The following is a 42,945-nucleotide window of genomic DNA, read 5'->3' as shown; positions in this document are numbered from 1 at the left end:
GTTTCTGTGGAAGGAAACCGACCCTACCCGGACAGGGCTGTTGCGCTACCAGCCCAGCTCAGAAGCTATGAATAACGATCAACGACTCAGGTCGGCGTGCATCGATTGGAACTATTCCGCCTGAAGTACCGACTAAGAGTCCGTAGTACACAGGCCAAATCGTGTGGGTCTCCATGAGGGAGGCCGGACGTCGCCGGAAGTGGCGATCTCGGTGCCCCACCGCCACCCACCCTTGCCACGAAGGAACGGATGCCATGCCCGCTGTTCTCACGCCCCGCGCCACGAAGGCGGCGACTCTCCCTGGCTTCGGGCGCGCTGCCCTCGCGCTGACCGTAGCTGCCGCACTTGTCAGCGCAGGCCCGTCCCTCGCAGCCGCCGCCGAGCCGTCTTCTGATCCCACCATGCGCGACGTCGCCAGCCAGGTGCTGGACAGCGGGGTGCCCGGATATGCCGCACGAGTTGACGACGGCCGACGCATGACCGTCACCGCCGCGGGGGTGGCGGACCGGGCCACCGGACGACCGATGACGGGCCGCGATCAATTTGAGATCGGTAGCGTCACCAAGGCATTCACCGCAACGCTCGTGCTGCAACAGGTCGACCGCGGCCGAGTCGACCTCGACGCTTCCATCGATCGCTACCTGCCAGGCGTCGTGCCCGGCGGCGGCGAGATCACGGTCCGGATGCTGCTCAACCACACCAGCGGCTTGTTCCAGTACATCGCAGACCCTGGCTACTTCGTCCGGATGGAACAGGACCCCTATCACGTCGCGACCGAGCAGGAACTGCTCGACATCGCATTCGCCCATGGGCCCGTCTTCCCACCCGGCCAGGGGTGGAACTACTCGAACACCAATTACGTCCTGCTCGGCATGCTGCTGCGGCGGGTAACCGGTCAGACCATGTCAGACCTGGTACGCCGGAACATCGCCGTGCCTCTCGGCCTCAGGCACACCTACTATCCCGACCCGTACGCGAAGAACACCGGCCCCGGATATGCCCGCGGCTATTCCGTCTCGTTCGGCGATCCCGCTCCCACCTACGTGGACGTGTCCGATCGGCCGCTGGGCGGTTGGGCCGGTGCCGGCGGCGCAATTATCTCGACCCCTGACGAGGTGTCCCGCTTCCTGTCCGCGCTGCTGCGTGGCAGGTTGTTCTCACCGGCGGCGTTGACCCAGATGAAGACCACAGTCCCACTCCCGGAGGAAGTCGGCGTTCCGGGCGGCTACGGCCTAGGCCTGTTCCGCCTCGACACGGTATGCGGCACCGTCTGGGCCCACGGCGGCACCACCCGAGGCCATCACACCAGGGCCACCGCCACCGAGGATGGCAAACGCACCGCCGTCGCCGATGTCACCGCCACGCCTGGCATCACCGCGACACCTCAAGGCGAAGCCCGCTACACCCAGGTCGTATCCGACGCCGACACGGCACTCACCTGCCGGATGCTCAATCGACCGGTTCCGCACACCGTGACTCGATCCCACACCAGCTGAACCTGCATCGGACGACCCGGAGGCGGTCGAGCCGTGGCGGCTCGCGCCCGTACGCCCCTGTCCGCGTGAACAGCATGTCGATCGTAGAACCCACTCAGCGCCGCCGCTACCCGGCTGTGGAGCTCCACAGCCGGGCAACGGCGGCGTGGTGACGCATGATTTCGGGGTTCGGGCCATGACCCTCGGCCACGATGCACGAGGTGAACAACGGGTGACTTGTGCCGAGGGCGACGTCGCGCCAGAAGCCCTGAAGCGGATTGTCTGCCGGCAAGGCGATCTTGGACCGGCCTCGATCATCGAGGTCGCCACCGCCGGCTCGGTGCCCCATCCGCCGTACGCCGAACTTCGCGTCGCGACGAAGAGTGCGGTGAGCGCGCTGGCACTGGTCGCCGCGAAAGGGTTCGCTGCACGAGGTACCCGGGTGAACGCAATCGCGGCCCCCTGAGTCCCGCCCGCATCCGGCCGCATCCAAGGCGCTGCCGGTCACTGCGGCCTTCGAGCACGGTACCGGGTCACCGGGCTGCGGTGTACGCGACGAGCGTCAGCGACCACAGCGGACGGCTTGCCGGCTGCAGCGCTTCCCTGCGCGCGGGCTGGTTGCCGTGCGCCTCGACCTGACGATCCGCACCTGGCTTGCTGATCCTCACCGGGTCAGCAAGCCACCGTCGATGAACAGGTCGTGGCATGGCGCCAGCTGGCCCTGGACTGAGGTTGTCCCCGAGAACCGGACGCCGGATTTCATGCCACGAGGATGAGACATTGACGATAGTCGATACGGACTTCGTGCGGGGTGCGGCAGTCGAGTGTCGAATGTAGACGGTCGTGGTTGTAGTAGCCGAGGTAGGAGAAGACGTCGCGTCGGGCGTCGTCGCGGGTGTCCCCGGACGGTGGTGCCGATCTCGATCTTGAGTGTGGCGAAGAACGATTCCGCGACCGCGTTGTCGAAGCACGACCCGGTCCGCCCCACCGACGGGCGGATGCCGTGACCGGCGAGCGCGGAGCGGAACAGTCCGGAGGTGTATTGAGTCCCGCGATCGGCGTGAAAAATCGCGTCATCGCTGATCAGGTCGCGTCGGACGGCGAGGTCGAGGGCGTCTCGGACCAGCTCGGCGCGCATGTGGTCGGCCATCGCGTGCCCGATGACCTCGCGGTTGTGCAGGTCGATCACCGTGACCGGGTAGAGCCACCCCTCCGGCGTGGGCAGGTAGGTGATGTCCCCGACCAACCGCCTTCCCGGCGCAGGGCGGTGAAGTTCCGGTCGATCAGGTCCGGCACCGGCGCCGCAACCGCGTCGGGCCTGGTCAGCGACCTGCGCCGTCTGCGGGTGAGTCCGATGATCCCGCGCTCGCGCATGACCCGCCCGACCCGTTTGTGGTTCACCCGACGGCCCCGGCGGCGTAGCGCGACGACGAGCCGCGGACGCCCGTAGGCGCCCCGGTGACCCGCTTGGACCTCGGCGATCTCGGCGGCCAGGCGCTCGTCCGCCTTCGCCCGCTGCGTCCTGGTCGGGGCGGCGGCGAGCCATTCGTAGAAGCCGGGGCGTCGCACGCCCAGGACCCTGCACAGCCGGGGGACGCCGAAGGCGGCGCGGTGTTCGCCAGATGAACCGGTAGCTGCGGGTCAACGTCCCATCTCCTTGGCAAAATACGCGGCCGCCTTGCGCAGGATGTCCTTCTCCAACTCCAGCTCGGCCACCCGCTCGCGCAGTTCCCGCAGCTCTTGGCGCTCATCGGCCGACACGCCGCCCACCGGCGCAGCGGCCTGGGCCTGTTCGGCGGTGCGGACCCAGTTGCGCAGCGTCTCGTGGTTCACGCCCAGTTCGCGGGCGACCTGCCGCAACGGCCGGTCCGAGGAGCGGGCCGGCTCGACGGCGTCCCTGCGGAACTGCTCGGGGTACTTCGACTTGCCTGACACGGAGGGCATCCTTCTCCCGGACCGCTGTCTGGGATCAAGGCGTCCGCTTCAAGGGGACAACATCAGAGCGCTCCAAGGTCTTGGGCTTGGTGTGCCCTCTACCTGCGTGGATGACGTTATCGGCAGGCACAGCGTCGGACCACCGCGGTGAGAACCGCGCGATCGGCCCACCCCAACCGGGGGCGGGGGTTGGTGCGGCGCGATACGGCGACCTCGTGCCGCAGCACCAGCAATTCGACGTCCTTGGCCGCGGTGGACCGTCCGAGGAGCACCAGCCAGTCACCGAGTCGAACGAGGATCAGGTATAGCAGTCATAGTGCCACGTTCCACGATCATGCCCCCACGGCACATGATGGGCGATCACCGCAGCCCAACGTCCGAGTGCGGAGTTCTGGCAACCCCACGGATCCACAGGGTCAGTAGTAGCGCAGAAGGGCGTCCTCGAGCTCGTCGGTGACCTCGACGTCCTTGGGCGTCCGGTAGTCGCGGGCACGGACGTGTTCGAGGAAATCAGGGTCGATCGGCAGACCGTGTGCGGCGAGGTGCCGAATCGAGTCGGTGCGCCAAACCCACACCCCGTCGGTCACCAATGACGAGCCACTCCTGATCTTCGTGGTGCCGTCGACCAGGTCCACGGTCACGTCGAGCACGTCGAATGCCGGCGTGACCGCCCGCATGTAGTCGACGACTCGTGCGCGGTCGGCGATCCCCAGCGGCTGCTGCCGGACCGAAGGTGGATCCGGCCTGGGCCGGGCGTAGGACTCGGCGTAGATGCCCACAGGGCGAAGCTCAGCCACGAAATCCATCATCCATTGCGCTCGGTCAACTCCCACTGTAGTTCGGCAGGAATCAGCGTCAGCCCTCGCCCGGTTCGTGTCCGCGCACCCTGGCGATGGAGTCGGGCCTGCGGGCGACACCGACCGCGTCCACCGGGGCCATGACCGGCACGCCGAGCCGGTCCGCCACGTGCTGAGCCCAGCCCACGTCGTTGCCGCTGTGACAGGCCAACAACCGAATTGGCTGGTTGGGATCGCGGTGCGGGTTGTTCCTGATCGCCTCGACGATCTGCTCCGGGGGGTGCCCGTGCCCTGGGGCCGGCCAGCCGTCGGACGAGCCGTGCACGACCACGTCGTGGTGTCCCTCGTTGCGGACGTTGTCGCGCACCCGCTGGGTCTCCGGGTCATCGCCGATCGACATCCGGTCATCGCGGTAGACGATGCCCTGGTCGTTGGCGAGGTAGTTGTCGTAGTACGGGCAGTGTGGTGGCGACGGCGTCCGCGGCGGCGACCAGCAGGTGGTGACGGCCGTTGAGGTGGGCTCGCTCGCGGTGCAGTACGGCTTCGACCTCGTCGGGGGTCAGGTGGTGGTGCAGGCCTTCGGTGGCGACAACGACGCCGGGCTTGCCTGCGAGGTGAAGGCAAGAGGGCGGTCGTGGTCGAGCCACAGGGTCGGATGTGGACCGGCCTGCTTGCGTCCGGCCAGGCGGAGCACCGAGAGGTGGTCCTCGCGGACGCGGGCACGGCGTCGTGCGCTGCGGGCGCCGATGACCGCCAGGCGAACGAGGAGCGCGGCCAGCAGTGCGCCGCCGGTCAGGCCGCTGACCACTTCGATCATGGGTGTGGTGCCGTGCTGCACCGCGTCCCAGCAGTGGTGCAGGGAGTCGAGGACGCCGAGGCCGTGCTCGGGCACCACGAGCAGTACCACTGCGGTGGTCGAGGTGGCCACGACGGCGATGACCGAGGTGATCCACGCGACCAAGGCGACCAGGGGGTCGTTGAGCCGACACAGCACGCGCGGCGCGAGCCAGCCCATCACGGTGGACCCGAGCAGCAGCGCCAGTGCGACCGTCATCGCCCCGAGGCCTTCCTGCGCAGCGCTCGACGCAGCACCGCAGACTCCTCCTCGGTAGCGGACTGCGCGAAGTGGAGCAGCGCCGCTTCCGGGTCGCCGGAGGCGATGAGCACCTCGCGCAGGGCGTTCGCGGCGGCTTCGGCGCGGCTGACCCTGGGCTGGTACCGGTAGGCGTTGCCCTCGAACTCGCGCGTCACCCAGTTCTTGCGGTGCAGGTTGTCCAGCACGGTGAGGACGGTCGTGTAGGCGAGCTTCTTGCCGGTGTCGAGCCGTTCCAGCACCTGGCGCACCTTGAGTGGTCCACCGTCGTGCCACAGCACGTCCATCACTGCGGCTTCGAGCTCACCAAGCCCGTGCATCACTCACGTCCTTCCAGCAGAACGAGAAGTATGCCTGCCCACCGAGGCGGCATCCTAAGTTGAACATAACTGTTCGACTTGTGGTCGCGCATGACGTAACTTAAGTCGAACAGAGGTGTTCAACTTGAGGGGTGAGCATGAGTCAGACGGTCGTGCGGGCGAACTGGTGGGTGCTGGTGTTGCTGTGCCTCGCCCAGTTCATGGTGATCTTGGATGTGACGGTCGTGAACGTCGCGCTGCCGGTGATCGCGACTGAGCTCGATCTGGACCGCGAGGCGCTGACCTGGGTGGTCACCGCGTACACGCTCTGCTTCGGCGGGTTGATGCTGCTCGGCGGCCGGCTGTCCGACGCGATCAGCAGACGGGGCGTGTTCCTGGCCGGTCTGGCGGTGTTCACGGTCGCGTCACTCGCTTCCGGGCTGGCCGAGAGCGCCACGGCCCTGGTCGCGGCGCGCGCCGTGCAGGGTGTGGGTGCGGCGATGCTGTCGCCCGCGGCGATGTCGATCATCACCACGACCTTCCACGGGCCGGACCGGAATCGCGCGCTCGGCGTGTGGGCCGCGATCGCCGGAGCGGGTGCGGCGGTCGGTGTCCTGCTGGGCGGCCTGTTCGCGGCGGGCCCCGGCTGGGAGTGGGTGTTCTTCATCAACGTGCCGGTCGGGGTTTTCGTGGCCGCCGTGCTGCCTCGGCTCGTGCCCGCCGGCCGAGGCGAACGGTCTCGGGGCAAGGTCGACGTTCCGGGCGCCTTGATCGCGGTGCTGGCGGTCGGTGCGCTGATCTACGCGCTCGTGCGCGCGGGTGACACCGGCTGGAGTGGTGGGAGCACGCCCTACGTCCTGGTGGCGGGCCTCGTTCTGCTCGTGGTGTTCGTCGTCGTCGAGCGCAAGGTCGCCGAGCCGCTGGTCCGGCTGGAGCTGCTGACCCGGCGTCCCGTTGTGGCAGGCAACCTGGTCATGTTGGCCGCGTCCGGTCTGTTGCTGGCGAACTTCTTCTTGAACTCCCAGTACCTGCAGCACGTCCTGCGGCTCGACGCGCTCGAGACGGGCCTGATCTTCCTGCCGGTGGCATTGGTGATCGGAATCGGCACCCACGTTGGCGTTCGTGCCGTGAGCCGGTTCGGTGGACGACCCGTCGTCGCCGCCGGCTTCGGCCTGGCCGCAGTGGGTGCGGTGCTGCTGGCACAGGTGCCGGACTCGGGAAATGCGGTGTTCGCAGTCCTCCCCGGCTTTGTGGTCTCCGGACTCGGCCTGGGTGCCACGTTCGTCACGGCGACGACCACCGCGATGGCGCACGCCGGACCGAATGACGCCGGGACGACCTCCGGCCTGATCAACACCGGGCACGAGTTGGGCGCCACCCTCGGCATCGCGGTCGTGTCGACCATCGCGGCCCTGGGCTTGCAGGGCGGCGGAGATGCCGTCGGAGGCTTCGCCGCGGCGTTCACCGCGACGGCGGTCGCCGCTGCCGTCATCGCGGTCGGCGCGACGCTGCTCGTGCCCGCGGGGCGTCCGCCAGCGACGGACGGTCCGGTGTTCGCGCACTGATCGGCCGTAGGCTTCGGTCGTGGCCACCACGCAGACCCGGCGCCGCGCCGACGCCGAACGCAACATCGCCGCCATCCTCGACGCGGCTCTGGCGGTCTTTACCGAGGAGCCGCAGTCGAGCATGGCGGCGATCGCGCGCGCGGCCGGCGTCGGCCGGGTCACGCTCTACGCCCACTTCGCGTCCCGCGAGGTGCTGCTGGAGGCGGTGCTGGACCGGACCATCGCCGAGGCGGGCGTGATCATCGCGGAAGCCGAGTTGGCCAAGGGCTCCGCCGTGGAAGCGCTCCGGCGGCTGTTGCGGACGTCGTGGCACGTGCTCGACCAGCACCGCAAGCTGTTCGACCTCGCCCAGCGCGAACTCGGCTCGGTTCAGCTGCGTCAACGCCACCGCGAGGTCGTCGACCACGTCGAGGGGCTCCTCGCACGTGGGCAGCAGGAGGGGGTGATCCGGGCCGACCTGCCGATCAGCTGGCTCGTCACCACCGTCTACAGCCTGCTGCACGCAGCGGCCGAGGACGTGAACTCGGGGCAACTCAAGGCGGAGGAGGCGGCAGACGTGCTCGAAGCCACCCTGCTGCCCGCGCTCAGATCCTGAGTCCGGTGACGCCCCGAGGTTTGTAGACCGCGAGGACCAGCGCGACGACCAGCACCACGAGCGCGCCGGAGGCGTGCAGCACGAGGGTCGGTGACCGCAGGGGCGTGACGTCCGCTGTCGGATGTGGCCGTGCCGAAGCTGTGGGACGAGACGATCGAGGCGCACCGGCTCGAGGTGCGGCGGGCGATCCCGGCCACGACCGCGGCGCTGGTGGCGGAACGCGGCCTCCTGAACGTGACGATGTCGCGGATCGCCGAGCAGGCAGGCATCGGGCGCGCCACGCTCTACAAGTACTTCCCCGACGTCGAAGCGATCCTCCGCGCCTGGCGCGGTGAGCGCATCGCGCACCACCTCGCACACCTGACGGCCGTTCGGGACGGCGCGAGCGGGTCGGTCCGACGTCTCGAAGCGGTCCTCGAAGCGTTCGCGGCCATCTCGCACGGCTCGCGCGGCCACTTCGACGCCGGCCTCGGGGCGAAAAAGGGCGACATGACCGGGCCGAACGCGGTCGACCGCGGCAGGCCGGGCTCGAAGATCCACATCGTGTCCGACCGCGCCGGACTGCCGTTGGCGGTCGGGGTCTCGGCCGCGAACCCGCACGACAACCAGGCGCTGGAAGCCCATGCTGATGGCCATCCCGCGCATCCGCTCCCGCCGCGGGCCGCGCCGGTTTTCGGCCCGCGAAGCTGCACGCCGACAAGGCCTACGACATCGACGATCTCCGCCGATGGTTACGCCATCGCGGCATCGTCCCGCGCATCGCCCGCGAGGGCGTCGACTCCTCCCAGCGGCTGGGCCGCCACCGCTGGGCCGCCACCGCTGGGTCGTCGAACGCACCATCTCGTGGCTGACCGGCTATCGCCGTCTGACCGTCCGCTACGAACGGCGCGCTGACAACTACTGCGGCCTCCTCACCCCCGCCGCAGCCCTGACCTGCTTCAAACGACTCACGGGACCAACCACGTGAGATGTCGTCTTAATACGATCTTGTTTCGTGCGAATTCAATACCAGGCACCGACTCGTGCAGGTGGCCGACAGGTAGCATTCGAGCACGCGAGCGACTTGAGTAGGCTGACCGTGTGCCGCGGTTGTTGTTGTGGTACCGAGAAGAAGCACCCCGGCTTCGACCACGAAGGTCAGCTGCGCGCGTTGCGCGAGGCGGTGGGGGAGGAGCGGGTGCAGATCGCTGACTGCCTTGACTCTGCGACTTCTCCAACGTCCTGGTGGTGCGGCCGTCGTTGTCCGCGCGTGCGGACGGCGTGAGGCCGGTGTGGTTTGGCGGTGTGCTGAGCGACGAGGTCACAGGGCAGGTCGTCGCGTGGGTTGCCGCGGGCGGCCCTGGCGGGGTCGCGGTGCCTGCTGAGCTCGCGAGCAACGTGCTCGACCCGGCGAAGCGCGAGGACGAGGACCTCGACGGGGAACCCGCGTCCTAGCGGACCAGAAACTCCGTGATGCGGTGGGACCAGGTCTGCACGTCGGCGACCGTGCTCGACACGTGCAGCGTGGAGTCCGGGAGCAGTTCGTGGAGTCGTTGCGCGGTGGAGACGGGGTGCAATGGGTCGGTGTCCCAGGTGAGGATCAGCGCAGGTTGGGACAGTGCCGCGATCGCGTCCTGTGCGGGCAGGTCCGACTCGCCGATACCGCGCAGGATCGGGGCGAGCAGCTCGTCGGGGATGTCCGGTGCCAGGGTGAACGCCGGGTAGTCGGCGAAGATCGGCAGCGGCGGCTGCTGCGCCCATTCCCGCCTCCACCGCGCCGGGCCGCTGGACTCGATCGCCTCGGCGCTGTCGGTGTACCACCGCCGCGCTTGATCGGGCCCTTCCTCCCAGGCAACCGGGGGGATTATCAGGACGAGGCGGCGGAAGCGGTCGGGGGCGGTGATGGCGGCGCGCAGTGCGACGTCGCAGCCCAGCGAGGAGCCCATGAAGTCGATCGGCTCGTTCACGTCCAGCTCGTCCAGCAACGCGAGCAGGTCGAGGGTGAAGTTCTCGAAGCGGTAGTCGTCGGCGATCGGCCGGCCCGTCGAGTGGCCGTGGCCGCGCTGGTCGTAGGTCAGCAGCCGACGACCGGCAGCCAGGGCGTCGAAGTCGAGCAGATGAAGCCTGCGCACAGCCGCGCGGCTGAGGAACACGCCGTGGGCGTAGCCGAGAACGGGACCGGACCCGGTGATCTCGTACGCGATCTTCGCACCGGCCCTCGTGACGTACCTGTCCTGCACCACTGCCCCCTCAGCGTGGACGTGGTCCGGCTCGCGGGTGCGAGCCGGACCACGGGATCAGACGGTGTCCTTGTTGGCGCTGCGGAAGCCCCGCAGGCGCAAGCTGTTGCTCACGACGAACACCGAGGAGAACGCCATCGCGGCTCCGGCGATCATCGGGTTGAGCAGGCCGAGCGCGGCCAAGGGCAGGGCGGCCACGTTGTAGGCGAAGGCCCAGAACAGGTTGCCCTTGATCGTGCCCAGCGTCCGGCGCGCCAGCCGGATCGCGTCGACAGCGGCCCGCAGGTCACCGCGCACCAGCGTGAGGTCGCTGGCCTCGATGGCCACGTCCGTGCCGGTGCCCATCGCGAGCCCGAGGTCGGCCTGGGCGAGCGCGGCAGCGTCGTTCACGCCGTCGCCGACCATCGCGACGACCCGCCCTTCGCCCTGCAGGCGCTTGACCACGTCGACCTTGTCCTTCGGCAGCACTTCGGCCACGACCTCGTCGATGCCGACCTCGGCTGCGACCGACCTCGCCACGGCCTCGTTGTCCCCGGTGAGCAGCACCGGGCGCAGACCGAGCAGGCGCAGTCCCGCGATCGCCTCGGCCGAGGTGGGCTTGACCGTGTCGGCGACGACGAGAACGCCGCGCGCTTCCCCGTCCCACGCCACCAGGACGGCCGTGCGGCCCTTCTCCTCGGCCTTTTTCCTGGCGGTCGCGAGGTCCTCGCCGAGCCGGACGCTCCACTCGTCGAGCAGGCGGGCCCGGCCCACCAGGACGGCGTGCTCGCCGACGACGCCCCGCACGCCGAGGCCTTCCAGGTTCTGGAAGCCCTCCACCTCGGGCAGGTCGCCGACCCGCTCGGCGGCCGCGGCGGCGATGGCCCTGGCGATCGGGTGCTCGGAGGCGTGCTCCAGAGCACCGGCCAGGCGCAGCAGCTGCTCCTCGTCCACACCGTCGGCGGCGTGTACCTCGGCCAGGCTCATCTGGCCGGTGGTGACCGTGCCGGTCTTGTCGAGCACGACCGTGTCGACGCGCCGGGTCGACTCCAGCACTTCCGGGCCCTTGATCAGGATGCCCAGCTGTGCGCCGCGACCGGTGCCCACCAGCAACGCGGTGGGCGTGGCCAGGCCGAGTGCGCACGGGCAGGCGATGATCAGCACCGCGACGGCGGCGGTGAAGGCCGCCGAGGCGCCCGTGCCCGCGCCCAGCCAGAACGCCAGCGTGCCGACGGACAGCGCGATGACGATCGGGACGAACACCGCGGAGATCCGATCGGCCAGGCGCTGCGCCTCGGCCTTGCCGTTCTGCGCGTCCTCGACGAGCTTGGCCATCTGCGCGAGCTGGGTGTCCGCGCCGACCCGCGTGGCCCGCACCACGAGCCGCCCGCCCGCGTTGACCGTGGCACCGACCACGCCGTCACCGGTGGTGACCTCGACCGGCACCGACTCGCCGGTGATCATGCTCATGTCGACGGCGGAGCTGCCCTCTTCCACCACGCCGTCGGTAGCGATCTTCTCGCCGGGACGGACGACGAACCGGTCGCCGGCCCGCAGCTCGTCCACGCCGATGCGGACCTCGCGGCCGTCGCGCAGCACGGCGACGTCCTTGGCCCCGAGCTCGAGCAGTGCACGCAGAGCCGCACCGGCGCGACGCTTGGACCGCGCCTCGAAGTACCGGCCGGCGAGGATGAACGTCGTGACGCCCGCCGCGACCTCGAGGTAGATGTTGCCCGCACCCGACATGCGCTGGACGGTCAGGTCGAAGCCGTGCGTCATGCCCGGGACGCCCGCCGTGCCGAGGAACAGCGCGTACAGCGACCACAGGAACGCCGCCCCCACGCCGAGGGAGATCAGCGTGTCCATCGTGGCCACACCGTGCCGCAGGTTGGTCCAGGCGGCCTGGTGGAACGGCCACGCGGCCCACACGACCACCGGGGCGGCGAGCGTCAAGGACAGCCACTGCCAGTACTCGAACTGCAGTGCCGGGATCATCGCCATGGCGATCACCGGCACGCTCAGGAGGATGGAAGTGATCAGCCGCTGCCGCAGGGGCAGGGTCGGGTCCGCTTCCTCACCTTGCTCGTCGGCCTTCGGGGAAGCGGGGAGCTCGGCGGTGTACCCGGTGTTCTCGACGACCTTCACGAGGTCCTCGGCGGTCAGCGAGTCCGGAAAGCTGACCCGCGCCTTCTCCGTGGCGTAGTTGACGGTGGCCTGGACGCCGTCGAGCTTGTTCAGCTTGCGCTCGATCCGCGCGGCGCAGGAGGCGCAGGTCATGCCGCCGATGGACAGTTCGATCTCACTTGCCGGTGAGCTCATGGAACGCGCCTCCTCTTCGATGGTGTCGTGCTCAGCCACCGTGACCACCGTGGTCGTCGGCGTGCGTGGGCGAGGCGGTCGTGGGTGCGGGCGCGGGTGCGGTGCCGCTGGTGCTGAGGGTGAAGCTCGCGGTGCGAACCTCGCCGCCGTGCTGGAAGTCCAGGAAGAACCGGTACCGGCCTGCGGTCGGCACCTCGACCGCGAACTTCACGTCCGGACCGGCGCCGGGGCCGTCCTCCGGGTGCACGTGCAGGTAGGCGAGGTCGGCCGCGCGCAACGCGACCAGGTGGCCGTTCGCGCCGAGGTAGGGCTGCAGGTCGGTGACCGGCTCGCCGTCCTTGGTGACGGTGGCGGTCACGGTGGACCCGGCTCCTGCCTTGAGCTCACCGCTCAGCCGGACGACGTAGCCGTCCACGGCGGACTCACGGGTGTCCTCGGCAAACTGTTGCGGTTCGTAGCCGCCTGCAACCTGGACGTCCGCTCCCAGGGTGGTCTTTGCACCGTTCGTCGGCTTGAAGTCCGCGAAGACGCGGTAGCTCCCGGCAGCGGGGAAGGAGAGCGGGACCGACCAGGTGCCGTCCGCGGCCATCTCCGGGTGCACGTGCTGGAAGCCCGAGCCGTCGCGGCGCACCAGCACCAGGTGGAGCTTCTTCTCGTGCTCCACCTCGAACTCGGTCACGGTGCCGCCGCCGACCTCCCCGATCTTGAAACTGAAGGTCTGCTGCGTCTGCGTCGGCAGGGTGTTCTGCGCCAGGTCGAGCACGTACCCGTTCTCCGCGGCCGAAAGTCCTGGCGGGATCTTGCTCACGGCGTTGGTCCCGCCGGAGGCGGGCTGCTCGGCGCCGTGCTCCACCGCGTTCGGCCTGTTCTCCTCGCCGAACGGTCCGGCGGCGGCGCCGGCAGCCCACGCGCCGCCGAAGACGATCGCCAGCACACCCGCGTAGGCGGCCACCTTCGTGGCGGTGTTCATCCGGCTCTCCTTCAGCTGTCGACCAGCGTGTAGCCGGCCTCGGTGACGGCGGCTCGAACGTCGTCCTCGGCGACCGGCAGGGCGCTGGTGATGGCGACCTTGCCGCTGTCGAGCTCGACGGCCACGTTCTGCACGCCGTCGATCCGGCTGATCTCCTCGGTCACCGAGCTGACGCAGTGCCCGCAGGTCATGCCGCTGACGGTGAAGACGGACTCGGACATCGGGTGCTCCTCAGATGTGGTTGGAAACGTCGGAATCAGGAGCGGACCAGGCGGGCGATGGCGTTGCTGGCCTCGGCGATCTTGTCGTCCGCGGTCGTGCCACCCTCGGCCACCGCCTGGCTCACGCAGTGCTTGAGGTGCTCGTCGAGCAGGTTGAGCGAAACCGACTGCAACGCCCTGGTGGCGGCGGAGATCTGGGTGAGGACGTCGATGCAGTACTCGTCGTTCTCGACCATCCGTGCCAGCCCGCGCACCTGACCCTCGATGCGCCGCAAGCGTCGCAGGTGGTCGTCCTTGTTGTCGGTGTAGCCGTGCATCTACCGCTCCTGTCGATCGGTCCGCCGCGCGGCCGGTCGAGGAGGACCGGGGGAACGGCGGGCGCTTGCCTCATTTATACCCATGGGGGGTATGGGTGTGCAAGAGGTTCAGCGATACAGGTAGGGGGTATGCGCGCGGTGTCGCTCTCGGTGTCGGGTCGAACGCGGTGCGTGAAAGGTGTTGGTTGCATGTCGAGTGTGCGAACTGCTGTGCATTCTACTATCGGATATAGTAGAGACCGGCTGATGTCCCCCTGCCAGCCAGTTGCCTCGCCGTGGTTCCCCGCTGCGGGGAGAAGAACGCCGGACGGAGCGTCGAATCCTCCGTCCGGCGTTTCACCACCGGGGCAGCTCTACTTCAGCAAGCCCCGCATCTCGGTGATCTCGGCCTGCTGGGCCTTGACGATCTCCTCGGCGAGCTCCTTGGCCTCGGTGCTGGCACCCTCGCCCTGCTCCGTCTTGGCCATGGCGAGCGCGCCTTGGTGGTGCTTGATCATCATCTCCAGCCACATGCGGTCGAAATCCGCACCGGTGGCACCGTTGAGCTTGGCCATCTCCTCGGCCGTCATCATCCCCGGCATCGAACCGTGGCCAGTGCCGTGACCTGCACCGTGGTCCGTGTCCGGCGTCGACGTCGAGGGAGCGGCGCCCCACTTCGCCAGCCACTCGGTCATCTTCTTGATCTCGGGCTCCTGTGCCGCCGCGATCCGCTTGCCGAGGTCGATGACCTCGCGGTTCGTGCTCTTGCCCGGCACCATCGCCGCCATGTCCAGTGCCTGCTGGTGGTGGCCGATCATGTCCCGTGCGAACTTGACGTCCTGCTCGTTGTGCCCGTCCTGCCGGGCCGAAGCGGCGGACAGCGCCGTGGTGGTCGTGTCGTGCCGCATGTCCGCCATGTCGTTGCCGCCGCAGCCTGCGAGGAGCGTGGCCGCGGCAACGCCGGCGACACCGAAACCGATCAGAGATTTCCGCATCATGTGCAACTTTCCGTGCTGTGGGTGCGACCGACTGTGGAAGCGGTGTTGATCACAACCTCAGCACGCACGAGGAGTCCAGAAGCGTGCGGCCGCCCAGCGGAGGGGATCGCTGCGGTGCGCGGAGCAGGCCCGGTCTGATGGGGACCCTGCTCTGGTCGGGGCGCATCACGCGCAGCAGCAGCCAGCCGAGCAGCAGTAGCGAGACCGCGGTGCCGAGGATCGCCATGCACAGGTGCAGCACCTCGTGCGCGGGCGAGGGGCCTGGTCTGTCCGGTGCGTGACCATGAGGGCTCGTTGTGGAAGTCATGGCCACGTGCCCGGCTGGCATCTCGATGTCCACGTTGACGTGGTGCATGCCGATCATGCCGAGGAAGAGCAGGCAGGGCAGGGCCCACTGGGCCGCTGTTCGCTGCATGCTCTCACTCATTCCACTATCGTACCTAGTAGATCCCATCGCCGACGTTTGCGAGTCTCCGCTCCGCGTGGCCCACCCTGAGCGTGCAGATCGGTGTTGACACCCCTGGGGGGTATGGGCGTAACCTGCTCACCGAGATACCCCCTAGGGGTACCCGACTCGAAGGGGAAAGTCATGGAGCACGGCAGCGCACAGCAGAGTCTGACGAGGTTGGCCGTTTCGGCGACGTTGCACTGCCTCACCGGCTGCGCCATCGGTGAGGTGCTCGGCATGGTGATCGGTACCGCGCTCGGCTGGTCCGACCTGTCGACCATCGTGCTCGCGGTCGCCCTGGCCTTCGTCTTCGGCTACGCGCTCACCATCCGCCCCGTGGTCAAGTCGGGCCTGCCGCTGCGCGCCGCGATCGGTGTGGCCCTCGCCGCCGACACCGTGTCGATCGCCGTCATGGAAATCGTCGACAACGGGGTGATGCTGCTCGTGCCCGGTGCGATGGAGGCGGGACTGGCGAGCTGGCTGTTCTGGGGCAGCCTCGTCTTCGCGCTCGCCGTGGCGTTCGTCGTGACGGTCCCCGTCAACCGCTGGCTGATCTCGCGGGGCAAGGGACACGCGGTGGTGCACCAGTACCACGGTGGCGGCCACGAAGGTCACCACCAGCACTGAGTGGCAGGTGGCCGTGAGAGCTTCGCGGTCACCTCCCTCCTCGATCCTGATTTTGCCGGGATAAGCGCATTCGCGGACATGGCATACATCTGTCCTGCTCATACCCCTTACTGGTACAGAGTGTCTAAGTGTCTAATATGGATCAGTCGGCCCGGCGCAGGTGGTGGGCGCTCACCCTCATCGCCGCGGCTCCGTTCATGGTCATCATGGACACCTCGATCATCGGGGGGACTGTAAAACGAGCGGTGTAACTCCTGATCAAGGATGTGCACCTGATGACCGAGATGATGTCCGGCGTGGAGAACGCCGAGGACATCAAGCCCGAGACCGCCCTGGACGGCCCGGACGAGCAGCTGGTCGACCAACTGGTCAGCCGGGCCCAGGCCGGTGGCCTGAAGCTCACCGGTGAGGACGGAGTGCTCCAGCAGCTGACCAAGCGGCTGCTGGAGTCCGCGCTGGAAGGCGAGATCACCGACCACCTGGGCTACGACAAGCACGACCCGGCCGGGCGGGGTACCGGCAACTCGCGCAACGGCACCCGCTTCAAAACCGTGCTCACCGACGTCGGACCGGTGCAGATCGACGTGCCGCGCGGCCGCGACGCCGAGTTCGAACCACGGATCGTGGCCAAGCGACAGAAACGCCTCACCGGTATCGACGAGATGGTCATCTCCCTGTCCGCCAAAGGGCTGACCACCGGCGAGATCTCCGCGCACCTGGCCGAGGTCTACGGCGCCGAGGTGTCCCGCCAGACCATCTCCACGATCACCGGCAAGGTGGTCGAAGGCATGGTCGAATGGCAGAACCGGCCACTCGACCCGGTCTATCCGGTGGTCTTCATCGACGCCATCCACGTCAAGATCCGCGACGACCAGATCGCCAACCGGCCGATCTACATGGCGATGGCCGTGACCTGCGAAGGGCACCGCGACATCCTCGGGATCTGGGCTGGCGACGGCGGCGAAGGCGCCAAATACTGGCTGCACGTGCTCACCGAGCTGCGCAACCGCGGCGTCGCCGACGTGCTCATGCTGGCCTGAACGGCCTCGACCACCTCCCTGTCGACCTCCGGTTGCATCCCCGCCTCGGCGGAGGCTGTGATCGGCAGCGGCAGGCCCAGCGCGGCACCGATGGCCGCACCAATGTGGAACATCCTTCTCATCTCGACCGTCCCAGATTTGGTGTGGACAACTCCGTAGTCGGTCGAGGTGGTGCTCCGGTACTGCGACAAGACCTGGTGGGCGACTTGTCGGCACAGATTCGAACGAATCAGGAATGCGGTTCCTGTATCCGACGAAAATGTCTCCGGTGCCGATAAATAACGGAACGCATGTCTTCGTGTAAGTGTGCAGACATGCTCCCGGAAAGCAGCCCCCGCTTCGTCGGATCACCAGTCCGGGCCCCTGGGCCGACAAAATGACCCTCTCGGTTGATCAAGCCCCTTCAATACCTCCGTTCGGCGCAATCATGCCGGATGGCAGACTGCTCCGACAAGGCGCAGACTGTCGCAGGTCGCCGCTCCTGTCCTTCGTGTCCGGTATGTGGAATACGGCCTGCGCGGCACACCAATTCCATGTCGAACGGGATTTTCGGTTGCCTCTCGGAAGCCTTTGTCCAGGTCGACGCCTTCTCCCCTGCGCTGGGGTGCGCCCTCCGGCAACGGTCAGCGGTTCCCCGCTTCAGAGCGCGGCAGGCCACTGCGTTGGCGGCTCTCCCGCCCCGATCGCCAGTCCTGATAATCGCTTCGAATAGCACATTGACCAGGCGATACACCTGCGGTCCACGGCCGGTGCACTGGCCAACCGCAGTCGCCGTCACACGCAGCGTGAGCTTGCGCGGTACCAGGGAGCCCGCGAGGTCCGGCGGCACGACTCGTGCACACGACTGTGTAGCGGCGCAGGTTCTGCTGCGCGGGTCGCGCCTGCGCGAACGTGAACAACATCGACTGCTTGTCTCCAGGCGGGGAGAACCCGGTGTGCCAGCACCGTCGTCGGGTATGGCCTACTCCGTCGGGGTGGCCCGACCGCCAGCCACCGGCATCGGCCGGGCGACGGTTCTCCGGTCCCACTACTTCACCTGTGAAACCGCCAGAGAGGAAACGAACCCGCCCGCCACTGGTTCATGCCCGCTGAGGGCCACCCCGCTCGCGCGGGAAACACCTGGGCGGTCGCGACGCCGCAGGTTCCCTCGGGGACCACCCCGCGCACGCGGGGGTGTTCCGCAGGACTGCATGGGCCGCCGCGCCCTGGTGATCTCGGCCCCGCGCACGCGGGGCGTTCCCTGGGCCTGGACAGGTGCCCGGACGCTTACATGCTCGACCATGTTCCGGAGCACGAGGACGTGCGGGCTCGCGCGGGGCGGTCGGCGAGCTGGGCACGGAGTTCGTCGGCGGAGCCGGTGGAAGTGTCACTGGCAGTGGATGTCTTTGCGGGAACCCTAACGGTGTCGAAGGTGGTCCCGGCTGGTGTCTGCTGGGAAGGCGCGCTCGGTGAATCGGCATGGAAGACGGCGTTGGCGGCCAGTGCCGCTAGGGTGGCCTGGTCGGGTCCGGAGGGTCCGGCGCGGTTGGCGTGGAAGATGAAGTGGTGCGCCAAGACCGCTTGAGGTGACCGTCGCGGGCGAGGTCGGCGAGCTGGCGGCTGGCGGTATCGAACTCCGCGGACCAGGCCGGAGATCGTCGACGTGGTGTGCGCGCCGGGCACGACCCGCGAGGGGGTTCTGGCGCTCGCGGCCGGGGTCGAGCAGTACTCGCCCCACGTGCTCGCCGCAGCGGTGGTGCGCGCCGCCGCACGGGCGGGCGTGCGGCCGTTGCCTGCGGAATCGGTGACCGAGCAACCCGGTCAGGGCGCTTCCGGCCACATCAGCGGTCGAACCGTCCAGGTGGGACGGTTCGACCCCGCTGCGGCGATGTCCGCCTGGGTGCGCGGCGCCGTGCGCAAGGGGCGGCTGGATCTCGCCGGCGTCATCTGGGTGTGCCGCGACAACGAACCTCTGGCCGCGCTGTTCGTACGCGACCGGATCAGGACCGATGCCGCACGCACCATGCACCGGCTGCGCACCGCGGGTATCCGGCAAGTCGTGCTGCTCACCGGCGACCACGTGGACAACGCGGTCGAAGTCGCAGGCATGCTCGGCATGGACCAGGTCCAAGCGAACGCCACCCCCACGGACAAGATCGCCCGTGTGCGCGAGGCCCGGTCGAACGGGATCACCGCGATGGTGGGCGACGGCATCAACGACACGGCCGCACTGGCCGCCGCCGGTATCAACGCCGCACTCGGCTCCCGCGGATCGACCGCCGCGGCGCAAGCCGCCGACGCGGTGATCCTGGACGACCGGATCGACCGACTCGCCGACGCGGTCGAGACCGCCCGTCGAACGCGAAGCCTCGCCCTGCGGAGCGCCGTACCCGATGGCACTGACGGATAAGTCCTTGCTGGTCGAGGTTGCCCTATCGCATGTTCGTGCGCGTATCGACGAGCGTCAGACGCCAGGCTAGTGGTCGTAAGCCTGTTTGCGAACTCCGCAACTGGAAGTCGTGGAGAGATCGTCAGGCGTCACGGATGTGGATCTGCTCTCCTTGTGGGCTGAACAGCGTCAAGATCTCTGACGCGGTGTCACTGCTGCCGGTGATGCTGTGCGGCTGCCGCGTGTCGAACTCGGCAGCGTCGCCTACGACCAGAGTCGTGACCTGCGTCCCGAGAGCGAGGTCGACCGAGCCGCTGAGGACATAGAGCCATTCGTAGCCGCCGTGGGTGGACTGCTTCGCGGGTTTTCCGTCCCCGCGGGGCGGGAGAACGACTTTGAACGCCTGCACGGGGGCACCGGACCGGGTCAGCGGGAGGTAGACGCGCCCGTGCCGGCGGATCGGCTTGAGGTGGATGCGGGGATCCCCGGTGGGTGGGGCGCCGACGACATCGTCGAGGGCGACCCGGTAGACCTGGGCCAGGGGAATGAGCAGGTCCAGCGTGGGGCGGCGGTGCCCGGACTCGAGTCGCGAGAGCGTGCTGGTCGAAAGCCCGGTCACGTCAGCGACGTCGGAAAGCTTCATCTGCCGTTGTCGTCGCAGTTCGCGCAGGCGCGGCCCGACGGCTCCGAGCATGGTCTCGACGAGGCCTTCCCGGCGATCGGCACGATCCGGTGTCGTTTGCATGTTTCGCAACTGTAGTTGCTGTCTTGTGCCTTACGGACGCAGTCTGGGTACTTCGTTCCCGCTCACGATGGAGAAGCCCAGCACATGAGCTCGTTCGTGCAGGTCGAGACAACGCGGACCCCGGTTGCACGATGGATCGCGTTGGCGGCGATCACGACCGCCGCGCTGATGGTCGTGCTGGATGCCTCGGTGATCAACATCGCACTGCCCCGGATGCAGCAGGAGTTGGAGCTCAGCGACACCGCACGCGGGTGGGCGGTGACGGCCTATGCGGTGACCTTCGGCGGCCTGCTGCTCCTCGGCGGCCGGATCGCTGACCACGTCGGGCGCAAGCGGGTCCTGATGGTGTCGCTGAGCGGGTTCGCTGTGGCGTCACTGATCGGCGGTCTGGCAACGGGACCGGGGATGCTGATCGCGGCACGTGCACTACAGGGCGTCTTCGCCGCTGCGCTCGCGCCGGCTGCGCTGTCCTTGGTCGCGATCACGTTCACCGAGCCCCGCGAACGAGCGCGCGCGTTCGCGGTCTTCGCCGCGGCCCAGGGAAGTGGCGGCGCGATCGGGCTGCTTCTGGGCGGGGCGTTGACCGAGACCCTCGGGTGGCGTTGGTCGTTGTTCATCAACGTGCCGATCGCGCTGTTCGCGCTCGTCCTCGGCCTGCCGACGATCGTCCGCGTCCGCCCTCAGGCCGGTGGACGGCATGACATCCCCGGAGCCGTACTCGCCACGATCGGCTCCTCCGCACTGGTGGCGGCCTTCAGCATCGCGTCCGAGCCGGGCGGTTGGGCTTCCCCGACTCCGTACGCCTTCCTCGCCGGTGCGCTGCTCCTCATCGGAGCATTCGTCGGGCGGCAGCGACGCGCGAGCAACCCGCTTCTGCCCAGGCGCATCGTCGCCGACCGAACCCGTGGCGGGGCATATCTGATGGCGGGTTTCACGACCGCCGGCATGTTCGGCATGTTCCTCCTGCTGCCGTACTACCTCCAGGACCACCTCGCCTTCAGCCCTCTGCTCACCGGGGCGGTCATCGTGCCGTTCAGCGCCGCGCTCGTACTGGCCTCCCTGCTCGTCCCAGCGCTCGTGCGGCGGCTCTCCGCCAAGACCGTGCTGGTCGGCGGGATCATGACCGCGACCATCGCGATGGCGGGCCTCGCCGTGATCATCGCCCTGCCCGACGCCCTGGCCGGCGTCCTGGTCTCGACCACAGTGATGGGAGCCGGCATCGGCTTCGTGTTCGCCCCGCTCAACAGCAGCGTCGTCGCGGGCGTCGCTGCGGGCGATGTGGGTGTGGCCAGCGCCATGCTCAGTGTCACCCAGCAGATCGGCGGCGCTGTCGGCGTCGCCCTTCTCAACGGCATCTACGTCATCGGCGCCACAGCCCACCCCGAACTCGACGGAATCTCCCCCGAGGCCCTACGGTCCACATTCCTCGTCGCCACCGCCTTCTACGCCATCTCGGCTGTCGTCGCTCTCGTGGTGATCCCCACCAGCAGGAGTCCTCGTTCCGAGGAGCCGAACTGATTGCGAAGGTTGCAAGTAGGTTTGCCAACCACGCATCTGACGACGAACCTGGAGCAAGGCGGCTCCGCCGCCGGAGCACGAGAGGACGGACACGGCGAATGGTCGGATACGACGCGGAGTTCTGGGAGCAGCACTACCGCACACTCGACCCGGCATGGGGGACCTCCCCCAACCAGACGATGGTCGACACGATCAGCGCGCTCTTCCCCGGCGCGGGCGCGGCATTGGAACTCGGGGCCGGTCACGGCGGGGACGCGCTCTGGCTCGCAGCCGAAGGATGGACCGTGACGGCTGTCGACGTCGCGCAGACGGCGGTCGACAGAATCGCCAGGCACGCGACGGAAAGAGGCCTCTCGGACCGGGTCCATGCGATCCGTCGAGACGCCGCGACCCAACCGCTGCCGGCTGGTCCCTTCGACCTGGTCTTCGGAAGCTTCTTCTACGCCCCCGGACGCGACAGCATCTGGCGACGAGCGGCCGAGACGGTCGAGCCCGGCGGGGCTCTGATCATTGTCGACCACGGCTCCAGCGCTCCGTGGTCCTGGAACCCGGTCTCACACGCGCACCCGACGCCCCAGCAGGTCGCGGACGCGCTCGACCTCGGCTCCGCATGGCACGCCGAGCTCCTCGACACGCGAACGCGCCTCGCCACCGGCCCAGGCGGGCAACGCGCGGAAGTCACCGACACGATCGTCGCCATGCGACGGAAAGCAGCATGACATGACCACTCTGACCACCTCGCGACTGTGGCAGCCCCTCGGCCTCGGAGCCGTGAGCCTCAAGAACAGGCTCGTGCTGTCCCCGATGACACGCCGCCGCGCCGCCGCGGACGGGACACCGACCCCGCTCATGGCCGAGTACTACGCGCAACGTTCCGGGTTCGGCCTCGTCGTCACCGAAGGCGTCTACCCCAGCCAGGAGGGACGCGGCTACCCGAACCAGCCGGGACTCGTCGACGACGCACACGAACACGGGTGGGCCGCCGTCACCGACGCGGTGCATGCAAACGGTACGCCGATCTTCGCCCAGCTCATGCACGCAGGCCGGGTCGCGAACCTCGAGGTCACAGGTACCGAGACCGCGCTCGCCCCCTCCGCGATCCCCTTCGAGGACCACCACGGCCGCCACTCCGCGCACAGCACGACCGCCGCCACCTCCCAGGACATCTCGCGGCTCATCGAGGCGCATGTCGAGGCAGCCAGGCGCGCACGCCGTGCGGGGTTCGACGGCGTCGAACTCCACAGCGCCAACGGATACCTCCTCCAGCAGTTCCTGGCACCATCCACCAACCACCGCACCGATGAGTACGGAGGGTCGCCACACCGCCGGGCGCGTTTCGTCATCGACGTCGCTGAGGCTGTCGCCGACGAGATAGGCGCGGACCGCGTCGGTATTCGGGTCTCGCCCGGGGCCAACATCCAGGGGGCGCTCGAGCCCGACGAGCAGGACGTCTCGGCCACCTACGCCGCGCTTTTCCGTGGCCTCCGCCAGCGCCCTCTCGCCTACGTAAGCATGATCCACCCCGTCGCCGGCAGCGCCGTCGTCCAGGACATCCGGCGCACCTCCGGCTCACTGATGATCGTCAACACCGGTTTCTCCGCGGTCACCGACAGGCACACAGCCGCCGCTCTCGTCGACGCCGGACACGCCGACGCCGTCGCCGTCGGACGCGCCGCGATCGCCAACCCCGATCTACCCCGACGCTGGCAAACCGATCGTCCGGAAACCGTCCCGGACCAGACGACGTTCTACGCGGGCGGCGCAACCGGATACACGGACTACCTGACCGACAACGCGCCGGACGGGGGCATTGAGGTAGACCAGCCGCACCACCAATGAGGCGCATCGTCATCCAAACCCGGGAAGGTGGCCGCCCAGCTCGGATGTCGACGACGATGATGGACCGAGCGCGAAGCACTCCACCGTCAGGGCCGAGCCCGTGTTGCGGTGGCCTCACCGCGGTCGAAAGCGTGCATACGCTCCCGACGAACCGGGCGGTCTTCTCCGTGTCCGCTCGCGCGCGGAACAGGGTGACGCGTCCGGCACGCTGTCCGCGTTCGAAGGACTGCTGCCCGACCTGCTGCGCGTGTTCGGGGCAGGCCACCCGACCGCACTCGCCGCCCGCCGAGCTTTCGCTTCCGCGCGGAAAGATCGGCGACCCGGCGGGCGCCGTGGGCATGTTGGAGGAATTGTTGCGCGACCTATTGAGGGTCCTTGGGACAGACCATCCTCACGTGCTGGCCTGCCGTCACGTGATGGCCACCATGCGCGGCGAAGCGGGCGATCCGGCTGGCGCTCTCACCGCGTTCGAGCGACTGCTCCAGATCAGGTGCGCGTCTTCGGCGTCGATCACCCGACCACACTCGACATCCGCGGCACCGTCGGCCTGTAGCGGAAGGAAACCGGCGACCTGGCCGGAGCCATCACGGCGTTGGAGGAGCTACTGCCCGACCTGGGACGGGTACTGGGCGCCGATCACACCGACAGCGAGACCGCGTAGAACCTCATCACCATCTACCGCCACCAACTGTGGCGCTGATACTCGTTCTCGCCCAGCAGCCAGTGCGCCTGACAGTGAGCCTTTTCCAACCTCATGCAGCGTTGAGGTGGAGTGGGCTCTTTCCGTTCAGGGGTTCGGTCTTCTTTCCGATCTTGTAGCCGTCTCACACGCCGGTGAGTGACTAACTGAGTGACTACGGCTACGGGTGCTGCACCCGTCAGCCGCGTTTGATCCCGTTGTCGGTGGTGACTCCCAACCCTGCGGCCGGTGCCGCCCGGCGTGCCGGGGGAGCTGTACGTCGGCGGCGCGGGCGTGGCCCGCGGCTACTGGCGCCGGCCGGGCGCGACGGCGGAGCGGCTCGTCGCGGACCCGTTCGGCACCGGCGGGCGGCTGTACCGCACGGGTGACGTGGTGCGCTGGACCGACCGGGGCGTGCTGCAGTTCGTCGGCCGCGCCGACGACCAGGTCAAGGTCCGGGGCTTCCGGGCCGAACCCGGCGAGGTGGAGGGCGTGCTGGCCGGGCACCCTGGGGTGTCCCGCGTGGTCGTCGTGGCCCGGGAGGACGTGCCGGGCGACGCGCGGCTGGTCGCCTACGTCGTGTTCGAGGCGGACGAGGTCGCGCAGGCCCAGCTGCGGCGGGCCGTGCTGGCGGCGCTGCCGGAGTACGCGGTGCCGGCGGCCTTCGTACCGCTCGACGCACTGCCGCTGGCCGCGAACGGGAAACCGGACCGCGCGGCCCTGCCCGCCCCCGTGACCGACAGCCCGCACCTGCTGATGCTGGCCGGGGAGGACGGCCTCTCCCCGCTGGAGACCGTCCTGCCGGTCGCGGCGGTCACCCGGCGGGTCAGCTGCCTGTACCTGGCCAACGGGGCCGACCCCAGGCCCGTGCGCCGGTGGTGGCACGACCGGGCGGGGTTCGACGGCGAGTTTCTCGTCGCCGACTCCCAGGAGGACCTGCTGCCCCGCGCGCTCGCGCTGCACGGACGGCGCCCGGTGCACGGCGTCGCCACCTACGCCGAGGCCCTGCTGCGCCCGCAGGCCGAGCTCGCCGGGGTGCTGGGCCTGCCGGGCAACCCGGTGGACGTCGCGCAGTCCAAGGCACGCCAACGCCTCGCGTTCGCCGAGCACGACGTGCCATCACCGGTGTTCGCGGTGATCCGGGACCCGGCCGACCTGGGCGGCGCGTACGCGGCCCTGAGCGCGGCGCGGGCGGGTTTCCCGCGGCAGGACCCGCTCGTGGTCCTGGAGGAGCGGATGCCGCTGCGCGGCGAACCGGGCTCGCCCTACGCGAACTACTGCAGCGTGGAGAGCCTGCTGTCGGCGGGCGAGGTGGTCCACCTGGCCGTGTCCGACCGGCTCGCGCAGCACCACGGCCGCATCGAGGAGGGCCTGGCGCTGCCCAACCGGATGCCCGCCGCGCGGCAGTGGGAGGTGGTGGACTGCGCGGACCGCGCGATCAAGGCGATCGGGCTGGTCAACGGCGGGTGCACACCGAGATCGCGTTGACCCCGAGGGGGCCGCGGATCATCGAGGTCAACGCCCGCTCCGGCGGGCCGGTGGAGTCCGCCTTCCGCGCGGTGGGCTACGACTACGGCGTCGACGTCGCCCGCACCGCCCTGGGCCTGCGGCCCACTCCGTCGACCGACTTCGACGGGGTGGCGTGGTTCCGCATCATGCCCGCGCCCGAGGACGAATTCGTCGCGCTCGGGCACACCCCGGTCGAGCGGCTGCGGGAGCGGTTCGCCGGGCTGTTCTCGATCCGGGTGTTCCTCACGCCGGGGGACCGGGTCGGCCGACCGCGCAGGCAGTTCCTGGCCGGGTTCGTGGGCCGCGGCGCGAATTTCCGGAGGTGATCGCCACGGCCGAGGCGGTCGAGCGGGCCCTGGCCGTCGAACTGGTGCGGGCGTGAGGGCCGGTCCTGGCCGGGCGCCCGGCCAGGACCGGCCGCCGTCCTACGGCTCCAACCGGGTCGGCCCGCGGAACAGGAAGGTCGACTCGCGGATGCTGTCCAGGCCGAGCATGACCATCAGGATGCGGCTCAGGCCCGCGCCCAGGCCGCCGTGCGGCGGGGTGCCGTACCGGAACGAGGTCAGGTACGAGGCGAGTGGGCCGGTGTCCACGCCCTTCTCCTCGGCCTGCTTGACCAGCACGTCGTAGCGGTGCTCGCGCTGGGCACCGGTGGTGATCTCGATGCCCTTCCAGAGGAGGTCGAAGCTGTGGGTCAGGGTGGGGTCGTCGGCGTGCCGCATGTGGTAGAACGGCCGCACGCTGGCCGGGAAGTCCGTGATGAACACGAACTCGCGGCCGTGGCGCTCGCGGACCAGGGCGGAGAGGGAGCGCTCGCCCTCGGGGTCGAGGTCGCCTTTGTTCTTCTCCGGCTTCCAGCCCTGCGCGGTGAGCAGCTCGATGGCCTCGCGCATGGCGATCCGCGGGAACGGCAGCTCCGGCACCACGACCTCGACGCCCAGCAGCTCGCGGATGGCGTCGCCGTGCTTCTCGGCGACCGCGGCCAGCACGCGCGCCAGCATCCGCTCCTCGAAGCTCATCACGTCCTCGACGCCGTCGATCCAGGCGAGCTCGACGTCGATGCTGATGAACTCGGTCGCGTGCCGCGAGGTGAACGACGGCTCGGCTCGGAACACCGGGCCGATCTCGAAGACCTTGTCGATCCCGCCGGACACCGCCATCTGCTTGTATAACTGCGGCGACTGCGCCAGGTAGGCGAACCGGTCGAAGTACTTGACCTTGAAGACCTCGGCGCCCGACTCGGACGCGGTGCCCATGAACTTCGGCGTGTGCAGCTCGGTGGCGCCCTCGCCGTAGGCGAATTCGCGCATGGCCTCCTCGACCGTGGTCTGCACGTCGAAGATGAGGTGCCGCGCCGGGTTGCGCAGGTCCAGGAAGCGCCATTCCAGCCGCTGGTCGATGCCGGTCTGCTCGTTGATCGGCAGCGGGGCGACCGCAGCGTTCACCACTTCGACCGAATCCGGGACCAGTTCCAGGCCGCCCAGCTTGACGACCGGGTTCGCCAGGACCGTTCCGCTGATCTTGACCGCCGATTCGATGGAGGTGGACTCCAGCGCTTCTTCGACGTCCGACGGGGGCTCCGTGCGCTTGTTGGTGACTTGGACCATGCCGGTGTGGTCGCGGAGCACGATGAACTGCATCTTCCGCTGGAGGCGGGCGGTGTTGATCCACCCGTAGACGGTCACCCGCTCACCGATGTGCGCGGCAAGATCCTTCACGAGCGTCCTGGGCATGGCACATCCTTGTCAGTCGTGTCCTGGCCTGGTGACTGATCGAGCCTAGGTCGTGTTTCAAAGGTGGCGTAGCCGGATATTGATGGCGGCGATGTCGATGGTGGCCCGGTGGCGGACGACGAGCTTGTCGTATCGCGTGGCCACCGCTCGGTGCTGCTTGAACAGGCTGATGCCGAGCTCGACCGCGTGAGGGACTGTAAAACGAGCGGCTCTGGTCCGTAGTCGGTGGTGACGCTGAGTATCTGTCAGGGCAAGAGGATGCGGTGGCGGAGGAGGTCGACCCTGATGCGTCCGTGCATCTGCCTCATGGTCCTCTTGGTGCGGCTGTTGACGCCTTCAGTGCGGCCGTTGTGATAGGGCGGGGTAAGAGCAACGTCCACAGCGGACCGATTGATTTCGAGACCGTTGGTGAGACTGCGCAGGTGCGGCAGATCGGCGGCGCGGGCCGCCGCGACCCACTCGGTGGGTTTCGCGACGGAGAATCAGGTCGAGACGAATCTCGACCTGATTCTCCGGAGTACGCCGTCGGGACGGATCACCGGCGCGCCCATGGCCAAGAACGCGCCGGACGCCGTGTCGACGCCCACGCGTCCAGTTCGCCCGCATCGGTGAGGCGCTGGCCCCGCATCTTCGGCGAGCACCGAACTCCTGCTCAGAGGTCGCGCACAGCGCCGGCGAAGAACAGCAACGGGCTGTCGCCGCACAGGGGGTGCAGGTGCTGCACGGACATCAGCACGATGTCGTGGTCCCCGGCCGGGATCACGCGCTCCGCCGCACATTCCAGTGTCACCAACGAGTTCGGCAGGAGGGGAGCGCCGGTGAGTCCCGGTTGCCACTCCAGGTCGCCGAACCGTGAACGACCGGGCCGGGCGAACTGCTCGCACACCTCCTCCTGGCGTGCGGAAAGCACGTGCACGCCGAAGTGTGACGCCGACGCGAACAGGGGGTGCAGCTGGGATCGGTGTCCCACGCAGAACAACAGCATCGGTGGCGCCAGCGACACCGAGCACAGCGAGTTCACCGTCATGCCGATGGGGGCGCCGTCCACGAGCGTCGTCACCACGGCGACGCCGGTTGCGAAGTGGCCGAGCGCGGTGCGCAACTGCCGTTGGTCGACGGTGTCGACGAGCTGGGTCATGCGAACACCTCCTGCCGTTTGTTCAGGAGACCCAGGGCGGGCGTGGTCAGGACTGTGGTCAGCAACGCGACCACCACGAGGATCGCGAACATCGTCCCGTCGATCAGGCCGAGGCCGAGCCCGAGGTTCGCGACCACGAGCTCGGTGATGCCGCGGCAGTTCATCAGGACGCCGAGGACGCCGGCCTCGCGCCGGTCGAGGCCGGCCAGCCGTGCGCCCAGCGCACCGCCGATGAACTTCGAAGCGACCGCGACGAAGAGCACCAGCAGGAGCAGGCCCCACTGGCCGGAGATCGACTGCAGCGACGTGTTCATGCCGATGTAGGCGAAGAACAACGGCAGCAGCACTGCGACCGTGAACCCCTTGATGCGCTGGGTGGTCGCCTCCTGGTCCACCGAACGGCGTGGCATCACCAGCCCGAACAGGAACGCGCCCAGGATCGAGTGCAAGCCCATCATCTCGGTGATCGCCGCTGTGCCCAGCGCGCCCGCGACCGCGACGGTCAGCACCGCCGACTGGGATGCCGTGCGCAGCAGGACGTCCAGCAGTGGCCGGGCCAGGAACACCAGCACCGCCACCAGGGCGACACCGGCGGCCAGGGTGAGCAACGGCGAGCGGGAGTGCTGGCCGGCGAACGGCAGGATGGCCGCCAGCACGGCCCAGCAGGCCGCGTCGTCGAGCACCGCGGCGCTGACCGCGATCCGGCCGAGCCGTGTCTCGGCCATCCCCACGTCCTGCAGGATGCGGGCCAGCACCGGTAGCGCGGTGATGCTCAGTGCCAGCGCGAGGAAGAACGCGGTCGGCAGCGCGGGCATCAGCGGCACGCCGATCAGCAGCCCCGAGCCGAACGGGATCACCAGGCAGGTCGCCGCGACGACGGTGGCGGCCCGTCCGGACGAGCGCAGGTTGCGCACGTCCTGTTCCCAGCCCAGCAGGAAGATGAACGCCACCAGCCCGAGCTGAGCGGTGAGCTGCACCGCCGACTTCACCGGTGCGGGGAAGAGCCACTCCTGCAAGGAAGGTGCGAGCAGGCCGAGCACGGACGGGCCGAGCAGCAGGCCCCCGAGCACCTCGCCCACCACGGGCGGCTGCCGGAGCAACCGCACGGCCCGGCCGCACAGCTGGCTCATCAGCAGCACCAGCGTCACCGTGATCATGAACTTGCCCGTGGTGTCCACGGTGGAGCCGGAGTCACCGCCGAGCGCCCAGACGAGCAGGGCGACGGCTCCGAGTCCGAGCGCGATCGTGGCCGTACCCCGCAGGGAATCGGTGCGCGCAGTCGTCGCCATGACGGCCTACCGTGCGCCCGGACGCATGCGCGTGAAGTAGTCGTACTGGGTGGGGAGCGCCTCGATGAGCTCACTGCCGCGGTCACGGATGTACTGGAACTCCTTGAGCGCGGCGGTGTCGTCGGCGAGTGCCAGGGCGGCGGATGGCTTGAGGGCGATGCCGCCCATGCCGAGCAGGATGCACATGTACGAGTACGGCGGAAGGCCGTGGTAGTACGGGAAGACGTTCTCGCTGTCGGGCAGCTGGACCTGCCAGCGCTCCAGCCGCTCGGCGAGGCCGTCGGGCAGTCGGCGGGTGTTCGTGTCCTTCCAGTACTGCGTGTCGTCGCGGGCCGCGGCGAGGTAGTGCAGGCAGAGGAACTCGCGGACGCCGTCCATGACGTGCCGGATGGCGTCGTTGAACATCGTGCGCATCGTCGGCTCCCAGCCAGGGCCGGGGAAGTACTTCACGAGCTGCTCGATGGCGTGATGGATGAAGAAGATGCCGGTCGACTCCAGCGGCTCGACGAAGCCGCTGGACAGGCCGATCGCGACGCAGTTGCGGGTCCACGCGTTGCGGGTGCGGCCGATGCGCATCCGGATGTGGTTGGCCTCGACCTCGGCGGCGGCCGGGCCGACGAACTCGCGCAGCACCCGCTCCGCCTGCTCCGGCTCGAGGTAGTCGCGCGCGTAGACGTAGCCGGTGCCGATGCGGCCGTACAGCGGGATCGTCCAGATCCAGCCCGCGTCCTGCGCGGTCGCCGTGGTGCACGGACGGATGCCGCGCTTCTCCATGTCCTGCGGCACCTGCAGGGCCACGGCGCTGTCGTTGGGCAGCACGTCGGAGTAGGAGATGAACGGCTCCTCCAGAGCCTTGTTGATGAGCAGGCCGCGGAAGCCGGTGCAGTCGATGAACAGGTCGCCGTGCAACGCGCCGTGCTCGGCGGTGAGCACGTGGTCGATGTCGCCCTGCTGGTTCAGCACGACGTCCTCGACGTTGCCGACGAGGTGCCTCACCCCGCGGTCGACCGCGAACTTCGTGAGGAACTTGGCGAGCAGCGCCGCCTCGAAGTGGTACGCGTACGGGAACTGCGTCTTGCCCTGGTGCTCGGACATCGTGAGGCCGGCGAACTCCTCCGCGTTCTCGGAGAAGCCCTGGCCGATGAGCCTGCCGTCGAGGTGACGCGGGTTGCGCTCCTCGTCGCACAGGGCCGCCATGACGAAGCAGTCACGGTCGAAGCGGTCCGTCGGGCCGTTCCGCAGCCACCAGTCGGCGAGCGGGAACCCGTTGACCGACCGCATCTGCTCGAAGGGGTGGTAGAAGTGGTGCCCTGGGCGGCGCCAGTTCTCGAATCTCACGGCTAACTTGTACGTGGCGTTGCAGGCGGGCATCCAGTCCTGCTCTTCCAGTCCGAGGAACTGGAAGAAGTGCCGGATGTCGCTGAACGTCGCCTCGCCCACACCGACGGTGTTGACCTTGTCCGACTCGATCAGCGTGATGTCGACGCCCGCACCGAACGCGGTCCTGAGGTAGGACGCGGTCATCCACCCCGCGGTGCCGCCTCCGACGATGACGACTTTTCGGTTGCGCATACCGGCTCCCTAATTTTCTCCCGACGTGTGGCGAGCTGAGCCTAGGTCTCCGCAATTGCGTCGGCCATGCTCTTAAGCGGTCGCGAAATGACGTCTCCCAGCCACATTTCGGCTGGGCCTAATCATCCTGTTCAGTCGGCGTATGGGCAGGTGAGAGCCCCTTTGATTGCTTGACTGCCAGTTTCGTCACTGCGATCGTCGCTTTCGGTCGGGCGATGAGGGGAATCGGTGGATGATGATTGATCTGACGCGTCGCGCCAATGCCGTCGAGTTGTTGCGAGAACACGTGGACGGGCATCCGGAGCAGGATGCGCTGATCTGGGTCGGCGAGGACCTCGCGGCCGTCCGGCGGCTGTCCTGGGCCGAGGTGGACACCGAGGCGCGGGCGATCGCGGCCCGCCTGGGCGAGCTCTTCCCGCCGGGGTCCCGCGCGTTGCTGCTGTACCCGCCGGTCGAGTTCATCGTCGCCTTCCTCGGCTGCCTCTACGCGGGTGTGGTCGCGGTGCCTGCGCCGTTGCCCGGCCGTTACCCGCACGAACGCCGCAGGGTGCGCGGGATCGCCGCGGACGCGGACGTGTCGGTCGTGCTCACCGACACCGCGAACGCAGGCACCGTCCGGGAGTGGGCGCACGCCGAAGGCATCGGCCACCTGCCGGTGCTCACGACCGACGAGGACCACTTCGGTGACGCGTCCCGGTGGACCGCGCCGCGTGCGGACCACGACACGATCGCGTTGCTGCAGTACACCTCCGGCTCCACCGGCGACCCCAAGGGCGTCGTGGTGACGCACGGGAACCTGCTCGTCAACGCGCACACGATGATCACCGCGCTGGAGATCCCCGCGGACACCCGGTTCGGCGGCTGGGCACCGCACTACCACGACATGGGCCTGATGGCGCAGACTCTGCCCGCTCTCTTCCTCGGCACGACCTGCGTCCTGATGAGCGCCACGACGTTCCTCAAGCGGCCGCACCAGTGGCTCGCCATGATCGACCGGTACGACATCGGCTGGTCCGCCGCGCCGAACTTCGGGTACGACCTGTGTTGCCGCCGGGTCACCGACGAGCAGATCGCCGGACTCGACCTGTCCCGCTGGCGCTACGCGGTGAACGGCTCGGAGCCGGTGCACGTCGCCACGATCACCGCGTTCGCCGAACGGTTCGCGGCCGCGGGTTTCCGGCAGGAGACGGCGTGTCCGTGCTACGGCCTGGCCGAGTCGACGGTGTTCGTCTCCGGTACCGGATCACGGCCGCCGAAGACCACGGTGATCGATCCGGAACGTTTGGCGCACAACGACTTCGTGCCGTCTTCCACCGGACGTGCGCTGGCAGGCAACGGCGCCGCGCCGCTGAGCGACGTGCGCGTCGTCGACCCCGGAACGCGTGAAGTCCTGCCGGACGGCAAGGTCGGCGAGATCTGGCTGCGCGGACCCAACGTGGCACGCGGCTACTGGCGCAAGCCCGAGGCGACAGCGCGGACCTTCCTGGCCGAGACGGCTTGTGGTGACCCGGGTTTCCTGCGCACCGGTGACCTCGGCACGGTGCACGAGGGTGACCTCTACATCACCGGGCGGCTCAAGGACATGATGATCGTCCGCGGGCGCAACCTCTACCCGCAGGACATCGAGCACGAGCTGCGCGCGCAGCACCCCGAGCTGGGCAACGTCGGCGCGGTCTTCACGGTCGACACCGAACTCGTCGTCACCCACGAGGTCCAAGGCCGCCAGGACGAGGCGGCGTTGCGCGACCTCGCTCAGCGGATGAAGCAGACGGTCGCGCGCGAGTTCGGCGTGCAGGTGGGCGGGCTCGCGCTGCTGCGCCGCGGCGGAGTCCGGCGCACCACCAGCGGCAAGGTCATGCGCTCGCAGATGCGCGAGCTGTTCCTCCAGTCGGATCTGGATGCGGAGTACCAGGCATGAGCGACGTCAAGCAGTGGCTGACCGACCAGGTGTCGGTCCACTTGGGACACCCGGTGGTGCGCTCGGACGTGCTGCTCGCCGAGTACGGCCTGGACTCGGTGCACGCGATGGGTCTGGCCGCCGCGATCGAGGACGAGTGGGGCCTGGTCGTGGACCCCGCCGTCACCTGGGACCACCCGACCATCGACGAGCTGGCCACCTTCCTCACCGGTGAGCTGAGCCGGACTGCTGACGAGAGCGCAGGCTGAGATGAACCTGACCGATGCGCAGCTGGGGGTGTGGCTGGCTCAGCAGAAGGCGCCGGAGAGCCCGCTGTACAACTGCGGTGTCTGCTTCGAACTCGACGGGCCGGTGTCGCCGTCGCTGCTCGCCAGGGCGGTGGCGCGCGCCGTCGATGACACGGAGTCGATGCGCGTGCGGTTCGTCGAGGACACCGGCGGCGTGCGCCAGGTGCCGCTCGCCGACGTCCCGGAGCTGCGGTTCGTGGACCTCGGCGACGCGGAGGACCCGCAGAGCGCGGCCAGCCGGTGGATGCGCGGCGATCTCTCGGTCGCGGTCGACCTCGCCACCGGGCCGCTGTTCGCGCACGCGCTGATCCGCCTTGACGCACAGCGGTATCTGCTCTACTTCCGGTACCACCACATCGTGCTCGACGGCTGGGGTCAGACCCTGCACTGCCGTCGCATCGCCGAGGTCTACACCGCGCTGTCCGACGGCGAGGACGTGCCCGCCGCTGGATTCGGCGCGCTCGCGGACGTAACGGCAGAGGCGGAGAAGTACGGGGCGTCCCAGCGGTACGACCGCGACCGCGCCTACTGGCTCGACCAGTTCGCCCACGACGCCGATCCTGTCACTCTTTCCGACCGGCAGGCCGCTCCTGGGCACAGCGACCTCACGCTGACGACCTGGTTGTCCGACCCGCGGTCCGAGCTGATGCGCGAGGTCGCTGCCGGGGCGCGCACCCGGTGGACGACTGTGTTCGTGGCGGCGATGGCCGCCTATCTGCACCGCATGACCGGCCGCACCGACATCGTCCTCGGCCTGCCCGTGTCCGCGCGGACCTCCCCTCTCGCGCTGCGGACACCGGCGATGCTGGCCAACGAGGTGCCGGTGCGGCTGGTCGTGCGGCCCGCTGCGACGTTCGAGCAGCTCGTGGAGCAGACCGCCGCACAGCTCACCGAGGCGGTGCGGCACCAGCGGTACTCCGGTGACGAGCTGCAGGCCGCACTGGGCGGCCCGGTCACCGGACCGGTCGTGAACCTCGTGACATTCGATCAGACCGTCGACTTCGCGGGCCAGGCGGTCGTCGCCCGGCAGCTCTCCACGGGCCGGGTCAAGGACCTCTCCGCGCACGTCTACGGGACCTCGGACGGCGTGAGCGGCCTGCGGGTCGACTTCGACGCCAACCCCGGCCGCTACACCCGCGACGAGGTGCGCGCGCACCGCGACCGGTTCCTGCGCTTCCTCGACGGCGTGCTCGCCTGCTCCACCACGCCCATCGGCGCGGTCAGCCTGCTCGACCCCGCCGAACTGCACCGGCTGCTGGTCGAGTGGAACGACACCACGCGCCAGGTCCGCCGGACGACGCTGCCCGAGCTGCTGGCGGAGCAGATCGCGGCGACGCCGGACGCGACCGCGCTGGCCTGTGGCGAGGACAACCTGACCTACCGCGAGCTGGGCGAGCGCGTGGACGACCTGGCCAGGCGGCTGGTCGCACGCGGTGCCCGCCCCGGCACGTTCGTCGCGGTGGTGCTGCCTCGATCGGTCGACGCCGTGGTGACGCTGCTCGCCGTGCTGCGGTCCGGTGCCGCGTACCTGCCGATCGAGCCTGGCGAGCCCGCCGAGCGGATGCGGTACGTCCTCGACGACACCGATCCCGTTCTCGTGGTGACGCCGGACGTGCTGGCGGGCATGACCGAGCCGGTGGAGGCCGAGCTGTCCTTCCCGTTGCGCGGCGACGCGGCGTACGTGATCTACACGTCCGGGTCGACGGGCAGGCCCAAGGGCGTCGTGGTGGAGCACCGATCGCTCGGCGACTACCTGGTGCGGGCCCGCGAGGTCTACCCGGCCGCAGGCGGGTCGTCGATGCTGCACTCGCCGCTGTCGTTCGACCTCACGGTCACCGCGCTGTACACGCCGCTGGTATCCGGTGGTGCGGTGCGCATCGCCGAGCTTACCGAGGACGGGGTGCGCGGAGCCGACCCGACGTTCATGAAGGTCACGCCGAGCCACCTCGGGATGCTGGAGTCGTTGCCGGACAACGCTTCCCCGAGTGGGATGCTGGTGATCGGCGGTGAGGCCCTGACCGGGCACAAGCTCGCCGGGTGGCGCGAGCGGCACCCGGACGTGGTGGTGTGCAACGCCTACGGCCCGACCGAGGCGACGGTCAACTGCCTCGACTTCCACCTCCCTGCCGGTGCCGTGGTGCCGGACGGGCCGGTGCCGATCGGCAAGCCGTTCTGGAACACGCGGGCGTACGTGCTCGACGGCTGCCTGCAGCCCGCGCCCATCGGGGTCACGGGCGAGCTGTACGTCTCCGGCGCTGTGCTCGCCCGCGGGTACTGGCGGCGGCCTGGTCTGACGTCCGAACGGTTCGTCGCCGACCCGTTCGGCCCGGAGGGCGCGCGGATGTACCGCACCGGTGACCTCGCGCGCTGGACCGCGGCCGGTGTCGTCGAGTTCGCCGGGCGAGCGGACGACCAGGTGAAGCTGCGCGGGTTCCGGATCGAGCTCGGCGAGATCGAGGCCGCGCTGATCGCGCACCCGGACGTGCTGAGCGCCGCGGTGGTCGTCCGCGAGGATCGACCGGGAGATCAGCGGTTGGTCGGGTACGTCGTCGGCGAACCCGGCGATCTGCGCGAGTGGCTCACCGCTCGGCTGCCGGAGCACATGGTGCCATCGGCGCTGATCACGCTGGACGGGCTGCCGTTGACACGCAACGGAAAGCTGAACCGGCGCGCCCTGCCCGCGCCGCGGTTCGAGGTGGCGGGTGGTCGTGCGGCGAGCACTCCGCGCGAAGAGGTGCTCTGCGCGCTCTTCGCCGAGGTGCTCGGTGTCCGGACCGTCGGCGTGGACGCCGACTTCTTCCAGCTCGGCGGGCACTCGCTGCTGGCGACGCAGCTCATAACCCGGATCAGGTCCACTTTGGACGTCGAACTGCCGCTGCGGCAGCTGTTCGCGACGCCGACCGTGGCCGCGCTCGCGCAGGCGCTGGGCGAGGAGTCCAGTTCCGTGCCGCGGCTCACCGGACCGTGGGAGCGCCCGGACCCGCTGCCCGTGTCGTTCGCGCAGCACCGCTGGTGGATCCTCGACCGGCTCGACGAGACCGGTGCGACCTACAACATCCCGGCCGCACTGCGGATCTCCGGCCGGCTCGACCGGGAGGCCCTGCTGGCCGCGCTGACCGACGTCATCGCCCGGCACGAGGCCCTGCGCACGGTGCTGCGCGACGGCACCGACCTGACCCAGGTCGTGCTGGACCCGTTCGTACCGGAGCTGCCGGTCATCGAGTCCACGAAGGACACCGTGCTGGACGAGGCACGTACGGCCGCGCGCAGGCCGTACGACCTGACCGCAGACACCCCGCTGCGCGCGTTCCTGTTCGCGCTCGGTGACAACGAGCACGTGCTGCTGCTCGTCGTGCACCACATCGCCGGTGACGGCTGGTCGATGGACCGGCTCGTGCGCGACGTCAGCACGGCGTACGCGGCCAGGTCCACCGGTGCGGAGCCGGGCTGGCCGCCACTGCCGGTGCAGTACGCGGACTACGCGTTGTGGCAGCGCGAGGCGCTCGGTTCCGACCGCGACCCGGACAGCCTGATCAGCAAGCAGATCGAGTTCTGGAAGACCGCGCTCGCGGGGGTGCCGGACGAGCTGGCCCTGCCCGTCGACCGGCCTCGTCCCGCCGTCGCCTCGCACCGCGGCCGGCGCATCGAGTTCGAACTGCCCGCGTCATTGCACGGTGCCGTCACCGCCCTCGCCAAGGAGACGAACACCAGCGTGTTCATGGTGTTGCAGGCGGCGATGGCCGTGCTGCTCACCCGCATGGGGGCGGGCACGGACATCCCGATCGGATCGCCGATCGCGGGACGCACCGCCGACGTGGTGGAAGACCTGGTCGGCGTGTTCGTCAACACGATCGTCCTGCGCACCGACACGTCGGGAAACCCGCGGTTCCGCGAGCTGCTGGCACGGGTGCAGGAGACCAACCTGGCCGCGTACGCGCACCAGGACGTGCCGTTCGAGCAGCTCGTCGAGGTGCTCGCGCCCGACCGGTCGCTCGCCAGGCACCCCCTGTTCCAGGTGATGCTCAGCTACCAGAACACGTTCCGCCAGGACGGCATCAACGCGCTGAACGCGTTGCCCGGCCTCGAGGTCTCGCTGCTGGACGCCGACCCCGGCGGCGCGGAGTTCGACCTGTCCATCGATCTGGGCGAGAACTTCACCGCAGGCGGCGATCCCGCCGGCATGAACGGCGGCATCCGGATCAGCACCGACCTGTTCGACCCGGAGACCGCACTGCTCCTCGTGGACCGCCTGGCCCAGGTGCTCGGTTCGGTGACCACCGACCCCTCACGGCGCGTCGGCGACATCGACGTGCTGCTGCCTGCCGAACGCAGGCTGACGGTCGAGGAGCGCAACGACACGGCACGTGCCGTGCGGGTCCGACCGCTGCCGGACCTGTTCGCCGAACAGGTCCGGCTCGGTCCGGAACGGATCGCCGTCGAGCACGGCGCCGTGTCGCTCAGCTACGCTGAACTCGACGAGCGTGCCGCCTGGATCGCCAGTCGGCTGGCCGCCGCGGGCGCTGGGCCGGAGACGGTGGTGGCGCTCTCGTTGCCGCGGTCGGCCGACCTGATCGCCGCGGTGCTGGGCGTGCTCAAGACCGGTGCCGCCTACCTGCCGATCGACCCGGACACCCCGGCGGGCCGGGTGCGCACGATCCTCGAGGACGCCGGACCCGCGTTGACGATCACGCCGGAGTGGCTGGCGGAGAGCGCTGAGACCACTGCGGGCCAGGTCATCCGGCACGATCCGCGGCACCCGGCGTACGTGATCTACACATCCGGCTCGACGGGCAAGCCGAAGGGCGTCGTCGTCTCGCACGTCGGCCTGTCGAGCCTCGCCGCCACGCAGATCGAGGCGTTCGGCGTCACGCCGGACAGCCGGGTGCTGCAGTTCGCGTCCATCGGGTTCGACGCGTCGGTCTCCGAGATCTGCATGGCGTTGCTGTCCGGCGCGACGCTGGTCGTGCCCTCGGCGGACGAGCGCGCACCCGGCGAACCGCTGGCCCGGTTCCTCCGCGAGCGCCGCATCACGCACGCCACCATCCCGCCCGCCGCACTCGCGGTGATGTCACCGGACGACGTGCCGGCGGGCCTCGCGGTGATCGTCGCCGGTGAGGCGTCGAACCCCGGCCTGGTCGCGCGCTGGGCGGCGGCGCACCCGATGTTCAACGCCTACGGCCCCACCGAGAACACCGTCGACGCGACCTGGTCCCGGCTGCGGCCGGAGGGCCGGGTGACGATCGGCACGCCGTCGGCCAACACACGGGCGTACGTGCTCGACGAACGGTTGAGGCCGGTGCCGCAAGGGGTTCCCGGCGAGCTGTACCTCGCGGGACTCGGGCTGGCGCGCGGTTACCTCCGCCGCCCGGCGCTGACCGCGGAACGGTTCGTGGCCAACCCGTTCGCCGAGGGCAGGCTGTACCGCACCGGTGACGTCGTGCGCTGGGACCGCACCGGGGAACTGGAGTACCTCGGCCGCGCCGACGACCAGGTGAAGCTGCGCGGGTTCCGGATCGAGCTCGGCGAGGTCGAGGCCGCGCTCGGTGCGCACCCCCACGTCCGGCAGTGCGTCGTCGTGCTGCGCGAGGACCGAGGTGAGCGCAGGCTCGTCGCGTACGTCGTCGCGGAGGGACCGCGGCCCGCGGTCTCGCAGCTGCGCGAGCACCTCGGCGGGGTGCTGCCCGATCACATGGTGCCCGGCGCGTTCGTGTTCCTCGTCGAACTGCCGGTCGACCTGTCCGGCAAGGTGAAGCGCGCCGCGCTGCCTGCGCCCGAGGTGACCGCCACCGAGGGGCGCGGCCCTCGCGACCCGCGCGAGGAGATCCTTTGCGGACTGTTCGCGGAGGTGCTCGGCCTGACATCAGTGGGCGTCGACGACAACTTCTTCCACCTCGGCGGGCACTCGCTGCTCGGCACCGCGCTGGTGGCCCGGATCCGCACGGTGTTCGGCGTGGAGCTGACGATCCGCCAGCTGTTCAAGACACCGACCGTGGCCGGGCTCGCGGCCGTGGTAGGGGAGAGCGCCGGGTCGTCGCGGCCGCGCATCGGCTCGCTCGCGCGGCCGGAGCGGTTGCCGTTGTCCTTCGCCCAGCAGCGGCTCTGGTTCCTCGACCGGCTGGAGGGTCCGAGCGACACCTACACGATGTCGTTCGCCCTGCGGGTGTCCGGCACGCTGAACGCGGACGTGCTGGAGTGGGCCGTTCGTGACGTCGTGCAGCGGCACGAGGTGCTCCGCACCGTGCTGCGCGAGGACGCGGAAGGCCCGTACCAGGTGATCCTCGATCGCCGGGACGTGCCGTTCTCCGTCGTGCGGGCGGCGAAGGCCGAGCTCGCGCGACTGGTGTCCGTGGCCTGCGCCGAGCCGTTCGACCTGACCTCGGACGTCATGCTGCGCACGCACCTGTTCGACCTGGGGGGCGAACAGCTGCTGTTGTTCGTGCTGCACCACGTCGCCGGTGATGGCGCTTCCCTGCCGGTGCTCGCGAACGACGTCGCCACGGCATACAGCGCGCGTTCGGCGGGCGTGGCCCCGCAGTGGTCGCCGCTGCCCGCCCAGTACGCGGACTACGCCGTGTGGCAACGGGAGCTGCTCGGCTCCGAGGACGACCCCGCGAGCCTTGCCTCGCGTCAGGTGGCGTACTGGGCGGAAGCGTTGCGGGGAATCCCGGTAGAGCTGGAGATCCCGGCTGACCGGCCGCGCCCGGCGGTGTCGTCGTACCGCGGTGGCCGGTTCGAGTTCAGCGTGCCCGCCTCGGTGCGGTCGCGGATCGCCGAGCTCGCGCGGTCGTTCGACGCCACCGAGTTCATGGTGGTGCAGGCCGCGCTGGCGGTGCTGCTCGGCCGGTTGAGCGGCGGGACGGACGTCCCGATCGGCACGCCGGTCGCCGGTCGCACCGACGAAGGGGTCGAGCGGCTGGTCGGGTTCTTCGTGAACTCGCTCGTGCTGCGCACCGATCTGTCCGGCGATCCGACGTTCGGCGAGCTCGTGGCCAGGGTCAGGGAAGGCGACCTGGCGGCGTTCGCCCACCAGGACGTCCCGTTCGAGCGCCTGGTCGAGGTGGTCGCACCGGAGCGCTCGATGTCGCGGCACCCGCTGTTCCAGGTGATGCTGACGTTCGACAACTCCGACCAGGACGGCACCGCGGCGGCGTTGAGCGACCGGCTGGGCACGAAGATCCGGCCCGAGGTCACCGATGCGGGCGTGGCGAAGTTCGACCTGCTCTTCGGCTTCGGCGAGCAGCAGGACGGCGGCCTGCGCGGAGTCCTGCTGTACAGCACCGATCTCTACGACCGGCTCACCGCGCAGATCTTCACCGAGCGGCTGCTGCGGGTGCTGGACGCCATCGCACCGGACGTGCGGATCTCGCGGATGGACGTGCTCGCGCTCGGCGAGCGCACGCGGTTGCTGAAGTCGTGGAACGCCACCGCGCACCGCGTCGCCATGACGACGCTCGCCGACCAGTTCTCCGCTCAGGTAGCCAGCACGCCCCGCGCGCCTGCGCTGGTGTTCGAGGACACCACGCTGAGCTACGCGGAGCTGGACCGGCGAGCGAACCGGCTCGCCCGGCTGCTCGTCGCGCGCGGAGCGGGGCCGGACACGGTGGTCGCGGTCGCCGCGCCACGCTCGCCCGAGCTGGTCATCGCGTTGCTCGCCACGCACAAGGCCGGTGCGGCGTACCTGCCGATCGACCCCGGCCACCCGGCCGACCGCAACGCGTTCGTGCTCGCCGACGCCAAGCCCGCGCTGGTCGTCACGACCTCGGCCGCGCCGATGGACGGCGCGCTCATGCTCGACAGCCCGGCCGTGCGCGACGAGCTGCTGGCGCAGGACGACTCGCCGGTGCGGTCCGACGTGCTGCCCGGCAACGCGGCCTACGTGATCTACACGTCCGGCTCGACCGGCAGACCCAAGGGCGTGGTCGTGCCGCACTCCGGCATCGTGAACCGGCTCGCGTGGATGCAGCACGAGTACTGCCTGACGAGCGTGGACCGCGTGCTGCAGAAGACCCCCGCCGGGTTCGACGTGTCGGTGTGGGAGTTCTTCTGGCCGCTGATCACCGGTGCCGTGCTCGTCCTCGCGAAGCCGGACGGGCACCGCGACCCGGCGTACCTCGCCGAGATCATCAAGCGGGAGCGGATCACGACCGTCCACTTCGTGCCGTCGATGTTGCAGGCGTTCCTCGCCGAACCGGCCGCCGCGTCCTGCACCGGGCTGCGCCGGGTGATCTGCAGCGGTGAGGCGCTGTCCGGTGAGCTGCGGGCGCAGTTCGACCGGGTTCTGGGCCGGGGGCTGCACAACCTCTACGGGCCGACGGAAGCGTCGGTCGACGTCACCTATTGGCCGTGCACCGCCGACACGGGACTCGCGCCGGTGCCGATCGGCCGTCCGGTGTGGAACACGCGGGTCCACGTGCTGGACCGGCACCTGCACCCGGTGCCGCCGGGTGTGCGGGGCGAGCTCTACCTCGAGGGTGTGCAGCTCGCGCGAGGGTACGCCGGACGGCCGGGGCTCACCGCGGAGCGGTTCGTCGCATCGCCCTTCGGTGGCCGGATGTACCGGACCGGTGACCTCGCGCGCTGGAGCACCGGCGGGTACCTGGAGTACCTGGGACGCACCGATGACCAGGTCAAGATCCGCGGTCAGCGGGTTGAGCTGGGCGAGATCGAGTCGGCGTTGCTGCGGTCGCCGGGGGTGACCGAGGCCGCGGTGGTGTTGCGGGACGGCGACCGGCTGGTGGGCTACGTCGTCGGCACGCCGCCTGCGCGGGAGTCGCTGCGCGAGGTGCTGCCCGACCACATGGTGCCGTCGGCGTTCGTGGTGCTGGACGAGCTGCCGCTGAGCGGGAACGGGAAGCTGGACCGCAAGGCGCTGCCTGCGCCGGAGATCCACGTGGGCACCGCGGAGCCGCGTGACAGCAGGGAAGCGGTGCTGTGCCGGGTTTTCGCCGAGGTGCTCGGGGTGCCGTCGGTCGGCGTCGAGGACGACTTCTTCGCGCTGGGTGGGCACTCGCTGCTCGTGACGAAGCTCGTGAGCCGCCTGCGCTCGGCGTTCGGGGTCGAGGTGCCGATCCGCAGCCTGTTCGAGCACACGACCGTCCGTGCGCTGTACGACGTGTTGCCGTCCGAGTCGTCCGATCGTGCAGCGATCGTGCGGCGGCAACGGCCGGATCGCGTGCCGTTGTCCGCTTCTCAGCAACGTTTGTGGGTGCTGCACGAGCTGCACGGCCCGAACCCAGGCTACAACATCGCCGCCGCGCTGCGGTTGTCCGGCGACCTCGACCGGGCGGCGCTGGAACTAGCGCTCAGTGACGTCGTGTGGCGGCACGAGACGCTGCGCACCGTGCTCGTCGCCGACGATGGGGGCGCGCACCAAGTCGTGCTGCCGTCCGTGCGACCGGTGCTCGACGTCGCGGAGGTGACCGGTGAACAGCTGGACGCGGAGCTCGTCGCCGCCGCCCGGTACGCGTTCGACAT

General features: G+C 69.4%; 36 protein-coding genes and 4 pseudogenes. 19 read left to right on the top strand and 21 right to left on the bottom strand.

The genetic code is table 11. The annotated features are described in order from the left end of the window. Positions 1 to 401: 401 nt before the first annotated feature. Positions 402 to 1,496: a serine hydrolase domain-containing protein gene (locus tag IEZ00_RS27475; RefSeq protein WP_189226227.1), complete on the top strand. Its 1,095-nt coding sequence runs from the start codon at positions 402 to 404 to the stop codon at positions 1,494 to 1,496. A gap of 175 nt (positions 1,497 to 1,671) precedes the next feature. After that, complete coding sequence (locus IEZ00_RS27470; protein ID WP_189226226.1) at positions 1,672 to 1,941, top strand: hypothetical protein; 270 nt, start codon at positions 1,672 to 1,674, stop codon at positions 1,939 to 1,941. Positions 1,942 to 2,008: 67 nt separating this feature from the next. Here the strand turns inward: IEZ00_RS27470 and IEZ00_RS37870 are convergent, their stop codons facing one another. From IEZ00_RS37870 to IEZ00_RS27435, 8 genes and pseudogenes are all read right to left on the bottom strand, one after another. After that, complete coding sequence (locus IEZ00_RS37870) at positions 2,009 to 2,143, bottom strand: hypothetical protein (protein WP_268248857.1); 135 nt, start codon at positions 2,141 to 2,143, stop codon at positions 2,009 to 2,011. After that, positions 2,140 to 2,727: pseudogene (locus IEZ00_RS27465) on the bottom strand (DDE-type integrase/transposase/recombinase); the annotation flags it as partial. The gene IEZ00_RS37870 and the pseudogene IEZ00_RS27465, both read right to left, overlap by 4 nt. After that, positions 2,661 to 3,044, bottom strand: coding sequence for an IS3 family transposase (locus IEZ00_RS38200; RefSeq protein WP_189226224.1), 384 nt, complete (start codon positions 3,042 to 3,044; stop codon positions 2,661 to 2,663). The pseudogene IEZ00_RS27465 and the gene IEZ00_RS38200, both read right to left, overlap by 67 nt. Positions 3,045 to 3,116: 72 nt before the next feature. Continuing rightward, positions 3,117 to 3,410 (bottom strand): transposase, encoded by a 294-nt coding sequence (locus IEZ00_RS27455; RefSeq protein ID WP_189226223.1) that lies wholly within the window; start codon positions 3,408 to 3,410, stop codon positions 3,117 to 3,119. A gap of 416 nt (positions 3,411 to 3,826) precedes the next feature. Next, entirely contained in the window at positions 3,827 to 4,219 is a 393-nt protein-coding gene (locus IEZ00_RS27450) for a hypothetical protein (protein WP_189226222.1), read from the bottom strand. A gap of 46 nt (positions 4,220 to 4,265) precedes the next feature. After that, entirely contained in the window at positions 4,266 to 4,607 is a 342-nt protein-coding gene (locus tag IEZ00_RS27445; protein ID WP_189226221.1) for a DUF8616 domain-containing protein, read from the bottom strand. A 159-nt stretch (positions 4,608 to 4,766) separates the two neighbouring features. Continuing rightward, positions 4,767 to 5,261, bottom strand: a complete 495-nt coding sequence (locus IEZ00_RS27440; RefSeq protein WP_189226220.1) for a hypothetical protein — start codon at positions 5,259 to 5,261, stop codon at positions 4,767 to 4,769. Next, on the bottom strand, positions 5,258 to 5,620 hold the full coding sequence (locus IEZ00_RS27435; protein WP_189226219.1) for a BlaI/MecI/CopY family transcriptional regulator: 363 nt from the start codon (positions 5,618 to 5,620) through the stop codon (positions 5,258 to 5,260). The genes IEZ00_RS27440 and IEZ00_RS27435 overlap by 4 nt, the downstream gene beginning before the upstream one ends. A gap of 137 nt (positions 5,621 to 5,757) precedes the next feature. On the opposite strand from IEZ00_RS27435, the gene IEZ00_RS27430 reads away from it, so the two are divergent. The 5 genes from IEZ00_RS27430 (at position 5,758) to IEZ00_RS37220 (ending at position 9,193) form a co-directional block, all read left to right on the top strand. Beyond that, positions 5,758 to 7,164: an MFS transporter gene (locus IEZ00_RS27430; protein WP_189226218.1), complete on the top strand. Its 1,407-nt coding sequence runs from the start codon at positions 5,758 to 5,760 to the stop codon at positions 7,162 to 7,164. Positions 7,165 to 7,183: 19 nt separating this feature from the next. Then, positions 7,184 to 7,759 (top strand): TetR/AcrR family transcriptional regulator, encoded by a 576-nt coding sequence (locus IEZ00_RS27425; protein WP_189226217.1) that lies wholly within the window; start codon positions 7,184 to 7,186, stop codon positions 7,757 to 7,759. A gap of 123 nt (positions 7,760 to 7,882) precedes the next feature. Further along, positions 7,883 to 8,653: a TetR/AcrR family transcriptional regulator gene (locus tag IEZ00_RS38195; protein ID WP_506347076.1), complete on the top strand. Its 771-nt coding sequence runs from the start codon at positions 7,883 to 7,885 to the stop codon at positions 8,651 to 8,653. After that, positions 8,598 to 8,726: a hypothetical protein gene (locus tag IEZ00_RS38395; RefSeq protein WP_506347075.1), complete on the top strand. Its 129-nt coding sequence runs from the start codon at positions 8,598 to 8,600 to the stop codon at positions 8,724 to 8,726. Before IEZ00_RS38195 ends, IEZ00_RS38395 begins: the two co-directional genes overlap by 56 nt. A gap of 317 nt (positions 8,727 to 9,043) precedes the next feature. After that, positions 9,044 to 9,193, top strand: coding sequence for a hypothetical protein (locus IEZ00_RS37220; RefSeq protein ID WP_229796143.1), 150 nt, complete (start codon positions 9,044 to 9,046; stop codon positions 9,191 to 9,193). Here the strand turns inward: IEZ00_RS37220 and IEZ00_RS27400 are convergent. The 7 genes from IEZ00_RS27400 to IEZ00_RS27370 all read right to left on the bottom strand — a co-directional run bounded on the left by IEZ00_RS27400 (position 9,190) and on the right by IEZ00_RS27370 (position 15,188). Continuing rightward, positions 9,190 to 9,978, bottom strand: coding sequence for an alpha/beta fold hydrolase (locus IEZ00_RS27400; RefSeq protein WP_229796142.1), 789 nt, complete (start codon positions 9,976 to 9,978; stop codon positions 9,190 to 9,192). The genes IEZ00_RS37220 and IEZ00_RS27400 overlap by 4 nt on opposite strands. Positions 9,979 to 10,035: 57 nt before the next feature. Next, positions 10,036 to 12,276: a heavy metal translocating P-type ATPase gene (locus IEZ00_RS27395; protein WP_189226244.1), complete on the bottom strand. Its 2,241-nt coding sequence runs from the start codon at positions 12,274 to 12,276 to the stop codon at positions 10,036 to 10,038. Positions 12,277 to 12,307: 31 nt separating this feature from the next. Next, a complete protein-coding gene (locus tag IEZ00_RS27390) occupies positions 12,308 to 13,246 on the bottom strand; it encodes a DUF8832 domain-containing protein (protein ID WP_189226213.1) in 939 nt (312 codons plus the stop codon). 11 nt (positions 13,247 to 13,257) lie between these two features. After that, positions 13,258 to 13,467 carry a heavy-metal-associated domain-containing protein gene (locus IEZ00_RS27385; RefSeq protein ID WP_189226212.1) on the bottom strand — a complete coding sequence of 70 codons (210 nt, stop codon included), beginning with the start codon at positions 13,465 to 13,467 and terminating at the stop codon, positions 13,258 to 13,260. 35 nt (positions 13,468 to 13,502) lie between these two features. Then, entirely contained in the window at positions 13,503 to 13,784 is a 282-nt protein-coding gene (locus IEZ00_RS27380) for a metal-sensitive transcriptional regulator (RefSeq protein WP_189226211.1), read from the bottom strand. 353 nt (positions 13,785 to 14,137) lie between these two features. Beyond that, positions 14,138 to 14,758, bottom strand: a complete 621-nt coding sequence (locus IEZ00_RS27375; RefSeq protein WP_189226210.1) for a DUF305 domain-containing protein — start codon at positions 14,756 to 14,758, stop codon at positions 14,138 to 14,140. Between the two features lie 52 nt (positions 14,759 to 14,810). Then, a complete protein-coding gene (locus IEZ00_RS27370) occupies positions 14,811 to 15,188 on the bottom strand; it encodes a hypothetical protein (RefSeq protein WP_189226209.1) in 378 nt (125 codons plus the stop codon). Positions 15,189 to 15,350: 162 nt separating this feature from the next. On the opposite strand from IEZ00_RS27370, the gene IEZ00_RS27365 reads away from it, so the two are divergent. The 3 genes and pseudogenes from IEZ00_RS27365 (at position 15,351) to IEZ00_RS27355 (ending at position 19,265) form a co-directional block, all read left to right on the top strand. After that, entirely contained in the window at positions 15,351 to 15,836 is a 486-nt protein-coding gene (locus IEZ00_RS27365) for a DUF4396 domain-containing protein (protein ID WP_189226208.1), read from the top strand. Between the two features lie 275 nt (positions 15,837 to 16,111). Continuing rightward, positions 16,112 to 16,870: pseudogene (locus IEZ00_RS27360) on the top strand (IS256 family transposase); the annotation flags it as partial. 1,648 nt (positions 16,871 to 18,518) lie between these two features. Beyond that, the gene (locus IEZ00_RS27355; protein ID WP_373293207.1) at positions 18,519 to 19,265 is read left to right on the top strand and encodes an HAD-IC family P-type ATPase; all 747 of its coding nucleotides are present in this window, start codon (positions 18,519 to 18,521) and stop codon (positions 19,263 to 19,265) included. A 121-nt stretch (positions 19,266 to 19,386) separates the two neighbouring features. On the opposite strand, the gene IEZ00_RS27350 is transcribed toward IEZ00_RS27355, so the two are convergent. Then, positions 19,387 to 19,989 carry a helix-turn-helix domain-containing protein gene (locus IEZ00_RS27350; protein ID WP_189226207.1) on the bottom strand — a complete coding sequence of 201 codons (603 nt, stop codon included), beginning with the start codon at positions 19,987 to 19,989 and terminating at the stop codon, positions 19,387 to 19,389. Between the two features lie 84 nt (positions 19,990 to 20,073). On the opposite strand from IEZ00_RS27350, the gene IEZ00_RS27345 reads away from it, so the two are divergent. The 6 genes and pseudogenes from IEZ00_RS27345 to IEZ00_RS27325 all read left to right on the top strand — a co-directional run bounded on the left by IEZ00_RS27345 (position 20,074) and on the right by IEZ00_RS27325 (position 25,860). Further along, positions 20,074 to 21,507, top strand: a complete 1,434-nt coding sequence (locus IEZ00_RS27345) for an MFS transporter (protein WP_189226206.1) — start codon at positions 20,074 to 20,076, stop codon at positions 21,505 to 21,507. Positions 21,508 to 21,605: 98 nt separating this feature from the next. Then, positions 21,606 to 22,226 carry a class I SAM-dependent methyltransferase gene (locus tag IEZ00_RS27340; protein WP_189226205.1) on the top strand — a complete coding sequence of 207 codons (621 nt, stop codon included), beginning with the start codon at positions 21,606 to 21,608 and terminating at the stop codon, positions 22,224 to 22,226. 1 nt (position 22,227) lies between these two features. Then, on the top strand, positions 22,228 to 23,346 hold the full coding sequence (locus IEZ00_RS27335; protein ID WP_189226204.1) for an oxidoreductase: 1,119 nt from the start codon (positions 22,228 to 22,230) through the stop codon (positions 23,344 to 23,346). Further along, positions 23,343 to 24,188 carry a tetratricopeptide repeat protein gene (locus tag IEZ00_RS38390; RefSeq protein ID WP_506347074.1) on the top strand — a complete coding sequence of 282 codons (846 nt, stop codon included), beginning with the start codon at positions 23,343 to 23,345 and terminating at the stop codon, positions 24,186 to 24,188. The genes IEZ00_RS27335 and IEZ00_RS38390 overlap by 4 nt, the downstream gene beginning before the upstream one ends. Positions 24,189 to 24,265: 77 nt before the next feature. Further along, positions 24,266 to 24,757 (top strand): annotated as a pseudogene (locus IEZ00_RS38190) (AMP-binding enzyme); the annotation flags it as partial. A 734-nt stretch (positions 24,758 to 25,491) separates the two neighbouring features. Continuing rightward, positions 25,492 to 25,860, top strand: coding sequence for a hypothetical protein (locus IEZ00_RS27325; protein WP_189226203.1), 369 nt, complete (start codon positions 25,492 to 25,494; stop codon positions 25,858 to 25,860). Positions 25,861 to 25,959: 99 nt separating this feature from the next. Here IEZ00_RS27325 and aspS read toward each other — a convergent pair whose 3' ends face one another. The 5 genes and pseudogenes from aspS to IEZ00_RS27300 form a co-directional block, all read right to left on the bottom strand. After that, positions 25,960 to 27,267 (bottom strand): aspartate--tRNA(Asn) ligase, encoded by a 1,308-nt coding sequence (gene aspS / locus IEZ00_RS27320; protein WP_189226202.1) that lies wholly within the window; start codon positions 27,265 to 27,267, stop codon positions 25,960 to 25,962. A gap of 245 nt (positions 27,268 to 27,512) precedes the next feature. Then, a pseudogene (locus IEZ00_RS27315) lies at positions 27,513 to 27,740 on the bottom strand (transposase); the annotation flags it as partial. A 179-nt stretch (positions 27,741 to 27,919) separates the two neighbouring features. Then, positions 27,920 to 28,405 carry a flavin reductase family protein gene (locus IEZ00_RS27310; protein WP_189226201.1) on the bottom strand — a complete coding sequence of 162 codons (486 nt, stop codon included), beginning with the start codon at positions 28,403 to 28,405 and terminating at the stop codon, positions 27,920 to 27,922. Further along, positions 28,402 to 29,694, bottom strand: a complete 1,293-nt coding sequence (locus IEZ00_RS27305; RefSeq protein WP_189226200.1) for a cation:proton antiporter — start codon at positions 29,692 to 29,694, stop codon at positions 28,402 to 28,404. Before IEZ00_RS27305 ends, IEZ00_RS27310 begins: the two co-directional genes overlap by 4 nt. 6 nt (positions 29,695 to 29,700) lie before the next feature. After that, on the bottom strand, positions 29,701 to 31,266 hold the full coding sequence (locus tag IEZ00_RS27300) for a tryptophan halogenase family protein (RefSeq protein ID WP_189226199.1): 1,566 nt from the start codon (positions 31,264 to 31,266) through the stop codon (positions 29,701 to 29,703). A gap of 166 nt (positions 31,267 to 31,432) precedes the next feature. Here IEZ00_RS27300 and IEZ00_RS27295 point away from each other — a divergent pair, with 166 nt between their 5' ends. The 3 genes from IEZ00_RS27295 to IEZ00_RS27285 all read left to right on the top strand — a co-directional run. Further along, positions 31,433 to 33,184 (top strand): fatty acyl-AMP ligase, encoded by a 1,752-nt coding sequence (locus IEZ00_RS27295; RefSeq protein WP_189226198.1) that lies wholly within the window; start codon positions 31,433 to 31,435, stop codon positions 33,182 to 33,184. Further along, on the top strand, positions 33,181 to 33,432 hold the full coding sequence (locus tag IEZ00_RS27290; protein ID WP_189226197.1) for an acyl carrier protein: 252 nt from the start codon (positions 33,181 to 33,183) through the stop codon (positions 33,430 to 33,432). The genes IEZ00_RS27295 and IEZ00_RS27290 overlap by 4 nt, the downstream gene beginning before the upstream one ends. A gap of 1 nt (position 33,433) precedes the next feature. Next, positions 33,434 to 42,945, top strand: a 9,512-nt coding sequence (locus IEZ00_RS27285; protein ID WP_189226196.1) for a non-ribosomal peptide synthetase, incomplete at its 3' end; no start/stop codon positions are given.

The sequence above is a fragment of the Saccharothrix coeruleofusca genome (assembly GCF_014648515.1).
Lineage (GTDB): Bacteria > Actinomycetota > Actinomycetes > Mycobacteriales > Pseudonocardiaceae > Actinosynnema > Actinosynnema coeruleofuscum.
The sequence above is the reverse complement of the archived record's forward strand: the minus strand, read 5'-3'. Positions and strand labels throughout refer to the sequence as shown.

Bases quoted from the DNA above. Each gene is read 5' to 3' on its own strand.
- IEZ00_RS27475 (WP_189226227.1), top strand. From the start codon at position 402: ATGCGCGACGTCGCCAGCCAGGTGCTGGACAGCGGGGTGCCCGGATAT.
- IEZ00_RS27470 (WP_189226226.1), top strand. From the start codon at position 1,672: ATGACCCTCGGCCACGATGCACGAGGTGAACAACGGGTGACTTGTGCC.
- IEZ00_RS27450 (WP_189226222.1), bottom strand. From the start codon at position 4,219: ATGATGGATTTCGTGGCTGAGCTTCGCCCTGTGGGCATCTACGCCGAG.
- IEZ00_RS27445 (WP_189226221.1), bottom strand. From the start codon at position 4,607: ATGTCGATCGGCGATGACCCGGAGACCCAGCGGGTGCGCGACAACGTC.
- IEZ00_RS27440 (WP_189226220.1), bottom strand. From the start codon at position 5,261: ATGACGGTCGCACTGGCGCTGCTGCTCGGGTCCACCGTGATGGGCTGG.
- IEZ00_RS27435 (WP_189226219.1), bottom strand. From the start codon at position 5,620: ATGCACGGGCTTGGTGAGCTCGAAGCCGCAGTGATGGACGTGCTGTGG.
- IEZ00_RS27430 (WP_189226218.1), top strand. From the start codon at position 5,758: ATGAGTCAGACGGTCGTGCGGGCGAACTGGTGGGTGCTGGTGTTGCTG.
- IEZ00_RS27395 (WP_189226244.1), bottom strand. From the start codon at position 12,276: ATGAGCTCACCGGCAAGTGAGATCGAACTGTCCATCGGCGGCATGACC.
- IEZ00_RS27390 (WP_189226213.1), bottom strand. From the start codon at position 13,246: ATGAACACCGCCACGAAGGTGGCCGCCTACGCGGGTGTGCTGGCGATC.
- IEZ00_RS27385 (WP_189226212.1), bottom strand. From the start codon at position 13,467: ATGTCCGAGTCCGTCTTCACCGTCAGCGGCATGACCTGCGGGCACTGC.
- IEZ00_RS27380 (WP_189226211.1), bottom strand. From the start codon at position 13,784: ATGCACGGCTACACCGACAACAAGGACGACCACCTGCGACGCTTGCGG.
- IEZ00_RS27375 (WP_189226210.1), bottom strand. From the start codon at position 14,758: ATGCGGAAATCTCTGATCGGTTTCGGTGTCGCCGGCGTTGCCGCGGCC.
- IEZ00_RS27370 (WP_189226209.1), bottom strand. From the start codon at position 15,188: ATGAGTGAGAGCATGCAGCGAACAGCGGCCCAGTGGGCCCTGCCCTGC.
- IEZ00_RS27365 (WP_189226208.1), top strand. From the start codon at position 15,351: ATGGAGCACGGCAGCGCACAGCAGAGTCTGACGAGGTTGGCCGTTTCG.
- IEZ00_RS27350 (WP_189226207.1), bottom strand. From the start codon at position 19,989: ATGCAAACGACACCGGATCGTGCCGATCGCCGGGAAGGCCTCGTCGAG.
- IEZ00_RS27345 (WP_189226206.1), top strand. From the start codon at position 20,074: ATGAGCTCGTTCGTGCAGGTCGAGACAACGCGGACCCCGGTTGCACGA.
- IEZ00_RS27340 (WP_189226205.1), top strand. From the start codon at position 21,606: ATGGTCGGATACGACGCGGAGTTCTGGGAGCAGCACTACCGCACACTC.
- IEZ00_RS27335 (WP_189226204.1), top strand. From the start codon at position 22,228: ATGACCACTCTGACCACCTCGCGACTGTGGCAGCCCCTCGGCCTCGGA.
- IEZ00_RS38390 (WP_506347074.1), top strand. From the start codon at position 23,343: ATGAGGCGCATCGTCATCCAAACCCGGGAAGGTGGCCGCCCAGCTCGG.
- aspS (WP_189226202.1), bottom strand. From the start codon at position 27,267: ATGCCCAGGACGCTCGTGAAGGATCTTGCCGCGCACATCGGTGAGCGG.
- IEZ00_RS27310 (WP_189226201.1), bottom strand. From the start codon at position 28,405: ATGACCCAGCTCGTCGACACCGTCGACCAACGGCAGTTGCGCACCGCG.
- IEZ00_RS27305 (WP_189226200.1), bottom strand. From the start codon at position 29,694: ATGGCGACGACTGCGCGCACCGATTCCCTGCGGGGTACGGCCACGATC.
- IEZ00_RS27300 (WP_189226199.1), bottom strand. From the start codon at position 31,266: ATGCGCAACCGAAAAGTCGTCATCGTCGGAGGCGGCACCGCGGGGTGG.
- IEZ00_RS27290 (WP_189226197.1), top strand. From the start codon at position 33,181: ATGAGCGACGTCAAGCAGTGGCTGACCGACCAGGTGTCGGTCCACTTG.